This is a genomic window from Veillonella intestinalis, assembly GCF_943193155.1.
Classification (GTDB): Bacteria; Bacillota; Negativicutes; order Veillonellales; family Veillonellaceae; genus Veillonella_A; species Veillonella_A intestinalis.
On sequence record NZ_CALPDB010000004.1, the window covers coordinates 1 to 57,671 of the forward strand.

The 57,671-nt window shown below is 35.7% G+C and carries 50 protein-coding genes, 1 tRNA gene and 1 riboswitch (1 of these 52 running past the window's edge); of the genes, 30 read left to right on the forward strand and 21 right to left on the reverse strand.

Going from position 1 to position 57,671, the window contains the following annotated elements; translation table 11 throughout:
* The first annotated feature begins 360 nt into the window (after nucleotides 1-360).
* From NFR44_RS05320 to NFR44_RS05340, 5 genes are all read left to right on the forward strand, one after another.
* Nucleotides 361-1,122, forward strand: coding sequence for a carbohydrate ABC transporter permease (locus NFR44_RS05320; RefSeq protein ID WP_251442437.1), 762 nt, complete (start codon nucleotides 361-363; stop codon nucleotides 1,120-1,122).
* Nucleotides 1,112-1,939 (forward strand): carbohydrate ABC transporter permease, encoded by an 828-nt coding sequence (locus NFR44_RS05325; RefSeq protein ID WP_251441678.1) that lies wholly within the window; start codon nucleotides 1,112-1,114, stop codon nucleotides 1,937-1,939. The genes NFR44_RS05320 and NFR44_RS05325 overlap by 11 nt, the downstream gene beginning before the upstream one ends.
* Nucleotides 1,939-3,012, forward strand: a complete 1,074-nt coding sequence (locus NFR44_RS05330; protein WP_251441681.1) for an ABC transporter ATP-binding protein — start codon at nucleotides 1,939-1,941, stop codon at nucleotides 3,010-3,012. The genes NFR44_RS05325 and NFR44_RS05330 overlap by 1 nt, the downstream gene beginning before the upstream one ends.
* A gap of 47 nt (nucleotides 3,013-3,059) precedes the next feature.
* On the forward strand, nucleotides 3,060-3,827 hold the full coding sequence (locus NFR44_RS05335; RefSeq protein WP_251441682.1) for a sugar phosphate isomerase/epimerase family protein: 768 nt from the start codon (nucleotides 3,060-3,062) through the stop codon (nucleotides 3,825-3,827).
* Between the two features lie 290 nt (nucleotides 3,828-4,117).
* On the forward strand, nucleotides 4,118-5,320 hold the full coding sequence (locus NFR44_RS05340) for a MalY/PatB family protein (protein ID WP_251441683.1): 1,203 nt from the start codon (nucleotides 4,118-4,120) through the stop codon (nucleotides 5,318-5,320).
* A gap of 281 nt (nucleotides 5,321-5,601) precedes the next feature.
* Here the strand turns inward: NFR44_RS05340 and NFR44_RS05345 are convergent, their stop codons facing one another.
* The 6 genes from NFR44_RS05345 to NFR44_RS05370 form a co-directional block, all read right to left on the reverse strand.
* Nucleotides 5,602-6,969 (reverse strand): NAD(P)-dependent oxidoreductase, encoded by a 1,368-nt coding sequence (locus NFR44_RS05345; RefSeq protein ID WP_251441685.1) that lies wholly within the window; start codon nucleotides 6,967-6,969, stop codon nucleotides 5,602-5,604.
* Between the two features lie 280 nt (nucleotides 6,970-7,249).
* Nucleotides 7,250-8,593, reverse strand: a complete 1,344-nt coding sequence (locus tag NFR44_RS05350) for an SLC5/6 family protein (protein WP_251441687.1) — start codon at nucleotides 8,591-8,593, stop codon at nucleotides 7,250-7,252.
* A gap of 551 nt (nucleotides 8,594-9,144) precedes the next feature.
* Nucleotides 9,145-9,221 (reverse strand) — tRNA-Arg (locus tag NFR44_RS05355).
* Between the two features lie 317 nt (nucleotides 9,222-9,538).
* Complete coding sequence (locus tag NFR44_RS05360; RefSeq protein ID WP_251441688.1) at nucleotides 9,539-9,856, reverse strand: hypothetical protein; 318 nt, start codon at nucleotides 9,854-9,856, stop codon at nucleotides 9,539-9,541.
* Nucleotides 9,857-10,000: 144 nt separating this feature from the next.
* Nucleotides 10,001-13,045 (reverse strand): efflux RND transporter permease subunit, encoded by a 3,045-nt coding sequence (locus NFR44_RS05365; protein WP_251441689.1) that lies wholly within the window; start codon nucleotides 13,043-13,045, stop codon nucleotides 10,001-10,003.
* Nucleotides 13,042-14,136: an efflux RND transporter periplasmic adaptor subunit gene (locus tag NFR44_RS05370; RefSeq protein WP_251441690.1), complete on the reverse strand. Its 1,095-nt coding sequence runs from the start codon at nucleotides 14,134-14,136 to the stop codon at nucleotides 13,042-13,044. The genes NFR44_RS05365 and NFR44_RS05370 overlap by 4 nt, the downstream gene beginning before the upstream one ends.
* Nucleotides 14,137-14,338: 202 nt before the next feature.
* Here NFR44_RS05370 and NFR44_RS05375 point away from each other — a divergent pair, with 202 nt between their 5' ends.
* Complete coding sequence (locus NFR44_RS05375; RefSeq protein WP_251441692.1) at nucleotides 14,339-14,938, forward strand: winged helix DNA-binding protein; 600 nt, start codon at nucleotides 14,339-14,341, stop codon at nucleotides 14,936-14,938.
* A 51-nt stretch (nucleotides 14,939-14,989) separates the two neighbouring features.
* Here the strand turns inward: NFR44_RS05375 and NFR44_RS05380 are convergent, their stop codons facing one another.
* The 10 genes from NFR44_RS05380 to dnaA form a co-directional block, all read right to left on the reverse strand.
* Nucleotides 14,990-16,354 (reverse strand): hemolysin family protein, encoded by a 1,365-nt coding sequence (locus NFR44_RS05380; protein ID WP_251441693.1) that lies wholly within the window; start codon nucleotides 16,352-16,354, stop codon nucleotides 14,990-14,992.
* Nucleotides 16,355-16,657: 303 nt separating this feature from the next.
* The gene (locus NFR44_RS05385) at nucleotides 16,658-18,409 is read right to left on the reverse strand and encodes a 1-deoxy-D-xylulose-5-phosphate synthase (protein WP_251441694.1); all 1,752 of its coding nucleotides are present in this window, start codon (nucleotides 18,407-18,409) and stop codon (nucleotides 16,658-16,660) included.
* A 194-nt stretch (nucleotides 18,410-18,603) separates the two neighbouring features.
* Nucleotides 18,604-20,004, reverse strand: coding sequence for an amino acid permease (locus NFR44_RS05390; protein ID WP_251442440.1), 1,401 nt, complete (start codon nucleotides 20,002-20,004; stop codon nucleotides 18,604-18,606).
* A 69-nt stretch (nucleotides 20,005-20,073) separates the two neighbouring features.
* A complete protein-coding gene (gyrB, locus tag NFR44_RS05395; RefSeq protein WP_251441695.1) occupies nucleotides 20,074-21,975 on the reverse strand; it encodes a DNA topoisomerase (ATP-hydrolyzing) subunit B in 1,902 nt (633 codons plus the stop codon).
* 86 nt (nucleotides 21,976-22,061) lie between these two features.
* A complete protein-coding gene (locus NFR44_RS05400; RefSeq protein ID WP_251441698.1) occupies nucleotides 22,062-22,331 on the reverse strand; it encodes a hypothetical protein in 270 nt (89 codons plus the stop codon).
* A gap of 34 nt (nucleotides 22,332-22,365) precedes the next feature.
* Nucleotides 22,366-23,424, reverse strand: coding sequence for a DciA family protein (locus NFR44_RS05405; RefSeq protein WP_251441700.1), 1,059 nt, complete (start codon nucleotides 23,422-23,424; stop codon nucleotides 22,366-22,368).
* A 4-nt stretch (nucleotides 23,425-23,428) separates the two neighbouring features.
* Nucleotides 23,429-24,505, reverse strand: coding sequence for a DNA replication/repair protein RecF (recF, locus tag NFR44_RS05410; RefSeq protein ID WP_251441703.1), 1,077 nt, complete (start codon nucleotides 24,503-24,505; stop codon nucleotides 23,429-23,431).
* Nucleotides 24,502-24,747 carry an RNA-binding S4 domain-containing protein gene (locus NFR44_RS05415; RefSeq protein ID WP_251441705.1) on the reverse strand — a complete coding sequence of 82 codons (246 nt, stop codon included), beginning with the start codon at nucleotides 24,745-24,747 and terminating at the stop codon, nucleotides 24,502-24,504. The genes recF and NFR44_RS05415 overlap by 4 nt, the downstream gene beginning before the upstream one ends.
* 21 nt (nucleotides 24,748-24,768) lie before the next feature.
* On the reverse strand, nucleotides 24,769-25,878 hold the full coding sequence (gene dnaN, locus NFR44_RS05420; RefSeq protein WP_251441707.1) for a DNA polymerase III subunit beta: 1,110 nt from the start codon (nucleotides 25,876-25,878) through the stop codon (nucleotides 24,769-24,771).
* Nucleotides 25,879-26,131: 253 nt separating this feature from the next.
* Nucleotides 26,132-27,949: a chromosomal replication initiator protein DnaA gene (gene dnaA, locus NFR44_RS05425; RefSeq protein WP_251441709.1), complete on the reverse strand. Its 1,818-nt coding sequence runs from the start codon at nucleotides 27,947-27,949 to the stop codon at nucleotides 26,132-26,134.
* Between the two features lie 490 nt (nucleotides 27,950-28,439).
* Here dnaA and rpmH point away from each other — a divergent pair, with 490 nt between their 5' ends.
* The 20 genes from rpmH (at nucleotide 28,440) to NFR44_RS05525 (ending at nucleotide 47,472) form a co-directional block, all read left to right on the forward strand.
* Nucleotides 28,440-28,574: a 50S ribosomal protein L34 gene (gene rpmH / locus NFR44_RS05430; RefSeq protein ID WP_006555255.1), complete on the forward strand. Its 135-nt coding sequence runs from the start codon at nucleotides 28,440-28,442 to the stop codon at nucleotides 28,572-28,574.
* A 79-nt stretch (nucleotides 28,575-28,653) separates the two neighbouring features.
* Nucleotides 28,654-29,022: a ribonuclease P protein component gene (gene rnpA, locus NFR44_RS05435; protein ID WP_251441710.1), complete on the forward strand. Its 369-nt coding sequence runs from the start codon at nucleotides 28,654-28,656 to the stop codon at nucleotides 29,020-29,022.
* Nucleotides 29,023-29,036: 14 nt separating this feature from the next.
* On the forward strand, nucleotides 29,037-29,279 hold the full coding sequence (gene yidD, locus NFR44_RS05440; protein ID WP_251441711.1) for a membrane protein insertion efficiency factor YidD: 243 nt from the start codon (nucleotides 29,037-29,039) through the stop codon (nucleotides 29,277-29,279).
* A 119-nt stretch (nucleotides 29,280-29,398) separates the two neighbouring features.
* Entirely contained in the window at nucleotides 29,399-30,055 is a 657-nt protein-coding gene (locus NFR44_RS05445) for a YidC/Oxa1 family membrane protein insertase (protein ID WP_371875191.1), read from the forward strand.
* Between the two features lie 2 nt (nucleotides 30,056-30,057).
* Nucleotides 30,058-30,903, forward strand: coding sequence for an RNA-binding cell elongation regulator Jag/EloR (gene jag, locus NFR44_RS05450; protein ID WP_251441712.1), 846 nt, complete (start codon nucleotides 30,058-30,060; stop codon nucleotides 30,901-30,903).
* Between the two features lie 126 nt (nucleotides 30,904-31,029).
* Nucleotides 31,030-32,418 carry a tRNA uridine-5-carboxymethylaminomethyl(34) synthesis GTPase MnmE gene (gene mnmE / locus NFR44_RS05455; protein WP_251441717.1) on the forward strand — a complete coding sequence of 463 codons (1,389 nt, stop codon included), beginning with the start codon at nucleotides 31,030-31,032 and terminating at the stop codon, nucleotides 32,416-32,418.
* Between the two features lie 30 nt (nucleotides 32,419-32,448).
* A complete protein-coding gene (mnmG, locus tag NFR44_RS05460) occupies nucleotides 32,449-34,326 on the forward strand; it encodes a tRNA uridine-5-carboxymethylaminomethyl(34) synthesis enzyme MnmG (RefSeq protein WP_251441719.1) in 1,878 nt (625 codons plus the stop codon).
* Between the two features lie 8 nt (nucleotides 34,327-34,334).
* Nucleotides 34,335-35,126 carry a 16S rRNA (guanine(527)-N(7))-methyltransferase RsmG gene (gene rsmG / locus NFR44_RS05465; protein WP_251441721.1) on the forward strand — a complete coding sequence of 264 codons (792 nt, stop codon included), beginning with the start codon at nucleotides 34,335-34,337 and terminating at the stop codon, nucleotides 35,124-35,126.
* Between the two features lie 199 nt (nucleotides 35,127-35,325).
* Nucleotides 35,326-35,420: riboswitch (SAM riboswitch) on the forward strand.
* 55 nt (nucleotides 35,421-35,475) lie between these two features.
* Nucleotides 35,476-36,141, forward strand: coding sequence for a vitamin B12 dependent-methionine synthase activation domain-containing protein (locus tag NFR44_RS05470; RefSeq protein ID WP_251441723.1), 666 nt, complete (start codon nucleotides 35,476-35,478; stop codon nucleotides 36,139-36,141).
* A gap of 61 nt (nucleotides 36,142-36,202) precedes the next feature.
* Nucleotides 36,203-38,632 (forward strand): homocysteine S-methyltransferase family protein, encoded by a 2,430-nt coding sequence (locus NFR44_RS05475; RefSeq protein ID WP_251441733.1) that lies wholly within the window; start codon nucleotides 36,203-36,205, stop codon nucleotides 38,630-38,632.
* Between the two features lie 85 nt (nucleotides 38,633-38,717).
* The gene (locus NFR44_RS05480) at nucleotides 38,718-39,581 is read left to right on the forward strand and encodes a methylenetetrahydrofolate reductase (RefSeq protein ID WP_251441735.1); all 864 of its coding nucleotides are present in this window, start codon (nucleotides 38,718-38,720) and stop codon (nucleotides 39,579-39,581) included.
* Nucleotides 39,582-39,906: 325 nt separating this feature from the next.
* Nucleotides 39,907-40,668: a ParA family protein gene (locus tag NFR44_RS05485; protein WP_251441737.1), complete on the forward strand. Its 762-nt coding sequence runs from the start codon at nucleotides 39,907-39,909 to the stop codon at nucleotides 40,666-40,668.
* Nucleotides 40,661-41,644, forward strand: a complete 984-nt coding sequence (locus NFR44_RS05490; RefSeq protein WP_251441739.1) for a ParB/RepB/Spo0J family partition protein — start codon at nucleotides 40,661-40,663, stop codon at nucleotides 41,642-41,644. Before NFR44_RS05485 ends, NFR44_RS05490 begins: the two co-directional genes overlap by 8 nt.
* A gap of 40 nt (nucleotides 41,645-41,684) precedes the next feature.
* Nucleotides 41,685-42,899: a [FeFe] hydrogenase H-cluster maturation GTPase HydF gene (gene hydF / locus NFR44_RS05495; protein WP_251442446.1), complete on the forward strand. Its 1,215-nt coding sequence runs from the start codon at nucleotides 41,685-41,687 to the stop codon at nucleotides 42,897-42,899.
* 48 nt (nucleotides 42,900-42,947) lie between these two features.
* A complete protein-coding gene (locus tag NFR44_RS05500) occupies nucleotides 42,948-43,469 on the forward strand; it encodes a DUF4446 family protein (RefSeq protein ID WP_251441741.1) in 522 nt (173 codons plus the stop codon).
* 21 nt (nucleotides 43,470-43,490) lie between these two features.
* A complete protein-coding gene (locus tag NFR44_RS05505) occupies nucleotides 43,491-44,462 on the forward strand; it encodes a M23 family metallopeptidase (protein ID WP_251441742.1) in 972 nt (323 codons plus the stop codon).
* 203 nt (nucleotides 44,463-44,665) lie between these two features.
* Nucleotides 44,666-45,244, forward strand: coding sequence for a cob(I)yrinic acid a,c-diamide adenosyltransferase (locus tag NFR44_RS05510; protein ID WP_251441743.1), 579 nt, complete (start codon nucleotides 44,666-44,668; stop codon nucleotides 45,242-45,244).
* A gap of 139 nt (nucleotides 45,245-45,383) precedes the next feature.
* Nucleotides 45,384-46,373, forward strand: coding sequence for a hypothetical protein (locus NFR44_RS05515; protein ID WP_251441744.1), 990 nt, complete (start codon nucleotides 45,384-45,386; stop codon nucleotides 46,371-46,373).
* 66 nt (nucleotides 46,374-46,439) lie between these two features.
* Nucleotides 46,440-46,814 carry a GerW family sporulation protein gene (locus tag NFR44_RS05520; RefSeq protein ID WP_251441745.1) on the forward strand — a complete coding sequence of 125 codons (375 nt, stop codon included), beginning with the start codon at nucleotides 46,440-46,442 and terminating at the stop codon, nucleotides 46,812-46,814.
* Between the two features lie 208 nt (nucleotides 46,815-47,022).
* The gene (locus NFR44_RS05525; protein ID WP_251441746.1) at nucleotides 47,023-47,472 is read left to right on the forward strand and encodes an OmpH/Skp family outer membrane protein; all 450 of its coding nucleotides are present in this window, start codon (nucleotides 47,023-47,025) and stop codon (nucleotides 47,470-47,472) included.
* Between the two features lie 116 nt (nucleotides 47,473-47,588).
* Here NFR44_RS05525 and NFR44_RS05530 read toward each other — a convergent pair whose 3' ends face one another.
* The 3 genes from NFR44_RS05530 to NFR44_RS05540 form a co-directional block, all read right to left on the reverse strand.
* Entirely contained in the window at nucleotides 47,589-47,876 is a 288-nt protein-coding gene (locus NFR44_RS05530) for a cupin domain-containing protein (protein WP_251441747.1), read from the reverse strand.
* A gap of 258 nt (nucleotides 47,877-48,134) precedes the next feature.
* Entirely contained in the window at nucleotides 48,135-48,797 is a 663-nt protein-coding gene (locus NFR44_RS05535) for a hypothetical protein (RefSeq protein ID WP_251441748.1), read from the reverse strand.
* 2 nt (nucleotides 48,798-48,799) lie between these two features.
* Nucleotides 48,800-49,795 (reverse strand): DUF1858 domain-containing protein, encoded by a 996-nt coding sequence (locus NFR44_RS05540; protein WP_251441754.1) that lies wholly within the window; start codon nucleotides 49,793-49,795, stop codon nucleotides 48,800-48,802.
* Between the two features lie 231 nt (nucleotides 49,796-50,026).
* On the opposite strand from NFR44_RS05540, the gene sfsA reads away from it, so the two are divergent.
* Both sfsA and gyrA read left to right on the forward strand, forming a co-directional pair.
* Nucleotides 50,027-51,193: a DNA/RNA nuclease SfsA gene (gene sfsA / locus NFR44_RS05545; RefSeq protein WP_251441757.1), complete on the forward strand. Its 1,167-nt coding sequence runs from the start codon at nucleotides 50,027-50,029 to the stop codon at nucleotides 51,191-51,193.
* A 229-nt stretch (nucleotides 51,194-51,422) separates the two neighbouring features.
* A complete protein-coding gene (gene gyrA, locus NFR44_RS05550; protein WP_277612533.1) occupies nucleotides 51,423-53,900 on the forward strand; it encodes a DNA gyrase subunit A in 2,478 nt (825 codons plus the stop codon).
* Between the two features lie 105 nt (nucleotides 53,901-54,005).
* Here the strand turns inward: gyrA and NFR44_RS05555 are convergent, their stop codons facing one another.
* Together NFR44_RS05555 and NFR44_RS05560 are read right to left on the reverse strand one after the other, a co-directional pair.
* Complete coding sequence (locus tag NFR44_RS05555) at nucleotides 54,006-54,587, reverse strand: LysE family transporter (protein WP_251441764.1); 582 nt, start codon at nucleotides 54,585-54,587, stop codon at nucleotides 54,006-54,008.
* A gap of 191 nt (nucleotides 54,588-54,778) precedes the next feature.
* Nucleotides 54,779-55,681 carry a LysR family transcriptional regulator gene (locus NFR44_RS05560; protein WP_251441774.1) on the reverse strand — a complete coding sequence of 301 codons (903 nt, stop codon included), beginning with the start codon at nucleotides 55,679-55,681 and terminating at the stop codon, nucleotides 54,779-54,781.
* Nucleotides 55,682-56,035: 354 nt separating this feature from the next.
* Here NFR44_RS05560 and NFR44_RS05565 point away from each other — a divergent pair, with 354 nt between their 5' ends.
* Both NFR44_RS05565 and NFR44_RS05570 read left to right on the forward strand, forming a co-directional pair.
* Nucleotides 56,036-56,944 carry a DUF2156 domain-containing protein gene (locus tag NFR44_RS05565; RefSeq protein ID WP_277612535.1) on the forward strand — a complete coding sequence of 303 codons (909 nt, stop codon included), beginning with the start codon at nucleotides 56,036-56,038 and terminating at the stop codon, nucleotides 56,942-56,944.
* Nucleotides 56,945-57,021: 77 nt separating this feature from the next.
* On the forward strand, nucleotides 57,022-57,671 hold the 5' portion of the coding sequence (locus NFR44_RS05570) for a GNAT family N-acetyltransferase (protein WP_251441778.1). It continues 571 nt past the right edge of the window; 650 of the gene's 1,221 nt are visible here — the first part of the coding sequence; it begins with the start codon at nucleotides 57,022-57,024; its stop codon lies off the right edge, out of view.

Here is a 57,671-nt window from a genome sequence, read left to right on the forward strand (position 1 = left end):
CGATAATATCTAATGCGTCTTTGATAGTAGGCATATCCAATTACCTCCTTCGGTGGTACTGTTTCTTACTATTATTATACGCTATTTCTCGTCAAAAATCAACCATTTGTTGTGACAGAGCCTTTTATATTAAACATAGAGGAATACCTACTAAGGATTCCATCTCAAAATAGAATCAATAGGATAAAACTATTGATTCTATTTTCATTATTAAATATAGCCTACGAATAAAGAGGTACTTGTATGAATAAACTCTCTAAAACTGGTTATTTACTATTTTTACCAGCCACACTCTGTTTTCTAATCTTTTATTACTGGCCATTACTTGTCAATGTTGGTATGAGTTTCTTTTCTTGGAATATGGTGAGTTCTAAAATTAAATTTGTTGGATTAGATAATTATATAGATGTATTACAAAATGGAGAATTCTATTCTATTATCGTAAATACAATCCTATTTGTTGTCTTCTTACTACTATTTAATTTTATATTACCCTATATATACTCCTATATTTTAGCTTATATATTAAAATATGGAAAAAATTTGTATAGAATATGCTTCTTTATTCCCTCTCTTTTTAGTTTATCAGTAGCCAGTATATTATTTCTGTGGATTTATAATCCGCTAGCAGGCCCTATTTTTACAATTCTACAAATGATCGGCCTAGACTCACCAAGATGGTTAAAAGAACCTGTATTAGTCATTTTTTCTATTAGCCTTATTATTGCGTGGAAAGTATTTGGATATAATTTTATACTCATGCTAGCAGCTATGATGTCTGTATCCAAAGAAATGATAGAAGCAGCTCGTCTAGAAGGGGCCTCTGATTGGATGATACTACGCAAAATTGTCATTCCACAAACATCGTCAGCTGCTATTTATGTTTTTGTTATTACTGTTGTTTTTGGCTTACAGTATGTAATGATTCCTGTCAATATTCTTACACAAGGTGGACCTAACCAAGGAAGTGCTAATTTAGTTTATGTAATTTATCAATATGCTTTCGTTTTCTATCAAGTAGGAAAATCTGCCGCCTATGCTGTTATTACTATGATGCTCTTTATACTTTTTGCTTGGTGGCGTAATAAAGTATTAGACAAGAAGGTTTACTATGAAAATTAATATAAAAAAAGAATTACTAGGCCATATATTTCTACTCATATCATTAATTCTTTGCTTATGGCCTATTATTTTCTTACTTTCAGCTTCGTTAAAAGACTTAAATCAAATTTTCCAATACCCCCTTAATCCGTTACCAACAAACCCAACGCTAGATAACTATACAACTATATTAAATCGTTTCCCCATCTTTCAATTTACTGGCAATACATTTTTTATTGCTATTACAGTAACCATATTCAAAATCATTACAAGCTTACTAGCTGGTTTTGGTTTTGTATATTATCGCTTTAAAGGTAGAGAATTGTTATTTAACTCCATGGTTTTAACCTTTTTTATTCCCATGTCTGTATTAATTATGCCTAACTATCTTCTCATTTCTTCCATTGGTTTATTAGACACTGCCTTTGGCGTAATATTAGTAGAAATGGTCGATGGGATGGGAATATTTCTTATGCGTCAAACTATGCGCAGTATTCCTAAAAGCATATTTGAATCAGCTATTCTTGAAGGTGCCTCACCACTTTATATACTCTGGCATATCATAATACCACTTGTACGCCCCTCTATTATTTCTATTAGCATAATGTTTTTTATTAATGCTTGGAATGAATATTTTTGGCCACTACTTATTTTAAAAAGTAAATCTGAATATACATTAGCCTTAGCATTACCAATGTTTATCAGTGCAGAAGGCGGTAGTGAGTGGGGACTTGCTATGGCCTTAGCTGTTTTAACTAGCATTTTACCCTTTATTTTATTCATAATTTGCCAGAAATACATACTTAATACATTTATACAAGCAGGAGTAAAAGGATAATGCACAATATTGTATTTAATGCAGTTACAAAATCATATCATGGAAAAGAAATAATTAAACAATTAAACTTTGAAATCAAAGAAGGCGAGCGCGTAGTCTTATTAGGACCTTCCGGTTCAGGCAAAAGCACAACATTACGTATGATCGCTGGTCTAGAAGACATCACATCAGGTCAACTTTTTATGGGCGATACCTGTGTCAATGATGTACCGCCTGGAAAACGGAATATTGCGATGGTATTTCAAAACTATGCCTTGTTTCCCCACTTTAACGTTTGGGATAATATTGTCTTTGGCCTAAAATTACAAAACTTACCGGCCTCTGAAATTGAAGTTCGTACCAAAGCTGCTATTAATATGTTAAATCTCAACGGCTATGAACATCGACTTATTCAATCTTTATCTGGCGGACAAAAACAACGAGTTGCTTTATGTCGAGCTATTGTAAAGCAATCGCCTTATTTCTTACTCGATGAGCCACTTGCTAATTTAGATGCACAATTACGCCAACATGCTCGCCAAGAATTAATAAAAATTCATGAAAACTGTAACTCTACTATGATTTATGTCACTCATGATCAAGTAGAAGCTATGACCATTGGTCAACGAATTGCTATTCTTCACGAAGGGGTTTTACAACAATTTGGTAATCCTCAAGAAGTATATAATCAACCAGCTAACACCTTTGTAGCCTCTTTTATTGGTACTCCAGCTATGAATTTATGGACACTACCTATCAATAATGGCCAAATTCAGCTAGGTTCATCAACACTGAATATTCCTGAATCTATAAAAAAACTAATAACTACTGATAATGTAATTTTAGGTATTCGTCCTGAAAAAATAAAAGTTACAACAACTGACAAAGCTTTACTTTATGGAGAATGCCAGTATATAGAAAATATTGGACATATCCAAAACTGTCTTTTTAAATTTTCTAATTCTTTAACAGGCTTTATCCAAATACCAAGTAAAGATACTCAAATACAATTAGGCGAACGACTCGGTATAAGTTTTAATATTAATGATGCTTGTTTTTTTGATCCAGAAAGCCAACAAAATCTTCAATCGTAACTAACCTATTAATCAATATATTTTTTACTTACTGTGAAGGAGCCCCTATGAGCACACTTGAAATTAGTGATCTTCTATTTCCAGCCTTTAATAAAGGTCAATTAAAAACATTGCCTCTATCTTATGGCCTTGAATTTTTTAATGAATTTGGTACTCAAGATTATTGGAGTCAATTACTTCCTCAATTTAGCATAAACAAAAGAGATATTTCCTTACATGGTCCTTGTGTAACAGTCAATTTAGCAGATCCTGAGGATACGCAATATTTAAAGCAATTAAAAGATACGCTTCTCTTCGGAAAAGAAATAAATGCTAAATTTGTTGTTATTCATACAAATGAGCGTTGGCAAGGAGATAGATTAGACTGTCAAAAACTAGTTATTCAACGTTTACAAGAAATTGCTACTTTTAACCACTCAATCAATGGACCTATTATGGCTGTGGAAAATGTAGGTTTACATGAAAATAATTTATTTAATGAAGAAGAATACTTAAATTTATTTAATACCATTCCTCATATCCAATCAATCATTGATGTAGGCCATGCCCATGTAAATAATTGGGATTTATCAAACGTAATAAAAACCTTAAATTCTCAAATTATAGCCTTTCATTTACACGATAATGACGGAAATTACGATCAACATTATCCAATTAATGCAGGTACTATTAATTGGCCAGACTTATTTAAAACAATAAATACATATTCACCTAAGGCAATTAAAGTGTTAGAATATGCTAATGGAAGCTTTACAGATAGCACTAAACTACTAGAGCATATAGAAAGTATCCAAGAATTATTAACATTAAAATAATAAAAAGCATCTAATTCCTATTAATGATTTTTAAATAAATCATAATAAACGGAGTTAGATGCTTTTTTATTAGTTTAACACATTTCACTAGTAATTTTCACATTATATCTGTATTATTATATCACCTCCTTTATTCTTTTAACATCCATTTGCTATAATGAACGTAGTTCTTATTATATATTTCAACATATTATATAATCTATAAACCACTATACGATAATTATTATAGTAATAAACTGGTTTCGATTATAAAGTATATGTATTTACTCATACTTCAAGGAGGTGCCTATATGTCACAAACTATGACTGCTGCTGAATTTTTACAGCACTACGCTCTCGATCGCCGTAATACTAATAGTGTAAAATGGGATGCGTTAGAACAGCGTTTTAATACAACCGATGTTATTCCTCTCTGGGTAGCTGATATGGACTTTAAAGTACCAGAAACTGTTATGACTGCCTTAGAAGATAGAATTAAACAAGGTGCTTTTGGCTACTCGTTAATTAGCCCTACCTATCATCAGACCTTTATAGATTGGCTAACTCGTCACCATGGTTACAGTCCTAAAAAAGGCTGGCTCCGCTTCACGAATGGCACAATTACAACTCTTTTTTGGATTCTTCACGCCTTCACTAAACCACAAGACTCTGTTATGATGCTAAGTCCAGTTTATTTTCCTTTCTTTAGCACACCTCAAGATACGGATCGAACCCCTATTTGTAGTGAATTACAACGGGATAATACAGGTCGTTATTATATTGATTTTAACGATGTAGAGAAAAAAATTAAAGAGCATCAGGTAAAAGTCTTTATTCTATGTAATCCCCATAATCCTGTTAGTCGTCTTTGGTCCGAAGAAGAATTAACTCGTTTATTCACCCTTTGTGAGCAATATAAGGTACTTATAATCAGTGATGAAATACATCAAGATTTTAATTTTGGTACTTTTATTCCTGCCCTAAAAGTAGCTGATGGTCGTTTTAAAGACTCTATTATTACCATTACTAGTGCTTCTAAAACCTTTAATTTAGCTTCACTACCAGTAGCTCATGTTATTATCCCTAACAAAGAACATCGCCAACGGTTTGATAATTTTGTGAAAACTATTGATCACACACAATTATCCGTACTTAATTTAATTGCAACGGAAGCAGCTTATCAGACTGGTGATGTATGGCTTACTGGCCTATTGGCTACCATTCAAAGTAATTATGAATTGCTCAAAAAAGAACTCCTAGCAAAAGCCCCTAATATAGGCTTTACACCGCTAGAAGCAACATATTTAGCTTGGCTTGATTTCAATGCTTATATTAAACCTGAAGAACTGGATGATTTTCTTATTAAAGAATGTCGTGTAGGCGTTAACACAAGTGCTAATTTTGCCCCTGCTACACCAGGTTTTGGCCGTTTTAACTTAGCCGCTCATCCTGACACAATAAAAGAGGCCGCTAACCGAATTATTCAAGGCTTAGCACAACGAAAGCTTATATAATCACTATATCTAGTCAATGAATATTAGCCTTATAAGGCAAGTTTTATAGCCCTATAAAGTTTAAAAACTTATAAACCTTATAAAATTTACCCAATCATAAAAGGACTGTAACCTAAATGACGGATAAAATCCTCATTTCATTACAGTCCTCTTTTTATTTATATACTTGTCTTTCTATCATTTTGCTATACGTATTTAATACGAAATTTTTTTATTCTATTCTTTATTTTCTTATTATTCGTATTTCTTACTTTTTATGTGTACCAATATAGCAACGATACTTACATATCCCCTAAGAAACGTTTAGCTTCACAGTAGTTAACCATACCTTCTACGACTTTTTTAGCAGCCCGCATTGCCAATACTACAGTAGCTGGCTTATGTACTACATCCCCACCAGCAAATACACCTTTACGGCTTGTCATACCATATGGCATTTCACGAGTCACTACATAACCATCTTTATTAACTTCAATACCATTGCCAGGGCCTACTAAACGAGCATTTGGCTTATGACCAATAGCAATAATAATCTTATCAGCTGGAATTGTTTCATAATGACCAGTCGGAGTAACTGAACCATCTTCTTGTGGTTCTTGGATTTCACAACGAAGCCCTTCTACAACGACTTCTCCTTCAACACTAGCTGGGGAGGCATAAAATTTAAAAGCTACTCCTTCTTCTTTGGCTTCTTTATATTCTAATGGATTAGCACTCATATTTTCTTCGCCACGACGGTATGCTACAGTCACAGAAGCACCTAAACGAACGCAAGTACGAGCCGCATCCATAGCCACATTACCGGCACCAATTACGACTACTCGATCACCACTATTTACTGGAATCGCATCATCACCAACACGACCATTTTGATGTAATTGTACGGCTGTTAACAAAGCCATTGCTTGTAAAACGCCTGGCTTTTCATCACCGCGCATAGGCAATTCCATCGGTACGTGAGTCCCTGTAGCAATAAAAATCGCATCATAACCATCTTCAAATAAAGAGTCAATGGTTTTCTCAGGACCAATAATAGTATTACATTCAAAAGTAACACCTAATGCTTTTAAACGATTAATTTCACGGTGTACTACTTCTTTACTTAAACGGAAGGCCGGAATCCCATAAAGTAAAATTCCTCCTGGTTCGTCTTGCTTTTCAAAAATAGTCACTTCATAGCCTAATTTAGCCATATCACTAGCTACAGTTAAGCCTGCCGGACCAGAACCAATAATACCAATTTTACCTTGATCCTTAATGATTGGTTTCATACGACGAAGGCCATGCAAACTTTCAAAATCAGCAGCAAAACGTTCTAATTTACCAATGTTAATCGGCTTATTGGCACGATTTAAAATACAATGCCCTTCACACTGTTTTTCACGAGGACAAACACGACCACAAACAGCTGGTAAATTACTGCGTTCCCCAATAATATCATTCGCTTCCCCAAAGTTACCGCGAGCAATAGCCTGAATAAACCGAGGAATTTCATTTTCAATAGGACAACCTGTACGGCACAAAGGCTTCGCACAATTTAAGCAGCGTTTTGCCTCAGCCAAGGCTTCCTCTAACGTATAATCTCTATCTTCTGTATAACCAGCTTTAGCAATTTGTTTTGCTTGTTCGCTTGCATCTAATCCAACCATGGATAAACCTCCTCTATCTCTTTTCATTGTTGATGATTTCATCAACTTTGCTATATATTACCTATTCCCTATAATAATAAAATTAATTCTAATATACCATAACCCCTAAAGCTAGTAAATAGGTATCCCCTCTCTTAGGACATTCCCTATAATAAAAAACCGCCATTTGATGAAGTTTCGTCAAATGGCGGCTTTAAAATTCGCTATATTCTTGTTATTTTGTAAGGATAGTATTCTAATTAGTATATTACATTAGCTACGCTAAACATAAACTTTATTATTAATGAATAAGACCGTAGAACATAGCTCCTACTGTGATTAAGCCAACAATAATAACAAAATAGTTGGAAACACTTTGGTATTTTTTCATTTTATCAACTTTACGTACAGCTACCATTGGCATAAGTAATAAAATGAACGCTACCGCTGGACCACTTAAAGTTTCAATAATGCCTAAAATACTTGGGTTTAAATAAGCAATTAAAGAACAAGTAATCATCATGAATAATAAGATAATACGGTCAATTGTTTTTTCATTGAAGGATTTCTTATTTACTTTACCTAAGTCGATGATAATATCACGTAACCCTTCATAAGCACCTACATAGTGACCTAAGAAGGATTTAGTAATTGCTACGAAAGCAATGATTGGTGCAAACCAAGCAATAAATGGTGTATTGAAATGATTTGCTAAGTAAGAAAGAATGGAAATATTCTGATCTTTAGCAGCTTGTAAATCAGCTGGAGATAAACTAAATACACAGCTGTATACGAAGAACATTACAACAGCAAACATCAATAATACAGCATATCGTTGAATATCACGAGTCTTTTTATCAACTTGATCATCACCATATACATGACGTTCTTTCATAACAAATGTAGAAATAATAGGGGAATGATTGAAAGAGAATACCAACACTGGGAAGGTCATCCACAAAGTCATTAACATGCCCATATTACCACCTGTTGGTTCATAAGAAAGAATAGCTGTATTCCATTGTGGGATTAAATAAATACCAATAAGCAATAAAGTGGCAATAAATGGATATACCAAATAACTCATAATACGAACAATAATATCTTGCCCCATGCGTACAATAGCTAATAAGCCTAAAATAACAGCAATGGTAATAACAGCACGATCAATACCTTCAATCCCAATCTGATGCGTTAATAAACTGTCGGTCGTATTAGTAATGGCTACGGAATATAATAACAAAATAGTATAAATACTAATAAAGTACACGACATTGAAAAAACGAGCTGCTACTGGGCCCCAGAATTCTTCTACTGCACCAATAATACCTTTATCTGGAGAAGAAGCGGCCATAACCATACGAGCTAACGCACGATGTGCATAGAAGGTAACAGGGAATGCAAATAAAGTAATTAAAATAAGAGGTAAAATACCACCAATCCCTGCATTAATTGGCAAGAATAGAACGCCTGCGCCAATAGCAGTACCAAACAAACCTAACATCCAAACTGTGTCTTGTTTGTTCCATTTACTTGCATCCAATGTTTGGGTGCTCACACCTGCTTGAGTGAGTGTTTCTTCTTGAACCGGAATATCACCTTGTACCGGTATGTCCTTGTGGACCATTGTTTGTTCATTCAACATAACCATTACTCCTTAAAATGTAACCTCATAAAAAACACGCATACCCTTTCCTAAATATAAGCCCCCAAAAATCCGTTCAGGAAAGACATTTCATATACGTATGATAGCATGGCATGATTAAAATGACAACTAATCATCATGATTGTATTGCATAGAGTGTACATTCACTGTGTTCAATTATCTATAGATTATTATTTTATATCAAATATAAGAAAATAATAGAATAAAATTAAATATTTACATATATTTATTATGTATTATACTATATTATTTTTATAAAATGATAATTTAATTTATTTTTCTCTTATTTTTAATAAAATAATAGACAGTATCCACTCACAAAAGATACTTTAAATTTAAACACTATGTTGAAAAAAATACTTTATTTTTTTGAAAAAAATAAACAAAAAGTTACTATTTTTTTACTAACAATTACCATCTATGCTTATTTAATATAGCATGCATAGTATTTGGGAATTATTTTCAAATAAAAAAGACTATAACAAAACGATCAGAAATAACCAAGGCTTTGTTATAGTCTTATACTCTTATGGTGCGCCTAGGCGGAATCGAACCACCGACACGCAGTTTAGGAAACTGCTGCTCTATCCTACTGAGCTATAGACGCATGTATAACATGACCTGCACTTTAGGAAGTTACAGTTCCTTCCCTATACTAAGTACGCATGTATGTATATATTATAAACGGAATGCTCACATATCGCAATATAAGTGGATAGAACCGTATTTATAGTAAAACTATACACAGAGTTATCCACTAATTTATTCACTTATCCACCGAATTCATTTACTTAATCACAAGCTATACACAACATATCCACAGAATTTTGTGTATATTCTGTGGATATGTTCGTATTTATGTATCAAGTTTTAACTTATACTCAGCAACACGTTATCTATATTAACGTATTCCTCTAGTATTTTTTATTCAGGAAAATACATAGAACCATCAATTTCAACAGGACGACTCCAATCAACTTGTACGTCCGTACGGCCCCACATAACAGTTAAAGCAAGTTTTAAATCAGCTAACGATGCTAACGGATCAACAGTGACTGTTTCATACGTATCTAGACCAATCGCTTTTTCTAAAGTCTGTGGTGTATGTAAATATGACCACACTTTTTGTTGCCATTCTTCATCAGGTAAAACAACTGTTACTTCCTGATTCACCTTGTTATATCCGATATATCCTTTTTCGTCCACCCCATAATGGATAGCATAGTATGCTATGTCACTCATTGTACATGCTCCTTTTCATTATTATTGGCACTTACTCTTACCTATTTAACCACATATACCCTATCTAGGCAATGCTATTCGATTAAATTTTATCGTATTAATCGTAAAATTACCAGTAAAAATTCACAAATATGAATAAATCGGTTATTTTGCTTCGGCCTTATAATATACGGCATACATAATTGGCAATACAATGAGAGTTAAAATCGTAGCCACTAATAAACCACCACTAAAGGCAATCGCCATAGGTGACCAGAACGCACTACGCATTAATGGTACCATACCTAAAATAGCGGCTAAGGCTGTCAGCATGATTGGTCTAAATCGTAAAATTGTAGAACTTACAATGGCTTCATAAGTAGTTTGCCCTTCCTTACGATGTAATTCTATTTGATCAATTAAAATGATAGAGTTCCGAATAATCATACCACTTAAGGAAATAACCCCTAATACGACCATAAAGCCCATTGGTGTATTTGTTAATATCATGGTCAATACAACACCTATTAAACCTAATGGAGCCGTCAACAGAGCCATTATCATAAGAGGAATCTTTTTCAATTGGAACATTAAAATTGTCATAATTAGACATAACATAATAGGCATTGGCCCTTTTAGATTGTCCATAGCAATATTACTACGTTCAGCCGAACCATCGACTTCAATCGTATAACCTGCTGGTAAATCAGCTCGAATATGTTCCAATTTTTTATTTAAATCATTGGCTAATGAATTCGCCATTACATTCGGTGGTACATTACCATGTACTGTGATGGTAGGTTCCATATTACGACGCCAAATAATACCATCTTCATTGCCCAACGAAATGGTAGCAATCTGACTCAATGGTACATAAGCACCTGAACCCGTTTGAATTGGAATATTTTGTAATACACTCATATTATGTTCTTCATTGCCACTAAGTTTAAATTTCATAGGAATGGTCTGATTACCTACATAGTATTGACCCACTGTAACCCCTGAAATTTTACCTTGCAAATCAGTGGCCACAGAATAACTGTCAACCCCCATCAAACGAGCTTTAGCAGGATCAATATGAACCTGTATAGTTGGTGTATTATCTGGCCAATCTTCTGAAATGTCGGTTATATCCGGATAGGTTTTAAATACCTCTTTGACTTCATTGGCTATTTCTTTTACTTTTGTTGTATCTGGACCCGCAACACGGAACATAATTGGATACTTAGAAGGTGGCCCTGTTTGTAAAAAGGTCATATTAACCAATGCCGATGGGAAGGTATCATTTAACTTGTCTCGTAATTCAGTATATAATTCATTTCTATCTTCCAATGAATTAGCTACAATTACATACTGCATAAAGTTATTTCGTTCTACTTCTGGATCTAATGTCAAAATAAATCGCGGCGCCCCTTCACCAATATGAGCTGAATAATGATCAATACGCTTATCCCCACTTAATAAAGAGTCTAATGTTTCTGCTTGCTCTTTTGTATATTGCAAGGAAGAACTTTGTGGGAACTGTACTGATACCATAATTTCAGGTCGTGTCGAAGCAGGGAAGAATTCAACTTTAATTAAAGGTACACTAATTAAAGAAATAACAAATAATACTACCGTTGTAATTAAAACGATTTTGCGATGTCCCATAGCCCAATGAAGAAACTTTTCAAATCGCGCTAAAAAGGACTTTTGTAAACGCATCGCCCTTGTTTCAGCATGGTCTTTTTTAATACGAATTAGACGACTGCCTAGTACAGGACTAACTAATACAGAGGCAAACCAAGATAGTAACAAGGCCATAGCGACTACAATAAACAAAGAATGGGTAAATTCGGCAACAGAACCTTCCGATAAGAAAATAGGAAGAAACCCTGCACAAGTAATTAAAGTACCACTAAGCATTGGAAACGCTGTGGACTTATACGCAAAGGTAGCTGCTGAATGGGTATCCAACCCTTCCTCCATTTTAAGGGTCATCATTTCAACAACGATAATAGCATCATCTACTAATAAACCTAAGGAAATGATTAAAGCACCTAAACTTACTTTATGTAAATCTAGTCCATCTGCATACATGCCCACAAAGGTACTAGCAACGACTACAGGAATGGTTAAAGCTACTACTAGGCCACTTCGCACACCTAAGGATATAAAGCTAACTACCAATACAATGGCAATAGCTTCAAAAAGAGAACGAGTAAATTCACTAATAGATTCATCTACTACTTGAGGTTGGTTCGATACTTGACTCACTTCTAAGCCAACCGGTAATTCTCCTTTATAAGAGGCTAATTTAGCTTGTAATGCTTCACCAAATTCAATATTATTGGCCCCTGGATCCATTGAAACAGCAATCCCAATGGCTGGTTTGCCATTAAAGTAGAATAAAGGACTTTCTGGTTCACCATAATCAAGACGGACCGTAGCCATATCGCCTAAGCGAAGTGTTTGTCCATTCACTTGTAATGGCATTTCACGCACTGAATCTACACTATCAAAAAGACCATTCACACGGAGATATACATTATTAGTATCTGTATCAATCATGCCAGCTGGTGCCATAGAACTTTGCTGTTTTAAAGCATTTAATATAGCTTCACTACTAATTTGATAAGATGCTAATTTATCCTTATTCATTTCTACATATAAAGTTTGTTGCTGTACCCCTTTTAAATCAATACGCTTAACATTGGGGACAGTCAGTAATACTCGTTTAATTTGTTCAGCATAGGAACGCTTTTCTTCATACGAATATTCTTCACCAGTTAATGCATAAATCGTACCATATACATCATCAAAGCGATCATTAATAATAGGCCCTTGTACACCTGATGGAAGTTTTGACCACTCATCATTTACCATATGACGAACTTCTGTCCAAGCAGCTCTAACATCATCTTCTGGTAATGTTTCTTTCAAGTTAACATAAATAACTGTTTTACTGCCATCGGTAAAACTTTTAGTATAATCAAGGCCTGGTAAATCACGAATTTTTTCTTCTAATTTATCCGTTACTTGCTCTGACATTTGCTGTGGGGAAGCACCTGGCCAAGTAGCTGCTACTACCATAGTGCGAATAGTAAAATTCGGATCTTCCATACGACCGATTTTCATAAAAGAAAAACTGCCAATAGCAAAGAGCATAGCAATAAAGAAATATATAATTGATTTATGCCGTAAGGCCCAATCAGCTAAGTTAAAATTCATATCCGTACCTTAGCCCCTTCTTCCAATTTATCAGTTCCTGCTGTTACAATACGATCACCAGACTGTAAACCAGAGACTACCTGTACACTATTGGCCCCCATATTACCTAATGTAACAGTTTTTAATTTAACAGTATTGTCTTTTGTCACTACATATACTTGCCCCTGACCATTTTGTTTTGGCTCTCTAGTGCCCACTAAAGCAGTTAAAGGAACTTCCATAGTAGGACCATTTACTTGATTAAACGCCACATTAGCAGTCATCCCCAGCTGTAATTGACTCGGTGGATTCGTTAAACTTACTTTTACTGTATAAGTACGAGCTGCCGCATCAGGAACTGGCGATATTTCACGAACAACGCCAGTAGTTACTACATTAGGCAACGCCCAAAACGTAACTTTAGCTTCTGAACCTGCACTTACGGAGGCCATCATTTGTTCTGGCAAGGCTATTACAGCTTCTGGTTCATCACCTACAGCTATCATTCCTACTGTTTGACCAGCCCCAACCACTTGCCCTATTTCAATAGAGCTAGCTGTAATAACACCATCTGCGGGTGCTATTAATTGGGTATAATTTTGTTGATTTTCACTAGCTTGTACATTAGCCTGTGCCTGTTCTAATTGAGCGGCTGCCACTTTATAGGAATTTTCCATCTGATCTAATTGCAATTGACTGACAGCTTCTTGCGCATATAAAATACGATATCGTTCTACATTAGTAGCTGCTAATTCATATTGCGATTGAGCGGCCGCCAACGCACCTTGTGCATTTTGTAATTGGCTACTCGTGTCACTCTGATTTAATACAGCTAATACTTGACCAGCACTAACTCTATCACCAACAGTAAAATTCTTTTGAATCACACGACCACCGATTTGAAAAGATAAGGCTGTTTCATATCGATTTTTAATAGTACCAGCTAAACTATTTTCACTACTTGAGGCATCTTTACCAACAACTGTAGTTTTAACTAAGGGAGCCTGTTCTTTAGACTCTGAATCACTGCCACAACCACTCATAATAAGTAACGATACAACTAACATAAGACTACCCAATTGTTTCATTACACCCTTTTGCCTCCACTGCATATAAACGCCTCCTACTATGTTAAACACGCCTTACAGGCCCTATTATAAACACAATTTCCATAGAGCTAATAAGTTACGCATACTTTACATATTTTTCACCACTAAAATATAAAATCTATATCTATTATTTTAGTTACATTTTACTTTTTATATGATATAATGTCAAATATATTACAGGTAATATATTTTAAGGAGACTGTACATGAATACTGATGAAACATTAAATAGCCATACTTCCTTGAGTACGGAAGACTTATATAAACAATTAGTTGAAACTGCTCGTTTATTTTCCATGTACAATACAGAATTGCGTAAACAATTCATCAATGAAGCCTTGCCTAAGTATATTCATACCGTATCCCCCCATATTGTTGAGCGATTGTTAAAGAAAAAATTTAATCACTCACAAATGCAAATTTTAAATTATGTAGCTAATAAACCTGATTTAGTAGCCACATACCAAGAAGTTGTCCAAGCTATGCCCTTCTCACAGGGATTAGTTTCTCGCTATGTAAAGTTTTTAGATACTAATGGCTTACTCATCCGATTTCATCAGCCTACTGATTTAAAGTCTGTATTATTAAAAATTACAGATGTTGGACAATCCGTCTCCTTAGTATGCGATGAAATTCATAAACTAGAAATTCAATATTATCATCAAATCTTAAATCAATTACCTTTATCAAAGGTTGAAAATACCTTAGAAGTCCTAGAAGCTCTCATGCATGGTGACAAGGTTATTTCAAATGACAGCTTGGCCAAAACAGGTAGCGTAATACCTGGTCAATATTATAAAAAATAAAAAAATAACCCTAATAGCTATTTTAATACAATAGCTATTAGGGTTTTCTTATTAATCTATGGTTCCACTATCTTCTGTTATTTGCACAGGTTCATGGGTAACCATAATCTTATCAATTCTCACATTATCCATATCAACGATTTCAAAAGTATAGTCTTCCCAAATATAACGTTCCAATTCTTTAGGAATACGGCCAAATAAATACATTAAAAAACCACCAACTGTTTTATATAAATCTTCGTCTTCACCAGGTAATTCTTTAGTAATATTAAAATACTCTTTAAATTCATCAATACTTAAAAGACCATCTACTAGCCAAGTCGTATCACTACGTTGAATAACGCGATTTTCTTCTTCTTTTAATTCATCTTCACTAGCTGGCATAAGACCTACTAGTTTTTCCATAATATCATGTAATGTTACTAAGCCACTAAAACCACCATATTCATCTAAAACAACAGTTTCATGAACACCTTCTGTACGAAATACTTCTAATAGCTTCATAAGACTAATCGATTCTGGCACCATTACAGGCTGTTTCGTACATTCTTCAACTAATTGCTTCAATGTTTTATGACCATCTTGTTTCATATGCTCAGCAAATACATCGGCTACCACAACTAGACCTTCAAGCTCATCTAAAGAGTCACGGCCTACAGGCAAACGATAATGAGTCGAATGACATAATCGTTCTTTTATTTCCTCATCGGGACTATTTAAGTCTAACCATTTTAACTGCGTGCGTGGCGTCATAACATCACCAGCATTTAAATCAGCTAAACGGAATACATTATCTACCAAACGAGGTTCATCTTTTTCAAAAGCACCTAATTCAACACCTTGTGTCAACATCTTATTAATTTCTAATTCTGTAACAGGTGCTTCTTCTTTATCTTTTACACCCATGATTTTTAATAATGACGACGTTGAAACACTTAACAAGGCTACTAAAGGCGTGGCCACTACTGCAAAATAATGCATAGGTACAGCCATAAAAATAGCAATTTTCTCTGGTGCATTAAGGGCTAATCGTTTTGGCACTAATTCACCAATCACTAAGGATAAATATGTCGTTAAGGATACAATAATAATAGGGCTTACTGAATCGGCATAACTAGCTAAAGAAGGCATATATTCTTTAATTACTTTTGCCATTGGTTCTGAAAGGGCTGCACCTGAATACAAACCAGTAACAATGCCAATCAAAGTAATACCAATTTGTATGGTTGAAAACATTTGATTAGGATCTTCAGACAATTGTATCGCCCGTTGTGCTCCTTTACTACCTTTTTCAGCACTATCTTCTAATAACCCTTTGCGGGCATTAACAATCGCTAATTCTGTCATGGAAAAAATCCCATTCGCTACAATTAACAATAATATTATAAGTATCTCCAGACCTACATCACCATCCACTGATTTATCACTCTCCTCTTACTTCAAGTGGACACTTTATACTTAGTGTACTATATGTACTTACACATGTACGCTCTGTATATATTTATTCTATATACTTACCGTATAGTATACCAAAAACTACGGTATTTCGCTATGAGTAATCACAGTTTATAAAAAGAAGCCTTGTTATTACTTTTAAAACTTAAAGTAAAAACAAGGCTTTCTTTAGATATTTATTCTTATTTAGTTATTTTTTTCTTTATCCAATTATTTTATTCTTTTACTCTGTATTTTTTATGGTTTACCATATTACAGCATTTATTATTTATTTAAAATAGCTTTAATATCCGCCACAATTAATTCTGGTGATAAATGATAGCGAGCTACTAATTCTTTCATTGGCACTCGATCATTCACTTCTTTTTTCATACCAATATTTAATACTTTAACAGTAGATGGGCCATAGAAACGAGCTACTTTTTCACCAAAGCCACCATCTAATACACCATCTTCTAAAGTGACTACTAACTCATGATTAGCCTTTAGAGCTTCTAAAGTAGCTTCATCTACTTCAGAAGATAAACGAGGATTTACTAAAGTAGCTTCAATACCTAATTCAGTTTTTAAAGCTTCTTTTGTACGTAAACCTAAATCATAGAAAGCACCAAGACCTAAAATAGCTACTGTATTACCATTAGCTGTTACTTCATTTGTTAATGCCCCAGTAAAGGCTTTACCAGCTTCATAAGTCTGTACTTTGCCACCTGGTACTCGAATCATAACTGGCATTTCAGTCTGTTCTAAAGACCAATCTAACATAGCTATTAATTCTTCTTTTGTTGCTGGTGATAACACTCGTAAATTGGGAATACTATTCATCATAGCCATATCAAAAGCACTGGAATGAGTAGCATCCATAGACGAAATACCACCACCTAGTGGGAATGAAATAATCGTAGCAGGGTTGCTATTTAAAGCTAAATCCTGAGTCAATTGGTCATACGTCCGTTGTAAGAAAGTACCTGCGTCTAAAATAACTGGTTTAGCTCCATTTTTAGCAAGGCCAGCTGCCATAGCAACCATGTGTTCTTCTGCAATCCCTACATCAATAAACTGCTTACCTGCTTCAGCTCGACGCTCAGCACTAAAACCAGCAATACCAGGAACACCAGCGGTTAAACCAACTACTGTTTTGTCAGCTTTCATTTTAGCTAATAAATGAGTAGCAATGATTTCATCATAATGTTCTTCTTGCATATAAGCATCTACATCAAAATCTTTACCCATTATATAGTGATAATCTTCTTTATTAGCTTCTGCTTCTGGCAAGCCTTTCCCTTTAGTTGTTACCATATGAATAACAATTGGATGATTACTGTCTTTTACACCTTTAAAGGTTTCAATAAGATGCTCTAAATTATGACCATCTTCTACAAAGATATAATCAAGACCCATAGCTTTGAAGAAATTATTGACTGCTGTTCCTTTGCTATCTCTTAATTCTTTTAAATGAGGGTATAAGCCACCTTCATTAGGCGCAATAGACATATCATTATCGTTAAATAAAACAATAAAATTACTGCCCAAGGTCGCACTTACATTAAGACCTTCCATAGCTTCACCACCAGATAAAGAACCATCACCTAAAATAGCAATTACATTACCAGTTTCACCTTTTAAATCACGAGCTTTTGCCAAACCAGAAGCTAAGCTAACAGCAGTTGAAGTATGGCCAATGGTAAAGAAATCATGTTCACTTTCATTTGGATTAGTATAGCCAGAATACTTTTTATAAGATGCTGGATCTGTAAAAGCCTCTTTACGACCTGTTAAAATCTTATGAATATAGGATTGATGTGATACATCAAAAACAAATTTATCTTTTGGAGATTCAAATACATAATGGAGGGCTAATGTAGCTTCTACAAAACCAAGATTAGGTGCCATATGGCCCCCTGTTGTGGTAACGCGAGTAATTAATACGTCTCTAATTTCTTGAGCCAATGTTTTTAATTCTTCAAGGCTCATTTTCTTAATATCTTGTGGTGTATTTACATGTTCTAATAGACTCATATTCAGTTCCTTTCTTCTAATACCTATGTTCTTCAAATTTAATTTCCATAAAAAAAGTTTCGTAGTCATAACTAAATCTTACTTATGACTACGAAACTAATTATAGAACTTGAAGTTAACTTCAAGTCAAGTATTAAATTTAAATTTTTCTATTTTTAGATATAAAATTAAAATTAAATTTAAATAAATCTATTTTATTTTTCATAATCCCGATCTAAATTAACTTCTTTTAGAGGGATAATATGCGTCTTATTTTTAGCCTTATAACTAGCATATACTAATAAGAATACAGGAATACCAATGTAAGCCACACTAGCACCATACCAGTCAATAGTATCACCTGTAAACGCTGTATAGTTCTGACCAGCAATAATGATTAAACATAAAATCATAGCAAAAATAGGACCGAATGGGAAAAATAAAGCTTTAAATGGAATAGAATCTAAACTCTTACCTTGTTCGTGGAAAGCACGACGGAAACGATAATGAGCAATAGCAATTCCAAGCCAAGCAATAAAACCACTCATACCACTAATATTAATCAACCAATTATAAGCTGTCCCTTCCCCAATTAAAGAGGTTAAGAAAGCAAATACACCAAATGCAGAAGTAGCTAATAGAGCAGGTACTGGTACGCCACGAGAGTTTAATTTAGTAAAAATCTGTGGTGCATCGCCTTCTTTAGCCATAGCATAAAGCATACGAGTTGATGCATATAAACCTGAGTTACCAGCCGATAAAACAGCTGTTAAAATAATGGCATTAATAAAACTAGCTGCAAAAGCAAAACCAAAACGATCCAATACTAAAGTAAATGGACTGATAGCAATATTTTCTACACTAGCATTTAATAAATTAGGATCATCATAAGGAATCAAGAAACCTATAACAGCAAAGGCACCAATATAGAATAATAAAATACGCCAGAAAATAGAATGAATCGCTTTTGGAATATTTTTTTCAGGATCCTCTGATTCACCAGCAGCTACCCCAATTAATTCTGTTCCTTGGAAAGAAAAACCAGCTACCATAAAAATAGCTAAAATTGAACCAAAGCCACCAACAAAAGGAGCTTCGCCACGGGTCCAGTTTTCAAAACCAGGCGAGGTACCACCAATACCTAAAATGAGCATAGTACCTACAAATAAGAACACAAATACGGTAATAACCTTCATACTGGAGAAGAAATATTCACTTTCCCCAAAGGAACGCGTTGATAAATAGTTCATCAAAAATAAGGCACATAAGAATAAAGCTGACCACACAATGGCTGGAATCTCAGGAAACCAATATTTCATAATCAAAGCGCCTGCTACCAATTCAGCAGCCAATGTAATAGCCCAGTTAAACCAATAATTCCATCCTAAGGCAAAACCAAAGGCTGGATCTACATACCGTGATGCATAGGTGCCAAAAGAACCTGGTACAGGTAAATACGTAGCCATTTCACCAAGGCTAGTCATTAAGAAATATACCATAATACCAATAAAGCCATAAGCAACTAAAGCACCGCCAGGACCAGCTGTACTTACTACTTCACCGCCAGCTACGAATAAACCTGTCCCAATCGCTCCACCTAGCGCAATCATATTCATATGACGCGATTTCAAACTTCTTTTTAATTTATTATTCGCTTCACTACTCACTAAATAGCCTCCCCCCTACTATAAATCCAAATTACGAACTAATTTTGCATTATCTTCAATGAATTTACGGCGTGGCTCTACCTTATCACCCATGAGGACACTAAAAATTTTATCCGCTTCAATGGAATCCTCTAAACTTACCTGTAAAATAGTACGATTTTCTGGATTCATCGTCGTTTCCCAGAGCTGCTCTGGATTCATTTCCCCAAGACCTTTATAGCGTTGAATCGTAATATTATCTCGTCCAATTTCATCTAATTTAGCTGCCATTTCAGCATCGCTATACACATACCAATGACCTTTACCTTTTTTAATTTGATAAAGTGGTGGCTGCGCAATATAAACGCGTCCTTCTTCAATCAACGGTTTCATATATCGATAGAAGAAAGTTAATAATAACGTACGAATATGAGCACCATCAACGTCCGCATCTGTCATGATAATAATCTTATGATAACGACTCTTAGCTAAATCAAATTCTTCCCCAATGCCAGTACCAAAGGCTGTAATCATTGAACGAATTTCATTATTTGCTAAAATTTTATCTAATCGTGCTTTTTCTACATTTAAAATTTTACCGCGCAATGGCAAAATAGCTTGATAACGGCGATCACGCCCTTGTTTAGCACTACCACCAGCGGAATCCCCTTCGACTAAATAAATTTCAGTCATCATAGGGTCTTTTTCAGAACAATCGGCTAATTTACCTGGTAATGAGCTAATTTCTAACGCATTTTTACGACGTGTTAATTCACGAGCTTTACGCGCTGCTTCACGAGCCCGATTAGCCGTAGTCGCCTTATCAATAATGCGTTTTGCTTCTGCTGGATGTTCTTCTAAGAATGTTTTAAGCCCTTCAGAAACAACCGTATCTGTAATCCCTTTTACTTCGCTATTCCCTAATTTAGCTTTTGTCTGTCCTTCAAATTGAGGATTTAAAACTTTAACACTAACAACAGCAGTTAAACCTTCACGAACATCATCACCAGATAAATTGCTTTCATTTTCCTTAATAAGGCCTGTTTTACGACCATAATCATTAAGGGTACGTGTTAAAGCACTACGGAAACCACTTAAATGAGTCCCCCCATCAATGGTGTTGATATTATTAACAAAGGATAATAGATTTTCACTATAGCCATCATTATATTGGAACGCTACATCCACCACTACATCGTCACGAGTATTTTCTACATCAATAACTGTTGGATTCACTAAATCTTTGTTTTCATTTAAAAATTCTACGAAAGAAACAATGCCACCTTCATACATAAAGCTTTCAACAATTGGTTCTTCTGCACGTTTATCAGTTAAGGTAATACGTAATCCCTTATTAAGGAATGCTAATTCTTGTAAGCGTGTACGTAGTACATTAAAGTCAAAAACAGTAGTTTCAAAAATATCTGCATCAGGCTTAAAAGTTACCGTAGTACCTGTGTCACTAGCTTCGCCAATTACTTTTAATGGTGATTTTAAATAGCCTCTTTCAAATGTAATTTCATGTTCTTTGCCATCTTGACGAACAGTAACAATAGTCCATTCACTCAATGCATTTACTACAGAAATACCAACACCATGGAGACCACCGGATACTTTGTAGCCGCCGCCACCAAATTTACCACCAGCATGTAATTTAGTTAAAACTAATTCAACAGCAGGTACACCAGTTTCATGCATGCCACAAGGAATACCACGCCCATCATCAATAACAGTAATACTATTATCTTCGTTAATATTTACTTCAATATGTGTACAATAACCTGCTAAGGCTTCGTCCACACTATTATCAACAACTTCATATACTAAATGGTGTAACCCTTTAGATGATGTACTACCAATATACATCCCTGGGCGACAACGTACCGCTTCCAGACCTTCTAAGACCTGTATATTATCGGCACTATAATTTTGTTCTGCCATTCCATATCCTCCCTATTTAGAGTAAATTACCTATATATCGTTAAATTTTATTTATTTAAAGATTTAACCTTAATTATACTCTATTTTTATCGTTTTGTGTATAAGCTAACAGGAATTCCTGTAGTAGCTCGCTGTAAACGACGTCCTACACCTGTAATTGACATGCTCAAACCATAAATAGCATTGACTGTTACTAAATAACTTTCAATGGGTTCATCTGGAAAAACGTGAATCACTTCACTATTTTGCCATTGTTTATTGCGGCGACGTCGTCCCTTTAAAAGCGGAATATCTTGAACTACCGCTACAATATCCTCAATAGATACACTATACGTATCTGATAAATGTACAAACATAAAACTTCCATCACTTTCTTAATCACATGATTACTTAATGTTGCTCATAATTAGCTCGTTTTTGTTCATATTGAAATCGCATTTTTTTTATTGCATTTTGGACAAACTCTTTCTCTAATTGTTGAGCTTTCTTATGGGTAATTAACATAAGTAACATATAAATATCATAATTATCATTCGATGCTTCACGAATAACCCGATTTCTAAAAAAATATACGCATTCTCTATGAGCTAACTGATACTCATGCATCGCACACTTAGGTATTTGTTTACATATATCCTCATACACTAAATATGGTTGTTCAAACAAAATGTCCTTTATTCTTTCAATATGTTGTCGATACTCATAATCAGCTTTTTCTTTAGCTTTTATAACACAACTTGTACATATTGTTTCCTCTGGACTTATTAAAGTGTCACAATGTACACACGTATGATATCCTTTAGACTTTAAATATTTAGTTTTCTTATATTGTTTTATCTGGGTTTCTCTAAATAAATCGCGAAGCGTTGGATCAGCAATAACGGCTACTACTTTATCTATAGCAGCTAATTCTTCATTACTAATTGGAATAGCCTCAAAATTTAATAAAGGTCTTTCATATTGCTCCGTTTTATGAGTAGTTCCATAATATACTTGCCTTTCATCCTTTATATAACTTTGTTTATACATAGAAAGCTGTATATCAGTAATAATCTCTTTACCATAATAAGCATTAATTTTTTGCAATAATTGACGCTTCATCATTTGCAATTGTTGTAAACAAGGAGAATTCAAAGCACTTACTTTAATAATAGGTGGCTCAATCCCTAATAATCGCGTTTGCTTGCCTAATAATGGACCAATTACCTTTGGCCAATCGTGATATAGACGCATAATAGCAAAGATTTGAAATACTTTAAATTGATTATATTTAGTATCTAAATGAGAATCATATTGTTTAAGCGCCTTATCTACTTTATAACCAACAGGACCTGCTGATCGATGGCTGTTAGTCAGAGAGTTTACATACTCAATCGTACTTTGTGGCATCTCTTTATTTTGATTATTAAACGCTTGATTTTCATTAGTATTTACATCTTCGCTATTCATGTGTTCACCGCCTTTCACAATTGATCAAAGCCACATCAGTTAAATGTTGTACTTCCTCTAAATCGGTAGTTGTTATAAATGTTTGAATTCGTTTATGAATAAATTGCAGTAAATTTTGTCGCCGTTCTTTATCAAGTTCACTTAATACATCATCTAATAATAAAATTGGATATTCACCAACTTCTGATTTGATATATTCTAATTCACTTAATTTAAGTGATAAAATAGCAGTTCGTTGTTGCCCCTGCGAACCAAAACGTTTTAAATCAATAGGACCTGAAAAAAATCCTAAATCATCTCGATGAGGGCCAAAGGAAGTACTCATACGATGACGATCTATCGGTAAATTATTTTGTAATTGATTATAAATAGCTTCTGGTTCAACTATATATAAACCATCAACTTGTTGCTGTTCATAAGTGAGTTTTAGATTTTCTTTACCGCCTGTTAAACGACGATTCATTAAATCTAACAATAAATTAAGTTTTCGCAAACTATCTAATCGTTTCTTTATAATAAAAGATCCTGTTTCAGCTAATTGATAATCCCATTCTGCTAATGATATATTTCGTTTGCCATAGGAATCTTTCAGCACCTTATTTCGTTGTTGCAATATTTTATTATACATGCGCAATTGCTGATAATATAAAGCACTGGTCTGTGAAATTTCTATATCTAAAAATCGCCGCCGTAAAGAAGGACTTCCTTTAATTAATTGCAAATCTTCTGGACTAAAAATAACAGTATTTAAAGTACCCATCAGTTCTTTTTGCAATATTTTATTCCCATTAAGACGAATATCTTTTTTTTCTTTACCACTTAACCGTAAATTGATTTTTTGTTTTGTTTCTTTTTTTATAAAATCCACAATAATACCAGCTTCAGTAGCTCCAAATTGTAATAAATCTTGCGTATCATTGGTACGATAGCTTTTGCCTATGGTACTAACATAAAGGGCTTCTAAAATATTGCTTTTGCCTACACCATTAGGCCCATAAAGGACAATAATATGTGATGGAAATGACCAACTAGCTTGTTCATAGTTACGAAAATTAACGAGTTCTAAGGAGTGAATATTCACTCGTCAGCCTCCTCTTTTATAACTAATAAAGTACCAATTCCCTGAATTTCTACAATATCATCAGGATATATTTTTTTTCGTTTTTCATGGCATATTTCACCATTAACAGTAATTTTTTGATCATCTAATAAAAATTTAACTTGTCCACCGGTCCCAATAATTTGCTCAAATTTTAATAATTGATCCAATTTAATATAAGGGGTATGAATTTCAACTTGAATTGGTTCCTTTTTAGTTTTCATAGGATCCTCCTAACTTAGTGCTTAATTAGTACGCACTGGTGTTACAACATAGGTATAATTTGGATTATCATCTTGACGAATAACAACAGGACCATTTTGTTTTAAGTATAAATGAATGCGTTCACCACTGCTATGACGTAAAATATCGCCAATATAACGACCATTGAAAGAAATCGTAAATGGTGTGCCATTAAATTCACATAATACTTCTTCTTTAGCCATACCAATTTCAGCATTTTGAGTAGATAAAGTAACTTCTTTATCATTCCAATCATAACGAATTACATTATAACTAGCATCTTTGGCTAATAATGATACACGATCAACAGCGCCAGCAAAATCACGGCTATTTAAAATAGCATTGGAGTCAAATTGAGAAGGAATAACTTTTTCATAATCTGGATATTGTCCTTCAATTAAACGGGAGAATAAATAAATAGTATCAAATAAGAATACTACATTAGTACGATTCCAGATAATACGAACCATAGTTGGTTGATCTGTTGGTAATAAACGGGATACTTCAGCTAATGTTTTAGTAGGTATTAAAATACGCATTGCTGTTGGAATAGCTTCAGTTAATGTAATCTTTTTAACAGCCATACGATGAGTATCTGTAGCTACCATGGTTAAGTTGGTACCTTCACCTTCTAATAAAGCGCCTGTAAAAATAGGACGATCATCATCACTAGCGGCTGCATAGTTGGTTAAATCAATCATTTGTTTAAATTGTTCACCATCTACATCAATATGATATTCATCATGGATTTGCTCAACTAAATTAAATTCACTAGCATCCATCATGATTAAATTAAATTGAGAGCTTTCAGAGTGCAATAATAATTGTTTAGTATCTTCATTGGATTCTAAAGTGATTGTATCAGTTGGTGTTTTACGAACCCATTCTTGAAAATAACGTGTACTAAGAACAATAGTGCCTTCTTCAATAATATTGGCATCTATAGTAATGCGAATGCCAATTTCATAATCATTAGCTTGCATTTCCACTTTACCGTTTTTAGTTGTTATATAAATAGCACCTGGTAAATTAGAGCTTGTTTTGTTTTGACTTACTTTGGCTAAAGCATTAAGTGCTTTTTGTAATGTGTCTTTTGAAAATTGAATTTTCATAGGTACTCCTTTACTAATACTGATGTGATTAAATTTTTAATTATTAGTAGTCTTAGTAGTAGGGATGGTGGATAAGTGGATAAGTCGTGGAAAGTAGCATTTTGAATAGGTTTTCCACATGCGTATAAATCTGTGAATGGAATTGTTAAGATATCCACATATAGACTTTATTTTCCAGCACTGTTTAAAAGTTGGAAGTTAAACACAAATTATAAACAGTTTATTCACAGAGTTATCCACACCCTTATAGTATTTACGTATGACCGTTTATTTTACTAATGATATCGCTTATCATACGCTTTAAATCAGCATTCTTTTCTAAATCTTCACTAATCTTAGTATAGGCATGAATAGCAGTAGTATGGTCTTTTTTACCAAAAGCTTGTGAAATTTGTGGATAACTTTCGTTAATTAGTTCACGACACAAGTACATGGCAATTTGACGAGGGTGAGCATACTGCTTATTTCGTTTTTGACCAACTAAGAGTTCTTTTTTGATTTTAAAATAGTCAGCAATAAAATCTTGAATATAGGTAATGGATAAAATAGTTTCTTTTGTTTCAGGAATTAAATCACGCAATACATAGCGCGCATATTCTACTGTAATTTGATCTAATTTTTGTTCCATTTCAGCGGCACTAATTAATTTAGTCAAGGCTCCTTGTAAATCACGAACACTGCGATTGTAATAGGTGGTGCCGAAGAAGCGAATGACTTCATTAGGAATACGCAGGTCTGGTAATAATTCTCGTTGTTTATCTACATAGGATTTTGTAATTGCCTCTAACGTTTCTGAATTTGGTGGTTCAATAGTAACGACTAAACCTGAATTGAATCGTGTTTTTAATCGATCTTCCATTTGATCCATATTTTGTGGCAATGTATCACTGGTTAATACAATTTGCTTTTTACTTTCTGTTAAGGCATTGAAAGTATGGAAAAATTCCATTTGTGTACCTGCATAGCGATTATCTTGAATGAATTGAATATCATCAATTAATAAGACATCTACTTTACGGAAGGTATTGCGGAATTCTTCGTTCTTTTTAAAACGGATAGCTTGAACAAATAAGTTTAAGAAATTTTCACTGGTAATACACATGATGCGTAATTCAGGATAACGACGTTTGATTTCGTTACCAATCGCATGCATTAGATGTGTTTTGCCTAGGCCTGATTTACCATAGATAAAGAACGGATTATAGCGAGTTGCTGGGTTTTCAGCAATATTTTGTGCTGCTACATAAGCCATTTGACTGGAACCACCAGGGATAAAGGTGTCAAAGGTGTAAGTTGGATTTAATTGCAAAATAGATTTATTATTAGCATTTAAAATTGTATTAGTATCAGTTGTTGCTACTTCTAAATGAGGAAATAAGGAATCAGACCCTATAGCTGGTTCTTCTGGAATATAAGGACGTTTACTATCCGTTCGATTCATTGGTGGTTGTGTTACAATTTGGATAGGTTCATCATATATAGGTGCTACTGGTTCACTGTTAGTGGATTCTTCCTTTTTTTGTGAAAAGCCAAAACGCTGAGCTAATTGATTATATCCATTTAGTTGTTGTTCATTATTTTGCGTATTGAATTGGTTAGTTGCATCTATATTAGTTTTTACTGCAGTTTCAGTATTAATTTGGTTCTCTAAATACGAATCATTTATTAGGGGTTCCTTATTTATAGGTGTTATTTGATCTGTAGCTACTGTCTGATTAGTACTTTCTGCTGTATATACTGGTATTCCTGCAGGTTCTGAAGGTTCACTGACAATGGTTGGTTCTTTATCACCAACTGTAGTGAGTATAATTGTGAGCGTAGAATTACTTTTTGATAAGCGTTGCCAAATATTATTAACGGAGTCACGAAATGCATTGTTTATCATCGGTTCTTTTTCGATGAAATCCCTAATATATGCTTGCATAGTCGTTAAGGTTAATGTTTTGCTAGCTTCATCTAAAGTGAGTGGTAATAATCTAAGAATGGTACTTTCTAAGATTTCTTTAGGCAATGTATTCTCAATGTCTTCACGCACTTTATTCCAAAAATCGTTGAGATTTATGTTTGACATACTATATCCTTCCTAGGTGTAACAAATTGTGAATAAGTGGATAAGTTAAATACCTATAACTGTGTATAAGTTCTTAGTTTATGGTAAAATAAGAAAAATAAAAAGGCTAACACCTTAGATAGACACTGACTTTATACGAAAGATGGAATGGCTGTGGATAATACGTGTATAAGTTGTGTATATCTTGTTGATAACCTGTGGTTAGATACTCACAATATGTTTGTCCTGATTTATTTTATCACTTAATATTTTATCAGAAAATGCATATCTTGTCATTGCTAGTTAAGGATATATCCATATTGTTACCTAGTTATCTAAAAATAGTAGTTGAGAATTTTAATATATACAATATAAGGTATATTATATATAATAAGGTAAATAAAATATAAGAGAATCCAGATAAGTATTGACATTATAAGGGTTTATATTTATAATTATGCTGTTATGGTATAAGTAATTACTAGACCAATCTCGAGGAGGTGTTTTATACATGAAACGTACATATCAGCCAAATACGCTTTGGAGAAAACGTACTCATGGTTTCCGTGAACGTATGAAGACTATTGGCGGTCGTCTTGTTTTAAAAAGACGTCGTGCTAAAGGCAGAAAGAAATTATCTGCATAATATAATAGCTTTTAGGCAGGAGAAAAAAACTTGGCGCTGCTGCCAAGTTTTTCTATTCATAATGGCATAGGAAGAAAGTATGAGTGAATTAACGTTTACCCTAGATAAAGAACGAAGAATTCGTAAAAATAATGAATATCGTCTTGTCTATAAACATGGCAATTATGAAGTAGGTCGCCTTTGTGTGATCTATCGTATGCCAGTAGCTAAGCAGCTAACTCGTATCGGTTTTGTTACGGGGAAAAAGGTTGGTGGCGCTGTGGAACGTAATCGTGCTCGACGTTTAATGAAAGAGGTCTATCGCCTTAATCAGCATGCCATTAGAGAAGGGTATGCCATTGTAGTCGTAGGCCGTGCTCGTATGGCCGAAGCTACCTATGAGCAGGCGCGTAAAGAAATGATGTATCTTTTTAAGAAAAGTAAATTATTGAAAAATAGTGATGCTTAGAAAAGAGGACATTTATGAAACGCCTTGTATCCCTATTAATGGGCGCATTAAATTGGATTTTCATTGGATTGGTGCAATTTTATCGCTATGGAATCTCTCCATTGAAGCCTAAAACTTGTCGATTTTATCCCTCATGTTCGACGTATACCTTGGAAGCATTACGCAAATATGGACCTTTTAAAGGCAGTTATTTAGGAATTCGGCGCATTTTACGTTGTCATCCTTTTAATCCGGGTGGTTACGATCCACTTCCGTAATAACACAAATTTGGAAATGTCAAAGTGTCTGTATGGATGAAATATAGACCATACCATAACATATATAGACACGCAAAGGCCATTTGTATTCGTCATCAATACTCGTAAGGAGAAGACTATTGGAAATTTTTCAGGTATTAGTTGATTTTATGCGAACCTTGCTTACGTATTGCTATAATCTTACGCAAGCAGTTGGGTTCCCAAGCTATGGTATAGCGATTATCATTTTGACCATTGCTATTAAAGCTGTTTTAGCACCATTAACGGCGAAGCAGGTTAAATCCATGAAGGGCATGCAGAAGTTGCAGCCTAAAATGAAAGAAATTCAAAAGAAATATAAGAATGATCCACAGCGGGCACAACAAGAAATTGCTAAGATGTATAAAGAATTAGGGGTTAATCCTTTATCTGGTTGTTTGCCATTACTTGTGCAAATGCCATTCTTAATTGCTATTTTCTATGCCTTACAAGGGTATCCATATGATCCAGCGTATGAAAGCTTCTTATGGTTGCCAAGTTTAGGTGAAGCGGATCATTTGTATATTTTACCTGTTTTGAGTGCTCTTTCTACATTTGTAATGAGTAAACAAACAGCTGGTGATAATTCTGGTGTAGCAGCAGGGCAACAGAAAGTAATGCAAATTTTCATGCCTTTATTCATTGGTTACATCAGTTTAAATTTCCCAAGTGGTTTGGTTATTTACTGGGTTGTATCAAATGTATTCCAAATGATTCAGCAATTCTTTATCTATCGCAATGATAATAAGGAGGCTTAATTATGGATTATATTGAAATTTCGGCAAAAACTATCGAAGAAGCTGTAGCTAAAGGAACGGCACAGCTTAAAGAAGATGGTAAAGTAGTGGCTGATACTAAAGTATTAGAACAGCCATCCAGTGGCTTTTTAGGCATTGGTCGTCGTGATGCGTTAGTGCGTTTATACTTTGAAGAAGCCCCAGTAACAGAAAAAATAGCGCAAGCTATTGATGAAACAGTTGCTGTAGTGGAAGAAAAAGTAGAAGCTACTGTAGAAGAAGTAAAAGTAGCTGTAAATGAAGCAGAAGCAAAAGTGGCTGAAGTTGTTGAATCAACAGTAACTGCAGCTGATGAAGTAGCTACTGAAGTAGTGGCAGCTGTAAAACCACAGCGTGAAGCGATTTCAAAAGAAGAACAAATCCGCATAGCTGATAAAGGTAAACAATTCTTACAAGATATGTTTGCTAAAATGGGCTTAACTGTGCAGATTGAAAAAATGATGACAGCTGATAAAATTACCTTCCAAATTCATGGTGAAGAATTAGGCATATTGATTGGTAAACATGGTCAAACTTTGGATGCTATTCAGTATTTAACTAATTTAGTGGCCAACAAAGAAGTAGCGGGTCATTGCCATATTGTGGTAGATGTGGAAAATTATCGAGCTCGTCGTGAAGAAACGTTAATGAATTTAGCAAAACGTTTAGCTTCAAAGGTTAAACGAAATCGTCAAAAAATTTCGTTAGAACCAATGAGTGCGTTTGAACGTAAAATTATTCATTTAACGCTTCAAAATGAACCACATATTGTGACTGATAGTGAAGGTGAAGAACCATATCGTCACGTAGTCATTGCTTATAAACGATAAGCTATGTGCGAGTCATAAAACCCGATCTATGATCGGGTTTTATTTTTACTATGATTTATGATGTTTTAATTGTTAAATACGAAAGTTAATTATACATTGTAATATCGTTGCTATAAGGAGCAAACCATGTATACAGAAGATACGATTGCTGCTATTGCTACGCCCCCTGGTATTGGTGGTGTAGGAATTATTCGAGTGAGTGGCACTCGTTGCTTTGAAATAGTGAGCTCATTATTTCAAGCTAAGGGAACCGTACCTTTAGAAAAACGGCCGAATCGAACCATTCAATATGGTCATATTATAGATCCTCAGAAAGACAATGAAGTGCTGGATGAGGTATTACTTTTAATTATGCGAGGTCCTCAATCATTTACAGCTGAGGATGTGATAGAAATACAGTGCCATGGCGGTATCGTGGTGGTGCGTGAAATTTTGAAAGTATTGCTTCGCCAAGGGGCCCGCTTAGCGGAGCCTGGAGAATTTACGAAACGAGCTTTTTTAAATGGCCGTATCGATTTAACACAGGCAGAAGCTATTATAGATATTATTGAAGCAAAATCAGAGCAATCCTTATCTGTAGCTGTTAAACAATTGGATGGTACGTTAGCTCAATTAATTCGTACTATTCGTGAAGATTTAATTGCTTTAATTGCTCATTTAGAAGTGGCTATTGATTATCCAGAAGAAGATATTGAAGAACTTACGATGGATGAAACAGCGGCTAAATTGCGACCAATTTTAGGACAAATTGATAATTTATTGGCTATGGCTAATCGAGGGCGTCTATTGCGTGATGGTATAGTTACAGCCATTGTAGGTCGTCCTAATGCGGGCAAATCAAGTTTGATGAATGCTTTATTACGTGAAAACCGAGCCATTGTTACGGATGTACCAGGAACGACTCGCGATAGTATTGAAGAAGCTATTACGATTGAAGGAATTCCTGTACGTTTGATTGATACAGCAGGGATTCGTGAAACCGATGATATTGTAGAAAAAATCGGAGTTGATCGTGCAAAAGAGTATTTAGAATCAGCACAAATCGTAGTTTGTGTTATTGATGCTTCAAAGCCATTAACAGCGGAAGAAGAAGTGATGCTACGAAGTACTTCAGGAAAAAATACGATAGTCTTTCTTAATAAAGCGGATAAAGGGGCTGTTATTACAGAATCTACAGTAAGTGATTATGGTGAATTTACTGTAATTGCTACTATTAGTGCAGCTAATGGAGAAGGTATGGACGTGTTAGCAGAAGCTGTAAAACAATTAGTTTATGGTGGCACTGTTCAAAATGAATCCACTGCTTTATTAAGTAATGTTCGTCATATTACATTGATGGAACAAGCAAAAAGCCAATTAGAAACTTCTTTGTCAACGATTGAATCAGGATTACCAGTTGATTTTGTAGTAACTGATATGCGTGAAGCTTGGGAGCGTTTAGGGGATATTACAGGGGATAGTTTACGAGAATCTATGGTAGATGAGCTATTTAGTCGATTCTGCTTAGGTAAATAAGATAGCCTCGCAAGAGGGATAGGAGATAGTATGTACACAGTTGATACGTATGATATTATTGTCATTGGTGGTGGTCATGCTGGTTGTGAAGCAGCACTTGCTACAGCTCGTATGGGACAACGCACGTTAATGGCAACCCTTAATTTAGATAATATTGCCCTTATGCCATGTAATCCAGCCGTAGGTGGACCAGGTAAAAGTCATTTAGTTTATGAATTAGATGCTTTAGGTGGTCAAATGGCTATTAATGCAGATGCTACAGCTATACAAATGCGTATGCTTAACACTGGTAAAGGGCCAGCCGTTCATTCGTTACGAGCACAATCAGATAAAGTAGCTTATCAACGTTTAATGAAAGAGACGCTAGAAAACACAGATAATCTAAATGTAAAGCAAATTATGGTCAATGAATTGCTTATTGAAGATGGTAAAGTGAAAGGAATTTTAAGTGAACTAGGTGAAGTATATGAAGCAAAGGCTATCATACTTTGCACTGGTACTTACTTAAAAGGTAAAATTATTACAGGCGAATTGACCTATACAGGTGGTCCTAATGGACAGCGTACGGCTGAATTATTATCAGATTCTTTACGTAAGCATGGCATTGAATTAATGCGTTTTAAAACGGGCACACCAGCTCGTGTAGATAAGCGTACTTTGACTTTAGAGCATATGACGGAACAACCAGGGGATGGCATGTATCGCTCATTCTCCTTTATGTCTGATTGGACAAATCGCAATGAACAAGTATGTTGGTTGACATATACGAGTGAAGAAACGCATGATATTATTCGTGCTAATTTAAACAGAGCCCCTATGTATACAGGTATCATTGAAGGTACAGGCCCTCGCTATTGCCCTTCTATTGAAGATAAGGTAGTGCGTTTCAGTGATAAGAATCGCCATCAATTATTTGTTGAGCCAGAAGGTAATCATACTAATGAAATGTATGTTCAAGGTATGAGTACAAGTTTGCCAATTGATGTGCAATACAAATTCTTGCGTACAATTCCAGGCCTTGAAGGGGTTGAAATTATGCGTCCTGCTTATGCTATTGAATACGATTGCTTAAATCCTTTGCAATTGACTCCAGCTTTGCAGGTTAAATCCATTAAAGGTTTATATTCTGCAGGACAAGCTAATGGCACTTCTGGTTATGAAGAAGCAGCTGCTCAAGGTTTAATGGCTGGTATTAATGCAGCTTTATACTTACAGGGTAAAGAGCCATTCATTTTATCGCGTTCAGAAGCGTATATTGGTGTATTAATTGACGATTTAGTAACTAAAGGGACGAAAGAACCGTATCGCATGATGACAAGTCGAAGTGAATATCGTTTATTATTACGTCAAGATAATGCGGATATGCGTTTAACTGAAAAAGGCTATGAAATTGGCCTTGTTACAGAAGAACGATATGCTCGTTTTAAAGCAAAGAAAGCCTTAATTGAACAAGGATTAGCTGAATTACAAAATACGCCAATTAATCCATCAACTGAAGTACAGGCTAAATTAGAAGCTATGGGAACAGCGCCTATTAAGACTGGTATTAAAGCATTTGATTTAGTAAAACGTAATGAGTTATCGTATGGTGATGTAGCGGAATCATTCAATTTATCCCGTTATACGCCAGATGTGGAAGAAGAAATCGACATTATGATCACTTATGATGGTTATATTAAAAAACAAATGGAACAAGTGGCTAAAGTGCGAAAATTAGAAGAAAAGATTATTCCCGCTGATTGGGACTATGAGACTATGAAGGGCATTTCCTTAGAAGCGAAACAGAAATTAGCACAAATTAAACCTCATTCCATTGGCCAAGCTAGTCGTATTTCTGGTGTTTCACCAGCGGATGTATCTGTATTGTTGATTCAATTAGAGCAATATCGTCGTGAACAACAATCCTAGGAGGGTCTATGAACTTTACTGATAATTTAGCTGTTCAATTAGAAGCTGCTGGTTTTAAGGCAACCGCAAAGCAGTTGGGACAATTTAATACATTTTATGAAATGCTTATAGAGACCAATAAAAGCTTAAATTTAACGGCTATTACAGATCCTCATGAAGTAGCAGTAAAGCATTTTGTAGACTCTTTAACAGCATTAGATACTGTTTCCGATGAAACAGCAAAGGTCCATACTACTGATGGAGCAATTCAACATACTACAAACTCTTTAATTGGTGTAGTATTTAAAGAAGGCGCTAAGTTGTTAGACCTGGGGACAGGCGCTGGTTTTCCAGGCATTCCATTAGCTATTATGCGTCCTGATTTAAAAATTACTTTATTTGATTCCTTACAAAAGAGACTTACTTTTTTAGAGTCAGTTATTACAGCGTTAGACTTATCTAATGTCATAACTTTACATGGTCGTGCTGAAGACATGAGTCATACTTTAGATCATCGAGGGATTTATGATATTGTAACCAGTCGTGCGGTTGCTAGATTACCTATTTTATTAGAATGGGCATTGCCTTATGTGAAACAGAATGGTTACATGGTAGCTTTAAAAGGGGCTGCTTATGAAGAGGAAATAGGCGAAGCAAAGAAAGCTTTACAAGTATTAAAAGGCGAAATTGCTAATATGAAGCCGGTTCAATTACCGACGTTAACAGATAAGCGAGCAATTATTTATACACGTAAAACAGGTGTTACGCCTAAGCAGTATCCTCGAAAACCAAAAGAGATTAAGTTAAAACCGTTAGTATAATTAAATAGATAATAGAATAGATGGTTGAGTAAATAATAGCCTAAATAACTAAATATAATTGGACAAATAATATAAAACCCCTGTGTTGAAGGTTTTACCTATAACAAAGTGTATTTTTTACATATAGGTGAAACCCTGCATACTCAGGGGTTTTTCTTGACAATCTATAGTGTAGACGGTATTCTATTTTTATATGTTAGCCTTATCAAGAGCGATGGAGGGACTTGGCCCAATGATATCCGGCAACCAGCAATAGCAAGGTGCTACTTCCAACAGGAAACTGATAGATAAGGAGAGATCCTCTATCTAAGTTAGATAGAGGTTTTTTTTAGATAGAGGAGATGTGCGTATGGCAATTTATAATGGACGTTTACCACAAATTGATATAGATGAAGCCACACGCTATGCAGGTTTGCAGAAGGCCAAAGAGTTTCCAAAAGAATATGTCAAAGAGGCTTGTTTAGAAGTTCAATTGGTGGCAGATCCTAGCGGTGTATATGAAGCTTATGAATATGATGCTAAACAGGGGCTGATTAAGAGTAATCCACCACTTCAAATTGAAGGAAGTTCTATTCGTGAGCATTTAGGCAATGCTACTAAAGTCTATGTTATGGCAGTTACCCTTGGTGAAGATGTAGAATTACGCAGTGCTGAATTATTTAAGGACGGTAATTATACACTGGGGTTATTGATGGATGCAGCGGCTACGGCAGCAGTAGAACAAGTAGCTAATCAAGTCAATGAAGTAATACAGCAAGAAGCTGAAAAAGCTGGATATAAGACAACTTGGCGTTTTAGTCCTGGATATGGTAATTGGGATTTAACAGTACAAAAGGACTTAGCCCGTATTATAGGTGCTGAAAAAATTAATGTATCAGTGACTGATAGTTTTTTATTATTTCCGAGAAAATCAGTGACTGCTATTATCGGTTGTATGCCTAATGATGAAGAGGTATTAACTAAGCGAGGTTGTACATCTTGTGCTCAAGTAAATTGTATATCACGAAAAATATGAGTATATGAGTATCAAAATGTAAGATTAGTATAGGGATAAATTAGAGAGATGAGGCGATAGTATGTATATTTTTGATGGTGCTATGGGCACAATGTTACAACAATCAGGGCTAGTAGAAGGGGAATGTCCTGAATTATTTAATGTGAATCAACCAGATATAGTGACGGCTATTCATAAAGCATATTTACAAAGTGGTAGTGATATCATAACAACCAATACATTTGGTGCGTGTAGTTTAAAATTAGTTGATTATGGCTTAGCTCATAGAGTTAAGGATATAAATACAGCAGCTGTAAAAGTAGCCAAACAAGCTATAGCATCAGTTAAAAAAGAGGCTAAAGTGGCAGGATCTATGGGACCTACAGGTCAATTTATAGAACCTTTGGGACAAATTAGTTTTGATGAAGTCTATAATTCTTATTATGAACAAGCTCTTGCTTTAATTGAAGCAGGTGTGGACTTTATTATTATTGAAACTATTATTGATATACAGGAAATGCGGGCTGCTTTATTAGCGGCTCTTGATGCGCGTAAAACTCTTAATAAAACAAAAGAAGAAGTGGGTGTTATCTGCCAATTTTCATTTAATGAAGATGGCCGAACTATTACAGGTACACCACCAGAAGTAGCGGCTATTACAGTAGAAGCTATGGGCGCTGATGTAGTAGGTATTAATTGTTCCTTGGGACCTGAGCAATTAATTCCTTTAGTAGAACGGTTAGCATCGGTTACTAATTTGCCTATAAGTGCTCAACCTAATGCAGGTATGCCTAAATTAGTCGGTAAAGAAACGATATTTCCTTTATCACCGGTTGAAATGGGCGAATATGTACCGGCTTTAATAGATGCTGGGGCTACCTTTTTAGGTGCTTGTTGTGGTAGTACATCAGCACATATTAGTGAAATTGCAAAGGCAGCTCATAGCCATACACCTAAAGAGAGAATGACTGTAGCGCCATTTACAGTCTTTACTAGTCGTACTAATTTTGTAAAAGTTGGCCATAAGGAAAAACCAATTATTATTGGAGAACGCATTAATCCAACTGGGCGGAAGGTATTAGCTAAAGAGATTAAAGAAGGTCGTTTTGCTATGGTGAAACGAGATGCTTTAGCACAAGTGGCAGCTGGTGCTGATGTGTTGGATGTAAATATGGGTGTACCTGATATAGATGTAGCTGCTACTATGAAACGGGCTATTATGGAATTAACAATGCTAGTAGATGTGCCTTTATCAATTGATACTATAGATTCAGCCGCTATGGAAGCAGGTTTAAAAGCATATCCAGGTCGTCCTTTGATTAATTCTGTGAATGCAGAACCAGAACAACTAGAACGTGTATTGCCTTTAGCTAAGCGGTATGGAGCTGCAGTGCTTTGTTTACCTTTAGGAAAAGGTGATTTACCAGTTGTGGCTGAAGAGCGCGTTGCTTTGGCCAAAGAAATTGTTTTGGCAGCTTATGAAGTTGGTTTACGCAGTGAAGATTTATTACTTGATCCATTAGTGCTTACCTTGGCTAGTGGTCAAGATAGTGCTATACAGACCTTGCGTACGCTAGCCATGTATAAAGAAACTTTTGGTTTTCCTACAGTTATGGGTTTGTCTAATGTATCCTTTGGACTGCCACAGCGACCGTATTTAAATAGTCAATTCTTAACGATGGCTTTATCACATGGATTAACAGCACCTATATTAAACCCTTTAAATAGCACTGTTAAAAAAGCGTTTATAGCGGGACGTACTTTATTAGGTTTTGATCCAGCAGCCGCCGAATTTATTGCTGATTATGGTCAAGATGAAGAAGCTATGCCAATTGGTATTGTGACAGCTAATAAAATAGAAAAAGCAGTATTTAATAGTGAGGATCCTCTAGAAAATATTAAGCATGCTGTAGAGCAAGGGGAAAAAGAATTAGTTATTGAATTAGTGGAACAAGCGTTAGCAGAGGGACTTGATCCTTTAAAAATTACTAAGCAGGCTTTATCTGAAGCAATGAATGTAGTGGGGGATAAATTTGGCAGCGGTAAGGTGTTTTTGCCACAAGTTATGCTAGCTGCAGAGGCTATGCAAGGTGCTTTTCAGACTATTAAACGTGTACTACCTGAAAATGATGGACTTACACGAGCTACAGTTATAGTGGCTACAGTTAAAGGTGATATTCATGATTTAGGTAAAAATATAGTAGCTGCTTTGTTAGAAAATAATGGCTATCGTGTAGTTGATTTAGGTAAAGATGTAGATCCAAGTGAAATTGTAGCCGCTGTTAAACGAGAAAATGCATCCGTCGTTGGAATTTGTTCATTAATGACTACAACCATGCCTATGATAGATGTGACGATTAAGGCTATTCATGAAGCTGGTTTACCATCTAAAGTTATTGTTGGGGGTGCTGTATTGACACAGGACTATGCAACGAAAGCAGGCGCTGATAGGTATGCTAAAGATGGTATTAGTGCAGTGAATATTGTGAAAGAATTATTAGGCGATGATTAATATGTATTTGTTAGTTATATATTAAGCTATATTTTATTAGAAAAGAGTAGATAGGAAATAGAGTTTAGAGAGAGTTGGGGATAGTATGGTAAGATCATTACGAGATAAACATAAAGTGGGTCAATTCACAATTACTGTTGAATTAGACCCACCTAAGAGTGCTTCTGTAACAAAGACGTTTAAGGAAGCAGCTCAATTAATTGATAAAGTTGATGCTATTAATATTGCAGATTGTCCGATGGCAAAATTGCGTATGAGTCCTATAGCTTTAGCTCATTTAATAAAATTCCGAGCCCAGATAGATACAATTTTTCACTTAACTTGTCGTGACCGTAATATTTTAGGTTTGCAAGCTGAATTATTAGGGGCGGCTGCCTTGGGGGTTAATAATATATTGACTCTTACTGGTGATGAGCCTTCACGAGGCGATCATCCTGAGGCAAAGGCTGTATTTGAAGTTGATTCCATGGGACTATTACAGATTGCCCATACATTAAATAAAGGTTTTGATTTAGCAGGTAATCCTTTAGATGAAGCCACTAATTTTTATATTGGTACTACCGGTAATCCTGGGGCGGACGATTTAGAAGAGGAAAAAGCTAAGCTTATTCGTAAAATAGAGGCAGGAGCCAACTTTATTCAGACACAACCTATTTATGATTTAGAGAAGGCAAAACGTTTTGTAGATATGATTTCGCCCTTAGGAGTGCCCGTGATGTTGGGCTTAATTCCTCTGAAAAGTTTTAAAATGGCAAATTACTTACATACAAAGGTGCCAGGCATTTCTTTGACGGAAGATATTTTAAAACGTATGGAAGAGGGTGGCAAAGAAGCGGGGTTAGAGATTGCCTTAGAAACATTATTGGAGATAAAGAACATTGCTCAGGGCGTTCATATTATGCCTCTTAATGATATTCAGACGGTCCTTTACCTTATTGATCATATATAAATTATGGAATTAAATTGAATATAATTTTATTAGTTTTTTCGTTCTTGTTAGCTTTTATTAGGTTTTTATTGATTTGCCTCCTTTAAAATATAAGTTTTAAGGGAGGCTAATTTTATAAATGTTTCACGTGAAACATTTATAAAATAGAATTGAAGGGGAAGAACGTATGAAAATTGATAAAGATACGATTGAAATTTGAAAAATTTAATGTTTCACGTGAAACATTTTTATTAAAACGGTGAAATTATTGTATTTTACAAGTTTTTATCTGGTGAGTATGGTATAATATTTTGTGTGTTTAATATTAAGAAACTGAGGTGAGCCTGTGGGAAAGATTATAGCAATTACTAATCAAAAAGGTGGCGTAGGAAAAACAACGACATCGGTTAATTTAAGTGCTTGTATTGCCAAATTGGGCAAAAAAGTTCTGCTTATAGATATGGATCCACAGGGCAATGCTTCGAGTGGTCTTGGTATTGATAAAGATAATTTAGATACTTGTATTTATGATGTACTAATTAATGGCATGGCTGTAGGAGAGGTAGTTGTTCCTACAGCTATTAAAAAGCTTAAAATTGCACCGGCATCGATTGATTTAGCTGGCGCTGGTGTTGAATTAGTTGGTTTACCAAAGCGTGAATACATTTTGAAAAAAGCTTTAAAATCAATTAAAGATGATTATGATTATATATTTATCGACTGTCCCCCATCCTTAGATTTGCTTACATTAAATGCTTTAGTTGCAGCTAATGGTGTTTTGATTCCTATACAGAGTGAATTTTACGCTTTGGAAGGGGTAAGCCAGTTGATGAATACTATTAATTTGGTAAAAAAATCCTTAAATGAAAAATTGGACGTAGAAGGTGTTTTATTAACCATGTTTGATGGACGTACTAATTTATCCATTCAAGTGGCTGATGAAGTTAAAAAATATTTTACGACCAAAGTATATAAGACAATTATTCCTCGTAATGTGCGTTTGAGTGAAGCACCTAGTTATGGTGAGCCGATTATTATTTATGATCCTAAGTCTAAAGGGGCCGAAGTATATATGAAGTTAGCGAAGGAGGTCTTGAAAAATGGCTAGAGATACTAAGAAAAAAGGTGGCCTAGGTAGAGGTGTTCTTTCGCTAATGCCACAAGCTGATGCTAAAGAGGTATTGGTTAGTGAGGAAATAAAAAATAAGCAAACCGGGCTAGTAGAATTAGCCCTGACAGATATTACACCAAATCCAAATCAGCCACGGCGTCATTTTTTAGAAGATGAAATGGCTACATTAGTAGAGTCAATAAAACAGCATGGCTTAATTCAGCCTATTGTGGTGAGTAAGCAGGGAGATATATATCAAATTGTAGCTGGTGAACGTCGTTGGCGGGCAGCTCAATTAGCTGGTTTTACCACTATTCCTGTAGTTATTAAAGATTACAGTTCAGAACAAATTACAGAAATTGCATTAGTTGAAAATCTACAGCGTCAAGATTTAGACCCTGTAGAAGAAGCGTATGCGTATAAGCGGTTGATGGAAACGTTTAAAAAGACGCAAGAGGAAATAGCTAGCCGTCTTGGACGAAGTCGTTCTCATGTGGCTAATATGGTACGTCTTTTAAATTTACCAGATTTTGTGTTGGTGGAATTATCGGTAGGAGATATTACTATTGGCCAAGCAAGACCTTTGTTAAGTTTAAAAAATAAAGAGTTACAGAAAGAAGCGTTGCAGTTAATTAAAGAGAAAGAATTAACGGCAAGACAAGTAGAAACTCTAGTTAAGAAGTTATTAGAGGATAAGCAGCAACAGGGACAAAAAGCTAAGCAAAACCCACATAATACAGCTGAATTACGAGCGATTATGGATCGTTTAAAGGTAAGTTTAGGTATGCCTGTAGATATAAAAGTAAAAGTAGGTAAAAAAGTACAAGGGAAGATGGAGATAGCCTTTAAAAATGAAGAAGAACTGGCTTATCTTATCGAATATTTAGAGGCCCAAGGGATGGGTGAAGTTAAGGGAGCTTCCCCTGCACACGATGAATCTGAGGATATAGGTTCAATTTCATTTCACGTTTAATGCGTATAATAGAGGCAGGTAGTAAGAAGCGATGACAACAATGGAACAAACGCCAAAAGCTAATAGAGTTCATATCGGATTTTTTGGACGGTGTAATGCAGGTAAATCAACCTTGATTAATATGTTAACAGGGCAACCTATAGCTCTTGTTTCTGATGTAGCAGGGACAACAACAGACCCAGTGAGTAAGGCTATGGAAATTTTGCCATTAGGGCCTGTTGTTATTACAGACACCGCAGGTGTAGATGATACATCAGAATTAGGTCCTTTGCGCATTGGTAAGACGAAAGAGTTATTGCCACGCATAAATATGGCGGTGTATGTGTTAAAAACAGATGCAGCACCTAGTGAAGCTGATATAGCTTGGCTTAGTTTGTTACAAGCAAAAAAAGTGACTACCTTATTGGTACTTAATGAAGTCGATGCCATTGATGGTGATACCTATATGGCGCAAAATGCTGATGTATTGCGTGATTTTAAGCTTCCTTATATAAGTGCAAATTTATTACATAAGGAGCAACAAGGGGCAATTTTAAATCAATTAGGCTCTATGCGACCTAAAGATCAAGAGGAACAGAGTCTATTAGCTGGCTTAGTAGAACCTCATGATTTAATTGTATTAGTTTGCCCTATTGATGCAGCGGCACCTAAAGGTCGGCTTATTTTACCGCAAGTACAAATGATTCGTGAAATTTTAGATGCTCATGGTATGAGTTTAGTTGTTCAAACGGAAGAAGTAGCAGCTTCGTTAGCTAAATTAGGAGTTAAACCTAAATTAGTTATTACAGATTCGCAGGCTTTTGAAGCCGTAGCGGCACAAGTGCCAGAGGATATTCCATTAACTTCTTTTTCAATTTTAATGGCCCGTTTTAAAGGGGATTTGAAAACCTTAGCAGCTGGTGTTAAAGCGGTGAAAGAACTAAAAAGTGGTGCAAAAGTTCTGATTAGTGAAGGTTGTACCCATCATCGTCAATGTGATGATATTGGTAGTGTAAAAATTCCACGCTGGCTTAAGCAAGCTGGTCATGAAAATTTAGACTTGCAATGGACTAGCGGTGGTGCATTTCCAGATGATGTACGGTCTTTTGATTTAATTATTCATTGTGGCGCTTGTATGTTGACTCGTCGTGAAGTATTGCGGCGTTTAGAAGTTTCACAAGAACAAGGTGTGCCAATTGTAAATTATGGCGTGCTAATTGCGTCATTACATGGTATACTAGACCGTGCCCTTAGTCCCTTTGCGGCTGAATTATAACATTGTAAATTCATTATATTCGTATAATTTAAAATAGAAAGGCAAATCATGTTAGAAAATATGCAACTTTGGATCGTCATTGGTGGCGGTTTATTACTCATTGTATTATTTCTTTATTGCCTCGTATTGCAGAGTAAAATAAATTCGCTTAGTAAACGATATGAATATTTTATGCGCGGCGAAAATGGCAGTAGTTTAGAACGGAAATTATCCGTGGAAATTAAAGAGTTGCGCGATGCTGCCGAATCCATTGAAAATTTATTTCAACAGCAACAAGCAATTCAAACAACACAACATAACACATTTCAAAAGATTGGCTTTGTTAAATATAATGCCTTTGAAAATATTGGCAATGATTTATCCTTTTCCGTTACTTTATTAGATGGAAATAATAATGGGATTTGTATATCTAGTGTATACGGTCGTAGTGAATCACGTATTTTTAGTAAACCTATTGTAAAAGGTAAAAGTTTGGCAAGCCTTTCACAAGAAGAAATGGAAAGTTTACAAGAAGCACTAGGTACAAAGAGTAATGAAGAAGCGTTGATTAGTGCTTCGGTGGTTAAATAAAAGATAGGATGTGGTGATAGTATGAAACTACCAGGCTTTTTGGCACAGCAGGTGCAAAGTCAGGGCGATTCGTACACGCTGCAAATGACTAAAAAACAATTTCGTTTAGTAGTTGGCATTATTGTTGCTATTGTAGTGGTAGCCCTTATATTTGGTATTTGGGGGATTTCACGACAAGCAGAGGTAATGCAACTTCGTCAACAAACACAATTGCAAACTGAACAATTAAAGTTATTGCAGCAAAAGACAGAAATTTTAGATAAGAAGATGGAATCTCTTGATCAATTAGACAAGGAGATTCGTCAAATGGTAAAGGGTTCTGAAAGCGGTACTATACCACAAGGTGGTGGGGAAGCTCAGACGCCTACGACAAGTAGTGATAAAGAAGAGCCTGGCGGTGCTAGTTCAGTAGCCGCAAGCTCTAATCCAACTTCAGTAACGAGTTTATCAGCTAAATTATCCCACTTAGATAGGGTAGCACAACAACGAATGGCTTCATTTTATATGTTGCGTAATATTTTACGTGATGGAGCGGGCCAAAATATTCGTGATTTGCAGTCTGTAGCGTTTGCTTCTAATAATCCTGGGGCTACAACTACAATGCCTTCAATTTGGCCAACTAAAGGGGTTATTACCTCTAGTTTTGGTGGTCGTGTTGATCCTGTATATGGTGGGGCAGCCACTCATGAAGGATTGGATATTGCTAATGATTATGGCACACCAATTATGGCAACAGCGGCAGGTACGGTTACTTTTGCTGGTAGTACAAGTGGCGGCTATGGTAATTTAGTTGAAATTGATCATGGCAATGGTTTCGTCACTCGTTATGGTCATACATCGGTGGTATTAGTGCATGAAGGTATGCAAGTAAAACAAGGGGATACGGTAGCTTTAATGGGGAGTACTGGAAAGAGCACCGGCAGTCATTTGCACTATGAAGTGAATATTAATGGTGTAGCGGTAGATCCTATGTTATTCTTGCCCATTCAATAATTAATAGTATGTATTTTAATTTCTATAGTGCCTTAAGGTGTTGTAAGAGATATTTAATTAGTAATTTAAAGCAATGAATGCTGAAGTCATGTAAAATGGGCATGACTTCAGCATTATTTTTTTGAAATATACCCTTTTTATATAACGCGAAACAAACAGATGTGGTAAAATAATAATATATGATTATATTGAGGAGGTCTATGATGAATACGTATGTGCAAGTCTATACGGGTGATGGTAAAGGTAAAACGACAGCAGCCATGGGTCTTGCTATTCGTGCTTTAGGGGCAGGTAAAAAAGTTTTATTTTTACAATTTATGAAATCTAAAGTATATAGTGAACATAATATTTTACCAAACTTACCAAATATGACCTTAGAAACGGTAGGTAAGCCGTTTTTCATTATTCAAGAAGGGGTAAAATCAAAAGAAGAATTAGCTCGCTGGGGTGATGAAGTAGTGGTATTTCCTGTAGGTAAGCCACCGGCAGATTATGTAGCATTAATCGCTAAAGGTATGGAGCGCGCTAAAGAAGCAATTTCCTCAGGTGAATATGATTTAGTAGTTCTCGATGAATATGTAATGGCTTTATTCTTTGATTTAATTACGCGAAAAGAGACAGAAGATTTATTGGCTCATCGTTCATCGAATACAGAAGTTGTATTTACAGGGCGAGGCGCCCCTGATTGGCTCATTGAAACAGCCGATTTAGTTACTTCTATGGAAGAAGTGAAACATTATTACCAACAAGGTGTGTTAGCACGTTTAGGTATTGAAAACTAAATAGAAGATTTTTTGATAAAATAAAGGATTTTCTTATTCTCATGGAGAATATTTAAAAGAATGCCTTTTTGAGGATAGAAGAAGTACAGCGGATATAGAGAAAACCGCAAAGATTGTAATAGGAGGGTAGGTGTTGCCTGTGACCGGATTAGCCATAGTGCTACTGGTTATTTTTATTCTGATCGTTGTTGCTATTTTTAACCCTATTAGCTATGCTGTAGAATTGGTGACTCGTAAGCCATATAAATTCCGCTTTTATATCCAATGGTGGGGTAAAATGTTCCGTATACATTTTATATATGAACAAGGTAAACCGTTTTTTAAAGAAGTATATATTTTGCGCAAAGCCAAATTAGGCGCTGTACGAGATTATGAAGATTGGCTATCTCGCCGTGTGGCAGAAGAAACGGAAGATCCTGATGAATCTAAAGTATATGAAGAGGAATTAGAGCCTTATCGGACACAAGTAGAAGAACCAACTACAGAAACCGTTAAAGTTGTTAAACAGGTTCGCTTTGATGCGGAAGGGAATCCCATTGAACGAATTGAAGAAACTATGGAGAAACCAATCAAATCTACCTTTGGTAGTAATGTTGAAAATCCATCAAAAACTGAGACGGAAACAGCTAATAAAGAGGTAGTGGCTACAGAAGATACAACAACAGAAGAAGCTACCGAAGCAAAAATTAAAAAAGAAGAAGACCCTCATAAACGTTGGTGGTTAAAACATGTGTTGAATGGTGCTTTGTATGAAAAGCTTTTATTAGTAACTAAACGTTGCTACAATCATTCTAAGCCACGTTACTGTCATATTGAAGGTCAATTTGGCACGGGTGACCCTTATAAAATGGGATTAACCGCTGCAGCTTTATATTCTATTTGGCCTGAAAAAATGGCGCATGTAGAATTGAGTTATGTAGAGCCAATTTGCAAAGGTAGTTTTGAAATTCGTGGACATATTAGCCCTGGTGTCTTAGCTTGGTATGGGACTTTATTTGCTGTATCTCAACCAGTACGAGCGTTATTAATTGATGCGGTAAAAGCTGGTTGGCGCTATCGCAAAGCGCAAAAAGCTAAGAAGCAAGCTGAGGCAAATACAGACGATAATGATAAAGCTATGGCAGCTTAATATTCAGAATAAAATAACGAAACCATAACTGGTGTGAAGTACACATGCAATATAAGGAGGATACTCATGGAAAATAAATGCACTTTTATTAAAGATAATTTGGAGCCAATTTTTGAAAAATTCAAAGATATGATTAAAGTAGAAACTGTGGTAGGTGAAGCGATTCAAATTGGCGATGCTACATTAGTTCCTTTTGTTGATGTAACTATGGGCTTTGGTAGCGGTGGCGCTGGTAAAGCTGAATGTGGCGGTGCTGGTGGCGGCGCTAAAATGGAACCTACAGCTATTCTTGTAATTAAAGGTGAACGTGTTGAACTCTTCAACATTAAAGGTTCTGCTAAATACAGCGGTTTTGATCGTCTTATTGGTATGGTTCCTGAAGTAATCTCTAAATTAAAGAAGGATAAATATATTTACATCAATGAAAATGATGAAAAATAAGAAATAATCTCCAATATTAATTAATTTTGAATAAAATTAATTCTTTCATGTGAGATTCATTATCAATAGGTAAGATGTATACATAGACAAAAATAAATGTGTAAAAAGAGAATTTATTTTGTCATGTATTGTAGTTTACTCACATTTTTGTTACTATAAAGAGTATAGAGTAATGTAGGCTCTAGATTTGTAAGGAGGTCTTTGGGACATGAATTTTAAAAAGAATCTTGCTGCTTTAGCAGTTATTGGAACAATTGGTTTGGGTGCAGCTAGCGCAGCTAACGTAGGCGTAGTTAATATGAGTCAAGTAATGCAATCTTACCCTGGTTATGGTGCTATTCAGATGCAGGCTCAAAAAGTTCAACAGGAATATGCGCCTAAACTTCAGAAATTAGAAACTGAAATTAATGCTATTAAAGATGAAAAAGCTAAACAGGAAGCTATTGATAAAAAATATGCACCAGTAGCTCAGAAATACAATGAAGAAATGAATAAAATCTTCGCTCCTGTAGATAGCAAAATCCAAGAAAAATTGGATCAAGTACGTGCTCAGAAAAACTTACCATTCATCGTAGCTAACCCTAGCGTAATCGTAAGCATCGAGCCAAACTCTACTGCTGAAAACATCACTGATGATGTAATTGCTTTGTTAAAATAATAGCAGTTAACAAATTGAATCAGTAAAGGGACTGCCTTAGGGCAGTCCCTTATAAAAAGAGAGCCAAGGATTTCCTTGGCTCTCTTTTGTTATGTATTGTTTTATAACTATGTATTTTATTCAGGTTTATTAATTAAAGTAACAACAAATTCGCTATCTTCTACTAATGTGGCTTGAATAAAGTTGTCACCATTAAATTGAAGTACCGTACCTGGTGTTAATATATGTTGTTCTTCTTGGTTAAGCTGTACATCTACTTTGCCTTTTACAACAGTAAAGACTACATTTGCTTCAGGATGGTTGTGGTTTTCAACTTTTTCACCAGCTTTACCACCTTTTTTTACTACGATAAAATTAGGACCTTGGAATAATAAACCTAAGTCGTTCTTTTCAGTACCTACCATGGGAATTCCTCCTTAGAGAATACAAAAAAATACTTGCCGACAGTACGTTGCGTTTCACACTATAAGGGAAAGGTAATTAGTAAGAAAGCGCAATGGGTCACCTGCCGGCAAGATATATATAAGTATGCTACAACAGTAAGGCATTATAGGTTTTTACAGGGTTTCAAACTATATGTTGCAGCATAACCTATATCGAAGGTAAATGGCCTCTTACGCTAGCTTACCAATAGCTATTAGATATGTATTTATAGACTTGTATTAGGCACGAACTACTTTATATTGTGGGAATTCGCCATCAATGAGTTCAACCGCAAATTTAAAATTGCTATCAGCGGCGCTAATAAAACCTTGGAACCAGGCTTGATAAGCGGCCATCATAAAAGTCTGATCAACACCAGCTTTGGCCCAGTTGGATTTTTGATTAGCATGACTACCTTCCCAAATAAATTCAGCATCTGTATCAGCTAATACGGTATCGCCACCATCACAAGGCATGCCATTGAGATAGTAATTTTGCATAATTTGGTATATTTCTTGAGGACGATGTTCACCATTGCCTAATTCGTCAGCAGCTACTTTACCACAAGCGGCCCCTTGGGTTACGAAGGCTGTTAAAATTGCTTCTTCTACTTCACTACCAGCACAGTCCAATAAATCTTTAATAAAATTTGCTTCTCGGACTGTAGCAATTTCTATTTGATTTTGTAACCAGCCATGAATATTATTATGGTCGATAATCATCTGTAAATTTCGATCCGCTGGAATTGGTTTGCCATATAAATCAAGAGCTACAAAATGAAGTTCATCAGCTAAATCGCCTACCGCTTTTTGCGCTTCTTCATACACTAATTGTTCGCGCTCAATAACGAGGCGAATTTTTTTATATAACCAAAAATGGATATGACCTAATACTGCTGACATGCTTATGCTCCTTTACGAATTTTTTCTAAACGACTTACTAATTCATCAACATCAAAACCATGGATAGAGGCGGCTTGCCATAATGGTTCTGACGTAGCGGAAGGACAGCCAAGGCAGCCCATACCAATTTCTTGGAGCGCTGGAATTGTATTTGGGTAAACTTCAATAATTTCACGGATGATAGAGTTTTCAGTAATTGGATCCCCTTGATTTAAGCCTTGAGCTCCTTTACTACCCATGCCAGGTAAGTTCACAAGTGGTTCGTTAGCATTTGGATTTGCTGCTGTAGCGCTTATTGTATTCACAGGGCTAGCTACGGCTTTAGCTCCATCAACTGGAGTAATATTGCCTAATACGGCTTCTTTAAACGCTTCAAGACCAATGCGGTCGATGAAGGCACCAATACGTTCAATATGAGCATTTTCTTTGTAGAAAGTCACCATACGGTCCACTAATTCAAGTACTTCTTTTTCAGTGGCTACTTCAGCGATTAAATCGCCAAATCGAGGATGAGCACCGGCACTGCCACCAGCGTATACTTGCCAGCCTTCAGCGGTACCAATAACGCCAATATCCTTAGTAATGGATTCAGAACAAGAGTTAGGGCAGCCAGATACGCCCATTTTCATTTTAGAAGGCATTTCTTGTGAAACATATAATTTATCTAATTTCATACCAAGACTAACGCTGTCTTGTTTAGCACGTTTACAGAAGGTTGTACCTGGGCAGATTTTTACGCTGCGTACACGATTAGATGTTGTATAGGCTGGTGCCATGCCGAGCATTTCCCAAGCTTTATCTACATCTTCTTGTTTTAAGTTAGTGATCATAATTCGTTGACCACCAGTAATTTTTAGTGTAGCTTTAAATGTATTGGCTACATCAATAAATTTTTGAAGCATTGCTGGTTGTACAAAACCACCAGGAATGCGTGGAGTAATAGCGTAACGGCGTTGTCCGTTACGAATGCGTTGTAAGTTACCTGCTACTTGAGCCATAATTCATCGTCCTTTCCCTTGACGGCGCTTCTTTACGAGCGCGTTACTTCTACGTATAATTAAAGAGTAGTGTATCATCTTGTGGGAACACTACTTCGTGTTTACATGTTCATTATAGGGCATGTTACATGATTTGTATGTAGCCAGTGCTACATTTTTATTTTTTTAGATATACTTTTAAAATGATTCGTAATTGCAATTTACTCATAGTTGAGATAGGTTGAGGCAACAATGAAACAATTATATGAAAAGGTTCTTACAGGACGCTTTGTGAAACGGCCGAACCGTTTTGTCGTGCAGTTAGCAATGGATCACTTGCAAGGTGAGATTGTATCGGCTCATTTGCCAAATCCAGGGCGTATGTGGGAACTTTTATATCCAAATGTTAAATTTTATGTAGTTCATCACCCTAAAGTAGGTGCTAAAACCCAATATCGTGTTATTGGCATCGAACGTGATGGGGTACCGATTATGTTAGATACTAATTATAGTAATGATGTAGCTGAATATTTAATTAGTACTAAACAAATTCCCGGTTGGGAAGCGTGGTCTGTAGTGCGCCGAGAGTATACGGTGGGGCAAAGTCGTTTTGATTTATTACTCACTAATGAAGAAGAAGAATCCTTTTTACTGGAAGTGAAGTCCTGCACCTTGTTTAGCCGTCATGGGGCTATGTTCCCTGATGCTATTACAGAACGTGGGCGTAAACATTTACTCCACTTGCAACATTTACAAAGTGAAGGCTATCATACAGGAGTGTTGTTTTTAGTACAATGGGAGTATGCGCAATGGTTTTTACCTGATTATCATACCGATTTAGCCTTTGCTCAGACTTTTGCAGCCGTGGCGGGTGATCTGGACTGGAAGGCAGTCGCACTTCGGTGGACTGAGGATTTTACCATGCCTACGGTTATTCGTGAATGTCAGTATAAGGCTGATTTAGTAGCTCAAGAAGGGCAGGATCGAGGGGATTATTTAGTAGTGTTATATTTGCCAGAGACAATGGATTTAGAAATTGGTAGTAAAGGGACTATGCATTTTGAACGAGGCTATTATACATATGTAGGTTCAGCTAAAGCGAATTTGACGAAACGCTTGGAGCGTCATAAACGAAAACGTAAGAAATTGCATTGGCATTTAGATTATTTTCGTTCCCATTGTGAAATGATAGCCGCCATGCCTATTCGTAGTAGTGCCGATTTAGAATGTGAGCTAGCAAAGGCGATGCAACAGCTAGATACTTGGGAGATTACGGGTTTTGGGTGTAGTGATTGCGACTGTACAAGCCATCTCTTTGGTAGTAGCTACAACCCCATTCACCATGAGCCTTTTATGCTCATGGTGGAAGATTTCCGCATGAATCGGCTAGATTCACTGATGGGGATTGAGGCAAAATAAAATGACCTATGGTCTATGTAACCTGCTTTTGTTACATGTAAAATACAGATAGGAGATTATCATTTTACAGAGAGCGTATGTAATGAAATAATAATGATTAAAGACCATATTTTTCAGGTATAAAGCCTAATAAGTAGCATTATACCGCTAAAAATGCTATAATATAAGTTGCTAATAAATTAAATTGAAGAATAAACAAGCGATTAGTTATTTTAAATGAGGTGAGACTGTGGAGGAAACGACCTGGAGTCATGGGAAAATAGAACCCATCCAGATTGATAAAGAGATGAAGAGCTCCTATATCGATTATGCTATGAGTGTAATCGTTATGCGTGCCTTACCAGATGTTCGCGATGGTCTAAAGCCAGTGCATCGTCGTATTTTGTACGCTATGCATGAAACTGGCATGGCGCCAAATAAGCCATACAAGAAATCGGCCCGTATCGTCGGGGACGTACTTGGTAAATATCATCCACATGGGGATAGTTCAGTATATGATGCCACTGTGCGTTTAGCGCAAGATTTCAATACGCGCTACCTCTTGGTAGATGGCCATGGTAACTTTGGTTCTATTGATGGTGACTCAGCGGCGGCTATGCGTTATACAGAAGTTCGTATGGCTCGCATTACAACGGAAATGTTGGCTGATATTGACAAAGATACTGTTGATTTCATGCCAAACTATGACGAATCTTTGCAAGAACCAACTGTATTACCAGCGAAGATTCCAAATTTATTGATTAATGGTTCGGCTGGTATTGCTGTAGGGATGGCGACTAACATTCCACCGCATAACTTAAATGAAGTAGCGGATGGTTTGATTATGCTTATCGATAATCCAGATGCGGATGTAGCAGATTTGATGACGGCCATCAAAGGACCAGACTTCCCAACCGGTGCGTTAATTCTTGGCCGTGAAGGCATTAAAAAGGCATATAGCACTGGTCGTGGCAGCATTAAGATGCGTGCTCGCGCTACCATTGAAGAGATGAATAAAGGGAAGCACCGCATTGTAGTGACGGAAATTCCGTATCAGGTTAATAAGGCTCGTGTTATTGAAAATATTGCCGAGTTAAGCCGTGATAAAGTAATTGATGGCATTACAGCTCTTCGTGATGAAAGTGACCGTCGTGGTTTGCGCATTGTAGTAGAACTTCGTGCTGATGTGCAGCCAGATATTGTGCTTAACAAATTATATAAACATACGCAATTGCAAGATACTTTTGGCGTTATTATGTTGGCCTTAGTTGACGGCCATCCAAAAGTATTAACCTTGAAAGAAGTATTGAGCCATTATTTGAATCATCGTTTAGGCGTTATTGTGCGTCGTACGCAATTCGAATTGGCCAAGGCAGAAGCTCGTGCTCATATTTTAGAAGGTTTGCTCATTGCCCTTGATCATATTGATGAAGTTATTGCTACTATTCGTGCGTCTGAAACGGATGATATTGCGAAGAAGGCCTTAATTGAAAAATTCGGTTTATCTGAAAAGCAAGCCGTTGCTATTTTAGATATGCGTTTACGTCGTTTAACAGGCTTAGAACGTGAAAAAATCGAAGATGAATACAAACAACTTGAAATTCTTATTGCTGATTTGAAAGCTATTTTAGCTAGCGAAGAACGTCAACGTGGTATCATCAAAGAAGAATTGACGGAAATGAAACAAAAATATGGTGATGACCGTCGCAGTGAAATTACAATTGATACATCAGAACTTGATGTGGAAGATTTAATTGCTGACGAAGAAATGGTAATTACCTTAACTCGTCAAGGCTATATTAAACGCATGAATGCTAATGTATATCGCAACCAACATAAAGGTGGCGTAGGCGTTGTGGGGATGAAGACGAAGGAAGATGATTATGTAGTACAGATTTCTCATGTACGCACTCATAATACACTTCTATTCTTCACTACCGCTGGTCGGGCATATCGCTTGAAAGGCTACGAAGTGCCAGAAGCATCGAGTCGCAATTCACGGGGTACAGCGATTATCAATGTATTACCACTCAATGTAGGGGAAGCTGTTACCACGATGATTGATATGGAAACAGTAAATCATGACTTGAACCTATTCTTAGTAACGAAACAAGGCGTGGTGAAACGTACTTCTATTGAAGAATATCGCAATATTCGTCGCAGTGGTCTTAATGCTATTTCCTTAGGGGAAGAAGATCGCTTAATTGCCGTTTGCTTAACCACCGGTGGTCAAGACATTCTCTTAGGTACTCGCAAAGGTATGGCGATTCGTTTCAATGAAGAAGATGCTCGCCTTATGAAACGATCGGCTCAAGGTGTGCGTGGCATTAAATTGAATGCTGGTGACGAAGTAGTTGGAGCCGGTGTCATTACAGAATCAGGTGAAGCTTGTCAGGTATTCACTATTAGTGAAGAAGGTTTTGGTAAACGAAATAGTGAAGATGCGTACAGTCTCCAAAAACGAGGCGGTAAAGGGACGAAAAACTTCCGTATTACCGACAAAACCGGTGATGTAGTGGCTGTTGAAATCGTAACTGATAATGACGAAGTGATGTTGATTTCCGAACAAGGCAAGATTATTCGCTTTGATATGAAAGACATTGCTATCAAAAAAGGCAAAGCTATCTCTGGTGTGAAAACACAAAGTCTTGATGCAGGTGATAAAGTAGCTTCCGTTGCTATCATTGCAAAAGCAGAATTAGAAGACGAAGAAACTAGTTTATTCTAAGTAGACTTATTATAAACAGTTGGCATTGTAAATTATAAAATTTGCACATAATAAAGAGCTGTAACGATATGTGGATTTATTTCACAATGACGTTACAGCTCTTTTTTATAACATGCTATATACACATTCTAATAAAGTAAGGGCTAAGATACAATTAATCAAGCGAAAGTGTTGATTATAGATTCGTTGTAAAGCAAGGCCGGCAGCGATCCAAGAACCCGTTGCAATACAGCCCATAGTAGCAATAAATACATTAGCGGTAATCAGCCAAAATAATTCGGTTGTAATTGGTGCTATATATCCTGTTAAGGCTGTGATGCCAAAAATATAGATTTTTACATTGACGAATTGAAGTAAAAATCCCTTTAAAAAGGAAGCCGACTGGGTAGTTGTAGCCTTTTGTGGTTTACTAGTAGCTATATTAAAAGCAAGCCATAGTATATACAGAATGCCAATATATTTTATAATTAGTAATAGTTCGGGAAACGCAGCACCCATAAAAAAGACAAAAAGCCCGCAAATAACTTGAACTACAAAATAGCCTACAAATATTCCAAAAAACAAAGGTTTACCTTTTAACCAACCATATACATTGGTAGTATTGAGGGCTAATATATTACCTGGCCCAGGTGTAAAGGCATTAATAATACAGTATATAATAAAATTGCTAACTATATAGGCTGACATAAATTCATCTCCTAACTAATATAATATATGCTAAGTGAAATTTGAATGTGTAGTATTAGTTAAGAGGATATCATAAATTGTTTATTGATAGGTAATACATTAAAAATTAGGTTATCCATAGCTTAAAACTATGGATAACCTTTAAAATTTAATTTATGTGTTACATAAAAGTGTTACAGCACTATATAGGGTTATAAATGTTCATAATTTTTTAGGGCATTTACATATAAATTAGCTAAGGTGGATAGGGGTTGATTAGCTAGTTGAATATAGCCAATAGTAATTGTTTCTTCCACTGCGAGTGGCACAGCGATTAAGGCGTCTCCTTGTAAGTAGCTTGGCATAATACCACTGGATACGGTATAACCATCTAGACCGATTAATAAGTTAACGACTGATGCACGGTCACTAATGCGTACGATTTTATCGGTAGGTAAAGTACTAAGGATTTCTTCCGCATAATATTCTGATTCATAAGGGCCTTGTAAAAAGTTAAGTCGTGCATACGGTTTCAAATCATCTAAGGTGATGATTTCTTTATGAGCTAATGGATGATGACGGCGTAAAAACACATGCGGTTTAGTTGTAAATAAGGGTGTAAAGGTAAGTTGTCGTTGTGCGATTTCTTTACGTAATACAGTTTCATTGTTGGCACTGATATATAAAATGCCAAGATCACTAAAGCGATTTTTAACATCCTCTAATATTTGATACGTTCTTGTTTCATTGAGGATGAATTCAAAACGATCTTCGCCAAATTGTTTGACCATATCTACGAAAGCATTAGCTGTAAAGGTATAATGCTGTGTTGACACAGCAAATCGTACTTTTTCAGGTTGATTATTAATGAAGGTATCCTCTAATAATTCCATTTGTTGGCATACGGAACGTGCATATCCTATAAATTGTTGCCCAAATTGTGTAAGGATAACACCATTTCGTTGACGAATAAACAGAGGCTCTTTTACTGTTTTTTCAATATCATGAAGTGCATTGGAGAGGCTCGGTTGTGATATGTATAAACGACGTGCTGCTTCAGTGATTGAGCCTGTTTCAGCAATCATAAGAATATATTTCAGTTGTTGTAAGGTCATAGGAACTCCTCATGGTGAGTAGGTAGATGAAGTAATTAAAGTAATTAAATTATCGAGTAGTGGATAGCCTGCTTATATGAAAATGGGTGAGCAAGTATCTGTTTATACTATGTATAGTACCAAAGAATTAAGCTGGCGGATATAGGAAGTTTATAGGATTCGTAACTTTTTTATAACTTTCATTGAAAGGAATTCTCTTTTGCACAATTTTATGGTACAATACATATATAAAGAATGAGATATATAGATATAGTTTGTTTTACAAAGTAGTATTATATAGTATAATAAAAGAGTTCGTCCCTATGAGGGAAGGCTTAGGATTTTAAATAGACAGTATTGTAGGAGGCGAGTCCTATTTTAGAATTTAAACGATTTGAATTAAAAGATAAACCTATTATTGATGATTATTTTGCGGAACATCATTACGAAGCATCGGATTGTTGTTTCACAACTTTATTTATGTGGCAAGATCCCTATGGTATTCAGTGGGCTGAAGAAGATGGGGTACTCTTTATTAAAGGGGGCGGTAAACGAGAACCATTTATGTTACCCCCATTTGCTGGTAAAGATGCTAAATTTGTAGATGGTCTTGAAATGGCAAAAGAATGGTTTAAAGTAAATAATTTGCCTTTCCGTCTTAAAGGGGTAAATCCTATTATGATGGAACGGATGAATACGTTATGCCCTGATTGTTATGAATTTACACCAGATAGAGATAATTTTGAGTATATTTATAAAACACAAGATTTAATTTCTTTGTCCGGTAAAAAATTACGGCAGAAGAAAAATCACTTGAATCAGTTCCGTATGCAATACACAAATTATGAGTATATGCCACTTACGGATGATATTTTTGCTGATTGTATTGCTACTGCTGAGTCCTGGGTAGAAACACATCATGAAGAAGGCATTGAAGATGAATTAGAAGCTATTAAATTATTATTTAAACACTGGGATGAGTTAGGTCTTGTTGGCGGTGCTATCAAGTTATTTGGTCGTATTGAGGCATTTACTATTGGTCAGTTGTTGAATGAACGAATTGCTTTAATTCATATTGAAAAAGCTAATCCAACAATTCGTGGCTTATATCAGGCGATTAATAATGAATTTGTTCGTCATGAATTTGCCGATACAGAGTTTGTAAATCGTGAAGAAGATATGGGCTTACCAGGTCTTCGCAAAGCGAAAGAGTCATATAATCCAGATCATTTTGCAGAAAAATATGACGCAGTGTATGCTGATCAATGTCCCATTGAGTTATAATTCATAGAGGAGTCCATGGGACTCCTCTTTTTGTATAGAATTTGGTTAATATTAAATAGTAATAGTAGAGGTAATATATGGACTTTAGAATAGCAACAGCTCAAGATACAGAAGCGGTTAAAAATTTATGGGCGTACTGTTTTGAAACAGCCGAGGATCCATTTTTTAAGTATTATTTTTCAAAGGCCTATGAACCAGAACATACAATGGTAGGCTATGATGGTGAGTTATTAGCGAGTATGGTACATTTGCGCCAATATACATTACATGTTCGCGGGGCGGCCTTACCTGTTAGTTACATGGTAGGGGTGGCTACTGATCCAGTAGCCCGTCGTGGTGGTATTGGTGGCCAATTATTGCTGTCTTCACTAGAGGAGTTAAAACAGCGTGGTCAAGGTATAACAATTCTTATGCCATCAAAGGCTGCTTTTTATCAGCAGTATGGTTGGGAATTATATGCGCATCAATGGGTGCAGACCATGTCGTTGGAAGAACTTCGTCCATTAACGGATAAGACGCTGCAGTTTGGTTTATTACAGAGTGAAGAGGAGTGGCAAACATTAGCGCCTGTATATGAAGCGTATACTAAAGGCCTATCTGGTTATGCTATTCGTGGAGAAAAAGAATGGCGTCGTTTATTGGGGAGTTTTTTTGCTGAAGGTGTGCGCGTAGCCTATGTAGCTGATGAAGCGGGGCAAATTGAAGGGTATGCTGTATATCGTTTAGG

Coding starts and splice junctions, on each gene's coding strand:
- NFR44_RS05320 (WP_251442437.1), top strand. CDS start 361: ATGGTGAGTTCTAAAATTAAATTTGTTGGATTAGATAATTATATAGAT.
- NFR44_RS05325 (WP_251441678.1), top strand. CDS start 1,112: ATGAAAATTAATATAAAAAAAGAATTACTAGGCCATATATTTCTACTC.
- NFR44_RS05330 (WP_251441681.1), top strand. CDS start 1,939: ATGCACAATATTGTATTTAATGCAGTTACAAAATCATATCATGGAAAA.
- NFR44_RS05335 (WP_251441682.1), top strand. CDS start 3,060: ATGAGCACACTTGAAATTAGTGATCTTCTATTTCCAGCCTTTAATAAA.
- NFR44_RS05340 (WP_251441683.1), top strand. CDS start 4,118: ATGTCACAAACTATGACTGCTGCTGAATTTTTACAGCACTACGCTCTC.
- NFR44_RS05345 (WP_251441685.1), bottom strand. CDS start 6,969: ATGGTTGGATTAGATGCAAGCGAACAAGCAAAACAAATTGCTAAAGCT.
- NFR44_RS05350 (WP_251441687.1), bottom strand. CDS start 8,593: ATGTTGAATGAACAAACAATGGTCCACAAGGACATACCGGTACAAGGT.
- NFR44_RS05360 (WP_251441688.1), bottom strand. CDS start 9,856: ATGAGTGACATAGCATACTATGCTATCCATTATGGGGTGGACGAAAAA.
- NFR44_RS05365 (WP_251441689.1), bottom strand. CDS start 13,045: ATGAATTTTAACTTAGCTGATTGGGCCTTACGGCATAAATCAATTATA.
- NFR44_RS05370 (WP_251441690.1), bottom strand. CDS start 14,136: ATGCAGTGGAGGCAAAAGGGTGTAATGAAACAATTGGGTAGTCTTATG.
- NFR44_RS05375 (WP_251441692.1), top strand. CDS start 14,339: ATGAATACTGATGAAACATTAAATAGCCATACTTCCTTGAGTACGGAA.
- NFR44_RS05385 (WP_251441694.1), bottom strand. CDS start 18,409: ATGAGTCTATTAGAACATGTAAATACACCACAAGATATTAAGAAAATG.
- NFR44_RS05390 (WP_251442440.1), bottom strand. CDS start 20,004: ATGAATATGATTGCGCTAGGTGGAGCGATTGGGACAGGTTTATTCGTA.
- gyrB (WP_251441695.1), bottom strand. CDS start 21,975: ATGGCAGAACAAAATTATAGTGCCGATAATATACAGGTCTTAGAAGGT.
- NFR44_RS05400 (WP_251441698.1), bottom strand. CDS start 22,331: ATGTTTGTACATTTATCAGATACGTATAGTGTATCTATTGAGGATATT.
- NFR44_RS05405 (WP_251441700.1), bottom strand. CDS start 23,424: ATGAATAGCGAAGATGTAAATACTAATGAAAATCAAGCGTTTAATAAT.
- NFR44_RS05415 (WP_251441705.1), bottom strand. CDS start 24,747: ATGAAAACTAAAAAGGAACCAATTCAAGTTGAAATTCATACCCCTTAT.
- dnaN (WP_251441707.1), bottom strand. CDS start 25,878: ATGAAAATTCAATTTTCAAAAGACACATTACAAAAAGCACTTAATGCT.
- dnaA (WP_251441709.1), bottom strand. CDS start 27,949: ATGTCAAACATAAATCTCAACGATTTTTGGAATAAAGTGCGTGAAGAC.
- rpmH (WP_006555255.1), top strand. CDS start 28,440: ATGAAACGTACATATCAGCCAAATACGCTTTGGAGAAAACGTACTCAT.
- rnpA (WP_251441710.1), top strand. CDS start 28,654: ATGAGTGAATTAACGTTTACCCTAGATAAAGAACGAAGAATTCGTAAA.
- yidD (WP_251441711.1), top strand. CDS start 29,037: ATGAAACGCCTTGTATCCCTATTAATGGGCGCATTAAATTGGATTTTC.
- jag (WP_251441712.1), top strand. CDS start 30,058: ATGGATTATATTGAAATTTCGGCAAAAACTATCGAAGAAGCTGTAGCT.
- mnmE (WP_251441717.1), top strand. CDS start 31,030: ATGTATACAGAAGATACGATTGCTGCTATTGCTACGCCCCCTGGTATT.
- mnmG (WP_251441719.1), top strand. CDS start 32,449: ATGTACACAGTTGATACGTATGATATTATTGTCATTGGTGGTGGTCAT.
- rsmG (WP_251441721.1), top strand. CDS start 34,335: ATGAACTTTACTGATAATTTAGCTGTTCAATTAGAAGCTGCTGGTTTT.
- NFR44_RS05470 (WP_251441723.1), top strand. CDS start 35,476: ATGGCAATTTATAATGGACGTTTACCACAAATTGATATAGATGAAGCC.
- NFR44_RS05475 (WP_251441733.1), top strand. CDS start 36,203: ATGTATATTTTTGATGGTGCTATGGGCACAATGTTACAACAATCAGGG.
- NFR44_RS05480 (WP_251441735.1), top strand. CDS start 38,718: ATGGTAAGATCATTACGAGATAAACATAAAGTGGGTCAATTCACAATT.
- NFR44_RS05490 (WP_251441739.1), top strand. CDS start 40,661: ATGGCTAGAGATACTAAGAAAAAAGGTGGCCTAGGTAGAGGTGTTCTT.
- hydF (WP_251442446.1), top strand. CDS start 41,685: ATGGAACAAACGCCAAAAGCTAATAGAGTTCATATCGGATTTTTTGGA.
- NFR44_RS05500 (WP_251441741.1), top strand. CDS start 42,948: ATGTTAGAAAATATGCAACTTTGGATCGTCATTGGTGGCGGTTTATTA.
- NFR44_RS05505 (WP_251441742.1), top strand. CDS start 43,491: ATGAAACTACCAGGCTTTTTGGCACAGCAGGTGCAAAGTCAGGGCGAT.
- NFR44_RS05510 (WP_251441743.1), top strand. CDS start 44,666: ATGAATACGTATGTGCAAGTCTATACGGGTGATGGTAAAGGTAAAACG.
- NFR44_RS05520 (WP_251441745.1), top strand. CDS start 46,440: ATGGAAAATAAATGCACTTTTATTAAAGATAATTTGGAGCCAATTTTT.
- NFR44_RS05525 (WP_251441746.1), top strand. CDS start 47,023: ATGAATTTTAAAAAGAATCTTGCTGCTTTAGCAGTTATTGGAACAATT.
- NFR44_RS05530 (WP_251441747.1), bottom strand. CDS start 47,876: ATGGTAGGTACTGAAAAGAACGACTTAGGTTTATTATTCCAAGGTCCT.
- NFR44_RS05535 (WP_251441748.1), bottom strand. CDS start 48,797: ATGTCAGCAGTATTAGGTCATATCCATTTTTGGTTATATAAAAAAATT.
- NFR44_RS05540 (WP_251441754.1), bottom strand. CDS start 49,795: ATGGCTCAAGTAGCAGGTAACTTACAACGCATTCGTAACGGACAACGC.
- sfsA (WP_251441757.1), top strand. CDS start 50,027: ATGAAACAATTATATGAAAAGGTTCTTACAGGACGCTTTGTGAAACGG.
- NFR44_RS05555 (WP_251441764.1), bottom strand. CDS start 54,587: ATGTCAGCCTATATAGTTAGCAATTTTATTATATACTGTATTATTAAT.
- NFR44_RS05560 (WP_251441774.1), bottom strand. CDS start 55,681: ATGACCTTACAACAACTGAAATATATTCTTATGATTGCTGAAACAGGC.